At 68.3% G+C, this 57,671-nt stretch carries 44 protein-coding genes (2 of these 44 cut by a window edge); 22 read left to right on the top strand and 22 right to left on the bottom strand.

What is annotated here, in order from left to right:
- Window positions 1-237, top strand: the end of a protein-coding gene (locus E3O44_RS14155) for an adenosine deaminase (RefSeq protein WP_134535422.1). Its footprint begins 756 nt before the window's first position; the window shows 237 of its 993 coding nt (coding positions 757-993); its start codon lies beyond the left edge, outside the window; it ends in the stop codon at window positions 235-237.
- A 128-nt stretch (window positions 238-365) separates the two neighbouring features.
- Here E3O44_RS14155 and E3O44_RS14150 read toward each other — a convergent pair whose 3' ends face one another.
- The gene (locus tag E3O44_RS14150) at window positions 366-1,382 is read right to left on the bottom strand and encodes a magnesium and cobalt transport protein CorA (RefSeq protein ID WP_134535421.1); all 1,017 of its coding nucleotides are present in this window, start codon (window positions 1,380-1,382) and stop codon (window positions 366-368) included.
- A gap of 165 nt (window positions 1,383-1,547) precedes the next feature.
- Here E3O44_RS14150 and E3O44_RS14145 point away from each other — a divergent pair, with 165 nt between their 5' ends.
- Complete coding sequence (locus E3O44_RS14145) at window positions 1,548-2,243, top strand: 4'-phosphopantetheinyl transferase family protein (protein ID WP_134535420.1); 696 nt, start codon at window positions 1,548-1,550, stop codon at window positions 2,241-2,243.
- Here the strand turns inward: E3O44_RS14145 and E3O44_RS14140 are convergent.
- From E3O44_RS14140 to E3O44_RS14095, 10 genes are all read right to left on the bottom strand, one after another.
- A complete protein-coding gene (locus tag E3O44_RS14140; RefSeq protein WP_134535419.1) occupies window positions 2,200-3,624 on the bottom strand; it encodes a M1 family metallopeptidase in 1,425 nt (474 codons plus the stop codon). The two genes, E3O44_RS14145 and E3O44_RS14140, sit on opposite strands and share 44 nt — an antisense overlap.
- Window positions 3,621-7,586, bottom strand: a complete 3,966-nt coding sequence (locus tag E3O44_RS14135; protein WP_134535418.1) for a Pls/PosA family non-ribosomal peptide synthetase — start codon at window positions 7,584-7,586, stop codon at window positions 3,621-3,623. The genes E3O44_RS14140 and E3O44_RS14135 overlap by 4 nt, the downstream gene beginning before the upstream one ends.
- A gap of 136 nt (window positions 7,587-7,722) precedes the next feature.
- Entirely contained in the window at window positions 7,723-8,538 is an 816-nt protein-coding gene (locus E3O44_RS14130; RefSeq protein ID WP_134535417.1) for an ATP-binding cassette domain-containing protein, read from the bottom strand.
- Window positions 8,535-9,569 carry an ABC transporter permease gene (locus E3O44_RS14125; protein WP_134535416.1) on the bottom strand — a complete coding sequence of 345 codons (1,035 nt, stop codon included), beginning with the start codon at window positions 9,567-9,569 and terminating at the stop codon, window positions 8,535-8,537. The genes E3O44_RS14130 and E3O44_RS14125 overlap by 4 nt, the downstream gene beginning before the upstream one ends.
- Window positions 9,566-10,543: a sugar ABC transporter substrate-binding protein gene (locus E3O44_RS14120; RefSeq protein ID WP_134535415.1), complete on the bottom strand. Its 978-nt coding sequence runs from the start codon at window positions 10,541-10,543 to the stop codon at window positions 9,566-9,568. Before E3O44_RS14120 ends, E3O44_RS14125 begins: the two co-directional genes overlap by 4 nt.
- Before the next feature lie 129 nt (window positions 10,544-10,672).
- Complete coding sequence (locus E3O44_RS14115; protein WP_134535414.1) at window positions 10,673-12,130, bottom strand: DUF2252 domain-containing protein; 1,458 nt, start codon at window positions 12,128-12,130, stop codon at window positions 10,673-10,675.
- 49 nt (window positions 12,131-12,179) lie between these two features.
- Window positions 12,180-12,557: an SHOCT domain-containing protein gene (locus E3O44_RS14110; protein WP_134535413.1), complete on the bottom strand. Its 378-nt coding sequence runs from the start codon at window positions 12,555-12,557 to the stop codon at window positions 12,180-12,182.
- 91 nt (window positions 12,558-12,648) lie between these two features.
- The gene (locus tag E3O44_RS14105) at window positions 12,649-14,274 is read right to left on the bottom strand and encodes an MFS transporter (protein ID WP_134535412.1); all 1,626 of its coding nucleotides are present in this window, start codon (window positions 14,272-14,274) and stop codon (window positions 12,649-12,651) included.
- Between the two features lie 143 nt (window positions 14,275-14,417).
- Window positions 14,418-21,431 (bottom strand): Ig-like domain-containing protein, encoded by a 7,014-nt coding sequence (locus tag E3O44_RS14100; protein WP_134535411.1) that lies wholly within the window; start codon window positions 21,429-21,431, stop codon window positions 14,418-14,420.
- Between the two features lie 222 nt (window positions 21,432-21,653).
- Window positions 21,654-22,700 (bottom strand): M20/M25/M40 family metallo-hydrolase, encoded by a 1,047-nt coding sequence (locus E3O44_RS14095; protein ID WP_241976340.1) that lies wholly within the window; start codon window positions 22,698-22,700, stop codon window positions 21,654-21,656.
- 356 nt (window positions 22,701-23,056) lie between these two features.
- Here E3O44_RS14095 and E3O44_RS14090 point away from each other — a divergent pair, with 356 nt between their 5' ends.
- From E3O44_RS14090 to E3O44_RS14075, 4 genes are read left to right on the top strand one after another with little or no spacing between them, the layout of a single operon-like run.
- The gene (locus tag E3O44_RS14090) at window positions 23,057-23,899 is read left to right on the top strand and encodes a GNAT family N-acetyltransferase (protein WP_166792668.1); all 843 of its coding nucleotides are present in this window, start codon (window positions 23,057-23,059) and stop codon (window positions 23,897-23,899) included.
- Complete coding sequence (locus E3O44_RS14085; protein WP_134535408.1) at window positions 23,896-24,537, top strand: MurR/RpiR family transcriptional regulator; 642 nt, start codon at window positions 23,896-23,898, stop codon at window positions 24,535-24,537. The genes E3O44_RS14090 and E3O44_RS14085 overlap by 4 nt, the downstream gene beginning before the upstream one ends.
- 56 nt (window positions 24,538-24,593) lie before the next feature.
- Window positions 24,594-25,715: an o-succinylbenzoate synthase gene (menC, locus tag E3O44_RS14080; RefSeq protein WP_134535407.1), complete on the top strand. Its 1,122-nt coding sequence runs from the start codon at window positions 24,594-24,596 to the stop codon at window positions 25,713-25,715.
- Window positions 25,712-26,644, top strand: a complete 933-nt coding sequence (locus tag E3O44_RS14075; RefSeq protein WP_241976339.1) for an aminodeoxychorismate lyase — start codon at window positions 25,712-25,714, stop codon at window positions 26,642-26,644. The genes menC and E3O44_RS14075 overlap by 4 nt, the downstream gene beginning before the upstream one ends.
- Window positions 26,645-26,667: 23 nt before the next feature.
- On the opposite strand, the gene E3O44_RS19905 is transcribed toward E3O44_RS14075, so the two are convergent.
- From E3O44_RS19905 to E3O44_RS14040, 7 genes are all read right to left on the bottom strand, one after another.
- Window positions 26,668-27,300 carry a hypothetical protein gene (locus E3O44_RS19905; protein WP_134535406.1) on the bottom strand — a complete coding sequence of 211 codons (633 nt, stop codon included), beginning with the start codon at window positions 27,298-27,300 and terminating at the stop codon, window positions 26,668-26,670.
- Between the two features lie 45 nt (window positions 27,301-27,345).
- The gene (locus E3O44_RS14065; RefSeq protein WP_134535405.1) at window positions 27,346-28,332 is read right to left on the bottom strand and encodes an EAL domain-containing protein; all 987 of its coding nucleotides are present in this window, start codon (window positions 28,330-28,332) and stop codon (window positions 27,346-27,348) included.
- Window positions 28,333-29,394 (bottom strand): GGDEF domain-containing protein, encoded by a 1,062-nt coding sequence (locus E3O44_RS14060; RefSeq protein WP_166792667.1) that lies wholly within the window; start codon window positions 29,392-29,394, stop codon window positions 28,333-28,335.
- A gap of 103 nt (window positions 29,395-29,497) precedes the next feature.
- Window positions 29,498-30,514, bottom strand: coding sequence for a LacI family DNA-binding transcriptional regulator (locus tag E3O44_RS14055; RefSeq protein ID WP_134535403.1), 1,017 nt, complete (start codon window positions 30,512-30,514; stop codon window positions 29,498-29,500).
- Between the two features lie 19 nt (window positions 30,515-30,533).
- On the bottom strand, window positions 30,534-31,364 hold the full coding sequence (locus E3O44_RS14050) for a carbohydrate ABC transporter permease (RefSeq protein ID WP_241976343.1): 831 nt from the start codon (window positions 31,362-31,364) through the stop codon (window positions 30,534-30,536).
- 63 nt (window positions 31,365-31,427) lie between these two features.
- On the bottom strand, window positions 31,428-32,402 hold the full coding sequence (locus E3O44_RS14045) for a carbohydrate ABC transporter permease (protein WP_372488096.1): 975 nt from the start codon (window positions 32,400-32,402) through the stop codon (window positions 31,428-31,430).
- 85 nt (window positions 32,403-32,487) lie between these two features.
- Complete coding sequence (locus E3O44_RS14040) at window positions 32,488-33,792, bottom strand: ABC transporter substrate-binding protein (protein WP_134535402.1); 1,305 nt, start codon at window positions 33,790-33,792, stop codon at window positions 32,488-32,490.
- Between the two features lie 193 nt (window positions 33,793-33,985).
- On the opposite strand from E3O44_RS14040, the gene E3O44_RS14035 reads away from it, so the two are divergent.
- From E3O44_RS14035 to E3O44_RS13985, 11 genes are all read left to right on the top strand, one after another.
- Window positions 33,986-36,025 (top strand): beta-galactosidase, encoded by a 2,040-nt coding sequence (locus tag E3O44_RS14035; RefSeq protein WP_134535401.1) that lies wholly within the window; start codon window positions 33,986-33,988, stop codon window positions 36,023-36,025.
- Window positions 36,026-36,244: 219 nt separating this feature from the next.
- Entirely contained in the window at window positions 36,245-36,937 is a 693-nt protein-coding gene (locus E3O44_RS14030) for a TetR/AcrR family transcriptional regulator (RefSeq protein ID WP_241976338.1), read from the top strand.
- Entirely contained in the window at window positions 36,927-37,700 is a 774-nt protein-coding gene (locus E3O44_RS14025; protein WP_134535400.1) for a hypothetical protein, read from the top strand. The genes E3O44_RS14030 and E3O44_RS14025 overlap by 11 nt, the downstream gene beginning before the upstream one ends.
- Before the next feature lie 6 nt (window positions 37,701-37,706).
- Window positions 37,707-39,011 carry an aminotransferase class III-fold pyridoxal phosphate-dependent enzyme gene (locus tag E3O44_RS14020; protein ID WP_134535399.1) on the top strand — a complete coding sequence of 435 codons (1,305 nt, stop codon included), beginning with the start codon at window positions 37,707-37,709 and terminating at the stop codon, window positions 39,009-39,011.
- Window positions 39,002-40,201, top strand: coding sequence for an MFS transporter (locus E3O44_RS14015; protein ID WP_134535398.1), 1,200 nt, complete (start codon window positions 39,002-39,004; stop codon window positions 40,199-40,201). Before E3O44_RS14020 ends, E3O44_RS14015 begins: the two co-directional genes overlap by 10 nt.
- A 99-nt stretch (window positions 40,202-40,300) precedes the next feature.
- The gene (locus E3O44_RS14010) at window positions 40,301-40,984 is read left to right on the top strand and encodes an IclR family transcriptional regulator (RefSeq protein ID WP_134535397.1); all 684 of its coding nucleotides are present in this window, start codon (window positions 40,301-40,303) and stop codon (window positions 40,982-40,984) included.
- A 71-nt stretch (window positions 40,985-41,055) separates the two neighbouring features.
- Entirely contained in the window at window positions 41,056-42,723 is a 1,668-nt protein-coding gene (hutU, locus tag E3O44_RS14005) for a urocanate hydratase (protein ID WP_134535396.1), read from the top strand.
- Window positions 42,720-43,937, top strand: a complete 1,218-nt coding sequence (locus E3O44_RS14000; RefSeq protein ID WP_134535395.1) for an allantoate amidohydrolase — start codon at window positions 42,720-42,722, stop codon at window positions 43,935-43,937. The genes hutU and E3O44_RS14000 overlap by 4 nt, the downstream gene beginning before the upstream one ends.
- Window positions 43,934-45,307 carry a formimidoylglutamate deiminase gene (locus E3O44_RS13995; protein ID WP_134535394.1) on the top strand — a complete coding sequence of 458 codons (1,374 nt, stop codon included), beginning with the start codon at window positions 43,934-43,936 and terminating at the stop codon, window positions 45,305-45,307. Before E3O44_RS14000 ends, E3O44_RS13995 begins: the two co-directional genes overlap by 4 nt.
- Window positions 45,304-46,497, top strand: coding sequence for an imidazolonepropionase (gene hutI / locus E3O44_RS13990; RefSeq protein WP_134535393.1), 1,194 nt, complete (start codon window positions 45,304-45,306; stop codon window positions 46,495-46,497). The genes E3O44_RS13995 and hutI overlap by 4 nt, the downstream gene beginning before the upstream one ends.
- Complete coding sequence (locus tag E3O44_RS13985; RefSeq protein WP_241976337.1) at window positions 46,484-47,119, top strand: HutD/Ves family protein; 636 nt, start codon at window positions 46,484-46,486, stop codon at window positions 47,117-47,119. The genes hutI and E3O44_RS13985 overlap by 14 nt, the downstream gene beginning before the upstream one ends.
- A 168-nt stretch (window positions 47,120-47,287) precedes the next feature.
- Here E3O44_RS13985 and E3O44_RS13980 read toward each other — a convergent pair whose 3' ends face one another.
- A complete protein-coding gene (locus E3O44_RS13980) occupies window positions 47,288-49,018 on the bottom strand; it encodes an HNH endonuclease signature motif containing protein (RefSeq protein WP_134535391.1) in 1,731 nt (576 codons plus the stop codon).
- Window positions 49,019-49,218: 200 nt separating this feature from the next.
- A complete protein-coding gene (locus E3O44_RS13975; protein ID WP_134535390.1) occupies window positions 49,219-50,046 on the bottom strand; it encodes a DeoR/GlpR family DNA-binding transcription regulator in 828 nt (275 codons plus the stop codon).
- Window positions 50,047-50,224: 178 nt separating this feature from the next.
- On the opposite strand from E3O44_RS13975, the gene E3O44_RS13970 reads away from it, so the two are divergent.
- From E3O44_RS13970 to E3O44_RS13950, 5 genes are all read left to right on the top strand, one after another.
- The gene (locus tag E3O44_RS13970) at window positions 50,225-51,136 is read left to right on the top strand and encodes a class II fructose-bisphosphate aldolase (RefSeq protein WP_134535389.1); all 912 of its coding nucleotides are present in this window, start codon (window positions 50,225-50,227) and stop codon (window positions 51,134-51,136) included.
- Between the two features lie 81 nt (window positions 51,137-51,217).
- Complete coding sequence (locus E3O44_RS13965) at window positions 51,218-52,552, top strand: D-tagatose-bisphosphate aldolase, class II, non-catalytic subunit (protein WP_134535388.1); 1,335 nt, start codon at window positions 51,218-51,220, stop codon at window positions 52,550-52,552.
- Window positions 52,545-53,747 (top strand): SIS domain-containing protein, encoded by a 1,203-nt coding sequence (locus E3O44_RS13960; RefSeq protein ID WP_198415935.1) that lies wholly within the window; start codon window positions 52,545-52,547, stop codon window positions 53,745-53,747. Before E3O44_RS13965 ends, E3O44_RS13960 begins: the two co-directional genes overlap by 8 nt.
- A 5-nt stretch (window positions 53,748-53,752) precedes the next feature.
- Complete coding sequence (locus E3O44_RS13955) at window positions 53,753-54,718, top strand: N-acetylglucosamine kinase (protein WP_134535386.1); 966 nt, start codon at window positions 53,753-53,755, stop codon at window positions 54,716-54,718.
- A gap of 106 nt (window positions 54,719-54,824) precedes the next feature.
- Window positions 54,825-55,781, top strand: coding sequence for a DMT family transporter (locus tag E3O44_RS13950; RefSeq protein WP_255454394.1), 957 nt, complete (start codon window positions 54,825-54,827; stop codon window positions 55,779-55,781).
- Between the two features lie 94 nt (window positions 55,782-55,875).
- Here E3O44_RS13950 and E3O44_RS13945 read toward each other — a convergent pair whose 3' ends face one another.
- Complete coding sequence (locus tag E3O44_RS13945; RefSeq protein WP_134535385.1) at window positions 55,876-57,525, bottom strand: MDR family MFS transporter; 1,650 nt, start codon at window positions 57,523-57,525, stop codon at window positions 55,876-55,878.
- On the bottom strand, window positions 57,522-57,671 hold the end of the coding sequence (locus tag E3O44_RS13940; RefSeq protein WP_134535384.1) for a TetR/AcrR family transcriptional regulator. Its footprint extends 483 nt past the window's final position; 150 of the gene's 633 nt are visible here — the last part of the coding sequence; its start codon lies off the right edge, out of view; its stop codon occupies window positions 57,522-57,524. Before E3O44_RS13940 ends, E3O44_RS13945 begins: the two co-directional genes overlap by 4 nt.

Genomic DNA, 57,671 nt, shown 5'->3' with positions numbered 1-57,671 from the left:
CACCCGATCGTGCGGATGCTCGACCTCGGCCTGCTCGCGACGATCAACTCCGACGACCCCGCGTACTTCGGCGGCTACATCGACGACAACCTCGCGGCGCTCGACGCCGAGTTCGACCTCGGACCGGACCGGCTCGCCCTGCTCGCCCGGAACGGGATCGAAGCCTCGTTCCTCGAACCGGCCGAGAAGGCCGCGCTGTACGTCGACGTCGACGCCTGGCGCGCCGCGCAGCCCTAGCCCGGAGCCCCGCCCCCGCCCGCGGTGGCCTCTGCGCAGCTCCCCCACGACCCCCGAGAGATACTTTTCCGGTCGAGAGTGCCCGGTACGCGGGTAACTCTCGACCGGAAAGGTGCAGCTGGGCGCGGCTAGAGCCAGTTGTTCTTCTTGAAGACGCGCCAGAGCACGAAGCCGCCCGCAACCATCAGGCCCAGCGCGAAGGGGTAGCCGTACTCCCAGTGCAGCTCCGGCATGTTCTCGAAGTTCATGCCGTAGACGGTGCCGACGAGGGTGGGCGCGAACAGGATCGCCGCCCAGCTCGAGATCTTCTTGACCTCTTCGCTCTGCGCGAGGCTCGTCTCGGACAGCCGCCGGGTCTCGTCGTTCTGCCGCTGGGTGACGAGCGTCGAGTGCACGATGAGCGCGTTGTCGAGGATCTGCCGGAAAGTCGCGCCGCGCTCGTTGATCCGGAGCACATGGTCGAGCACGTCGTCGAGGTGGTGGTGCAGCTCGGCCTCCACGTTGTACTTCGCGAAGCCGCGCTTGAGCGCCTCGAGCATCCCGATCAGCGGCTGGGTCGCCCGCTGGAACTCGATCACCTCGCGCGACAGGTCGTAGATGCGCCGGGCGACCTCGGGGTCGCCGTCGAAGATCTCGTCCTCGATCTCGTCGATGTCGTTCTCGAGGCCGGCGATCACGGGTGCGTACTCGTCGACGAGCTGGTCGAAAATCGCGTAGAGCACCGCCTCGGGCCCGAGGGCGAGGAGCCTCGGCGTCGACTCCATCCGCGCGCGAACCTTCGCGAGGTCGGGCGATTCGGCATGGCGGATGGTCACGACGAAGTCAGGTCCGACGAAGACGTGCAACTCGCCGAACTCGACCCGCTCCTCGGCGTCGATGTACCGGGCCGGCCGCAGCACCACGAAGAGGATGTCGTCGAACCGTTCGAGCTTGGACCGCTGGTGGCCTTTCAGCGCGTCCTCGACCGAGAGGTGGTGCAGCTGGAACTCCGACGCGATGGAGCGCACTTCGGTCTCTTCCGGCCGGTACATGCCGATCCAGGCGAAGCCGCCGCACTCGGTCAGTGTCGCATAGGTCTCATCGAGGGAGGCCGGCGTCGCGAGGCGTCGTCCGTCTACGTAAACCGCGTTGTCAATCAGTGTCATGGCGTGCTCCTCGAGTGCAGCTACCAGTGTCGCACTCCCCCGGTGTCGTGCCGGGTGTGTCGAATTCAGGAGTTGAGCCTCGAAATGCCCGAAATCCGGCCGGAAAGCGGCACTACGGGCGCGACCTCCTGAATTCGGAACAGGGGGCGCGGCTAGGTTGGAGTCGTGATCGATCGGGGTGCTGGCGAGGTGGTCGTGCTCGTCGCGCCCCGCGGGCAGACGGATGCCGCCGACCGCGCACTCCTGGCGGCGACGGCCGCCGAGGTACTCGGCCTCGATCCCGCGAGCGTGCGCGTCTTCCGCCGCTGCCCGCACTGCGGGAGCACCGAGCACGGCGTCCCCTCCCTCGAGACAGCGGCACCCGGGTCCGCGCCGCACCCCGCCGTGCACCTCAGCCTGAGCCGCGCGGTCGACCAGGTCGCCGTCGCCGTGAGTTTCGCCGGGCCTGTCGGCGTCGACATCGAGAGTGTGGATGCCGTCACCCGCTCCCCCGTGGCCGATGTCCTCCTCTCACCCCGCGAGCGGGCGGCGGCTTCGCCACCGAACGGCCTGGAACTCGCCGGGATCTGGTGCGCGAAGGAGGCGATCCTGAAGTCCACCGGCGACGGCCTCCGCGTCGACCCGCGCGACCTCACCCTCGCCCGCCGCCGGGAACCGGGTTTCGGCCCGGCGCTCCACTCCTGGCCGGGAGCCGGCGTCCCCCTGGCCGGCATCCTGCTCGCAAGCTTCGACCCCGGCCCCGGCCTCGTCGGCCGAGTCGCCGTCCTCACCCACCCCGGCACCCAGCCCACCCTCCGGCTGCCGGACACCCCCGACATCAGAGTTTGGGGAGGGCGGTCCGGTAGATCCAGCGGTCGATGATGCGGCGGATCTCTTCGCTTCCGGTGTGGATCGAGACGAACTCGACGAAGGCATCCGTCGAGACGAGGCCGTGCCGGTTGGCGCGGGTCCAGGCGCGGAGGGTGTCGAAGAAGACGTCGTCGCCGAGGGAGCGCCGCACGGCGTGCAGCGCGAGCGCGCCGCGCTTGTAGACCCGGTCGTCGAACATGTCGTGCGGGCCGGGGTCGCCGACGAGGAGGTCCTGCGGCTGTGCCTCGAGCCGGCCGCGGTGGTACACCGCGCTCTGCTCCGCGGTGCGTCCGCCGGCGTGTTCGCCCCAGATCCACTCCGCGTAGCAGGCGAAGCCCTCCTGCAACCAGATGTCGCGCCACGCGGCGGCGGTGAGGCTGTTGCCGAACCACTGGTGCGCGAGTTCGTGCGCGATCAGGCGATCGCTGCCGTGGTTGCCGTCGACGTGGTTGCGGCCGAACACGGCGAGGCCGTGCGCCTCGAGCGGGATCTCGAGCACGTCATCCGTCACGACGACCGAGTACCCGGGGAACGGGTACGGGCCGAAGGCAGCGCTGAACACCGAGACCATCTCGCCGAGCCTGCCGAAGTCGACGCCCACGTTGTGCGCGAGGTTCGACGGGAAGTGCAGCGTGACCGGCACCGGGGCGGGGCCGCCCGCCGCGACCGGCGCGAGCGCGAGCGGACGGTACCGTCCGATCATCACGGAGGCGAGGTAGGTCGCCATCGGCTCGACAACCTCGAAGGTCCACCGGGTGTGGCCGGAGCGGGTCGATTTACCGGTGAGCGTGCCGTTCGAGACGACGGTGTACGGCGCCTCGCAGCTCACCGCGATCCGGTACGTCGCCTTGTTGCTCGGGTGGTCGTTGCACGGGAACCACGACGCGGCCCCGCACGGCTGCCCCGCGACGAGCACGCCGTCGAGCAGTTCCTCCCAGCCGACCTCTCCCCAGATGCTGCGCAGCGGATGCGGCGCCCCGCGATACCGCACGGCGATCTCGAACCGTTCCCCGGCTTCCATCGTCGTCAGCGGGGTCACCACGAGCTTGCGGCCGGTGTGCACGAATTTGCGCGGCCGGGCGCCGTTGACCGTGAGCCGGTCGACGCTCAGCCCGTCGAAGTCGAGGCTGAACCGGTCCAGGCGCATCGTCGCGACGAGGGTGATCGTCGCGGTCGCGCGCAGTTGGTTGGTCGCCACCCGGTAGTCGAGGTCGAGGTCGTAGTGCAGCGCCCGGTAGCCGCCGTTGCCCGCGCCGATCAGGTACGGGTCGCCGGCCGAGCCGGAGCCGATCGTCGACGGCAGGTTGAGCGCGACCTTGCCGGACGAGTCGGAGGAGCCCTTGCCTGCGGAGCCCTTTTCGGCGCCAGTCTTCCCACCGGTCTGCGGACTCATGGTGTCCACGGTAGCCTGCGCCAGGGCGCGATCGGGTTCCCCGACCAGACCGACCCGGCAGGCACTCGTTCGCCGCGCATCACGAGCGAGGCGGGGCCGACGGTCGCGCCGGCATCCACCGATGCGGCGGGCAGGATCACGCTGTGCGGGCCGAGGGTCGCGCCCTCGGCGAGCGCTACCCGGTCGAGCTGCATGATCCGGTCGTGGAAGAGGTGCGTCTGCACGACGCAGCCGCGGTTCACGGTGACCCCGTCGCCGAGAGATACGAGGTCGGCTTCCGGCAGCCAGTACGTCTCGCACCAAACTCCGCGGCCCACCCTGGCCCCGATCGTGCGCAGGAACACCGACAGGGCCGGGGTCCCCGCGGCCTTCGCCGCGAACCACGGCCGGGCGACCATTTCGACGAAGGTGTCCGACACCTCGTTGCGCCAGATGAACGACGACCAGAGCGGATGCTCGCTCACGGAGATCCGCCCGACGAGCGCCCACTTGGCGAGGCTCGTCACGGCCGCGGCGACCGCACCGGCCGCGAGCAGCACGATCCCGCCGAGCAGGATCGCCCAGCCCAGGCCGAGGCCGATCCAGAGCCCGTCGAGCGCGGCGAGCACGCAGAGGGCGATCAGCCCGGTCACGATGACGGGCACGATCCGGAGCACCTCCCAGATGGCCCGGGCCGCGCGGAGGCGGGCGGGCGGGCGGAACGTGCGCGCCTCATCGACGTCCGTCACGAGCCGCCGGAGTCGCTCCGGCGGGTTGCCGAGCCACGAGGACCCGCGCTTGGCCTTGCGCGGCGCGGAGGAGAGCACGGCGACGAGCCCGTTGCGCGGCACCGTGCGGCCGGCGCCGGCCATGCCGCTGTTGCCGAGGAAGGCGCGACGGCCGACCTTGGCCGGGCCGATGTGCATCCAGCCGCCGCCGAGTTCGTAACACGCGACCATCGTGTCGTCGGCGAGGAACGCGGCGGGCGCGATCGTCGTGAGTGCGGGGATGAGCAGCACCGTCGATGCCTCGACGCCGGCGCCGACCTTCGCGCCGAGCAGGCGGAGCCAGACCGGGGTGAGCAGGCTCGCGTACACGGGGAAGAGCAGGGTGCGGGCGCCGTCGAGGATGCGTTCGGTCATCCAGACCTGCCAGCCGAACCGGCCGCGCACCGGGTAGTAGCCCTCGCGGAGCCCGACCCCGAGGGCGCGGACGGCGAGGACGACGAGCAAGGCGTAGACGAGCCCCGCGCCGACGACCGCGAGCGGCATCACGAGCGCCGCCCGGCCGAGCGCCACACCGAGGGTGCCGGCGTCGCCGATCGCGGCGCCGACGATGAGTGCGGCGAGGATCACCGCGATCGCGGGCATCGCGGTCATGCCGAGGGCGCCGAGGGCGTAAGCGATCAGCCAGCGCCGGCCCCGTGGCGGATGATCGGCCGGCCAGGCTCCGCGGGCGGCCCCGACCCGGGTGGCGGGCGAACCGGCCCACCGTTCGCCCTCGGGCACGTGCCCAGACACGGCGGCGCCCGGCTCGATGATGGCGCCCTCGCCGATCACCGCACCGCCGAGGAGGGTGCTGCGGGCGCCGATCGTGGCGCCGGCCCCGATCTTCACCCGGCCGATGCGGAGCACGTCCCCGTCGATCCAGTACCCGGACAGGTCGGTTTCGGGTTCGATCGCGGCCCGCTCGCCGATGGACAGCATCCCGGTGACCGGGGGCAGCGAGTGCAGGTCGACGCCCGGTTCGATGCGGGCGCCGAGAGCCCTGGCGTAGTAGCTGATCCAGGGTGCTCCGGCGAGGCTCACGGCGTCGACGAGCAGGGACACCTGTTCGGCGAGCCAGAGCCGCAGGTGCACCGATCCCGCGCGCGGGTACGCGCCGGGTGTCACGCCCCGGAGCAGCAGCCGGGCGGCGAGCACCGAGAGCGCCATCTTGCCCGGCGGGGTGACGAACACCAGGAAGCCGAGCAGGATCCACCACCAGGACAGCGTCGGCGCGAAGGGTGCTCCGGCCGCCGCGAGCAGGTTGTTCGCCGCCGCGAGGTAGACGAGCCAACGGGCGCCGACGAGGGCGTGCAGCGGCACGCCGAGCAGGGTCTGCAGCACCTGGCTGCGCAGCGGAACGGGGAGCACAGCGCGGGCGGCGGTCGCGGCGGCCGGGGTGCGGGAATCGAGCTCGTCGGCGAGTGCGCCGATCCGCGGGTGGTCGTAGATGTCGTTGACCCGGGTGTCCGGGTACCTTTCCCGGAGTGCGGAGACGAACTGGGCGGCGGTGAGCGAGCCGCCCCCGTGGGCGAAGAAGTCGGCGTCCGGCCCCTCGACGGTGGACCCGAGGATGGCGGCCCACTTCTCGGCGAGCCAGGCCGCCGTCGGCGAGAGCCGGCCGGCATCCGTGTCGTCGCCGGTCGCCGGGAGCGGCCACGGCAGCGCGGCCTTGTCGACCTTGCCGGAGACGCGGGTGGGCAGCTCAGCGACGACGTGCAGCAGCGGCACGAGCGCGGCGGGCAGTTCCTCGCGCAGCCGCAGGGTGGCAGCGCCGCGGTCGAGAGCGGATGCCCCGTCGGCGAGCGCGAGATAGCCCACGAGCACCTGGTTCCCCGCCGGCGTCCGCTGCACCACCGCGGCGGCCCCTGCGACGCCCGGCAGGGTGCGGAGCGCGGCCTCGATCTCGCCGAGTTCGATCCGGCGACCGCCGAGCTTGACCTGGTCGTCGGCGCGGCCGGCGAAGACGAGCCCGGCGGCCTCGAAGCGCACGAGGTCGCCGCTGCGGTACGCCCGCGGCCAGCCGAGGCCGGTGTGCGGGGCGTACTTCTCGGCGTCCTTGGCCGGATCGAGGTAGCGGGCGAGGCCCACTCCCCCGATGATGAGTTCCCCGGTCTCGCCCTCGGCGACGCGGGCGCCCGCGGCATCGACGACGGCGAGGTCCCAGCCGTCCAGGGGCAGTCCGATCCGGATCGGCGTGCTGCCGTCGAGCGGCGCCGCGCACGCGACGACGGTCGCCTCGGTCGGCCCGTACGTGTTCCACACCTCGCGGCCGCGGGCCTGCAGCCGCGCGGCGAGTTCGGGCGGGCAGGCCTCGCCGCCGAAGATGAGCAGGCGCACCCGCTCGAGGGCGTCCTCCGGCCAGAGGGCGGCGAGGGTCGGTACCGTCGACACGACGGTGATGCCGTGCGCGATGAGCCAGGGTCCGAGGTCGACGCCGCTGCGCACGAGAGAACGCGGTGCGGAGACGAGGCAGGCGCCGTTGCGCCAGGCCAGCCACATCTCCTCGCACGAGGCATCGAACGCGACAGAGAGCCCCGCGAGCACCCGGTCGGCGGGGCCGATCGGGTCCGCCCGCAGGAACAACCCGGCCTCGGCGTCGACGAACGCCGCCGCCGAGCGGTGCGAGACCGCGACGCCCTTGGGCACCCCCGTCGATCCGGAGGTGAAGATCACCCAGGCGTCGTCGCTGCCCCTGGGCAGGGTGCGGTGCGTGTGGGCGAGAGTCAGGTCGTCGTCGGGCGGCAGCATCCGCTGCCCCAGCATGGCGCCGTCGACGGCCGACCGGAACGCGAACGCGCCGCCCTCGCCGATCACGCCGACGACGCGGGCCTCGCTGAAGACGAGCTGGGCGCGTTCCTCCGGATCGTCGGCGTCGACGGGCACATAGGCGGCGCCCACGCGCAGGGTCGCGAGGATGGAGACGTAGAGGTCCCGGGTGCCGGAGGGGATCCGGATGCCGACGGTGTCGCCGCGGCGCACCCCGGCCTGGCTGAGTGCGAGGGCCTGCTCGTTGACGAGGTGCTGCAACTGCCGGTAGTTGACGGTGCCGACCTGGTCCTCGAGCGCGAGCGCACCCGGGTGCAGCGCCGCCGTCGCGAACAGGATGTCGATGAGGGTGCGGGGCTCCGCGGTGCGGGACCCCGCCTCGAGCACGGCCTGGGCCGCCGCCGGAGATTCGGCCTGGCCGGTGCCCTGCGGGACGGGGTTCTGGGTCACGCTCGCTCCTCCGCTCGGGCTGCGGGGCTGGCCACCGCACGACGATTCCCCAGTGTAGAACAGCCGTGTGACGCGCAGGTGTCGGCCGGCCGCGAGCCGGCGCCCGCCTCCGCCCCGAGCGGGGTGGGGCGGGGCGTCAGGCCGGGTCGCGGGCGGATGCCGCCCGGTCCAGCTCGGGTCCGAGCGCGTCGAGCTCCGCGCCGCCGGCCATCAACCCCGTCAGCGCTTCGAGGCTGATCTCGTCGCGCCCGAACTCGCCGAGGCTCGTGCCACGACGCAGCACCAGGAACCGGTCTCCGACCGCCCAGGCGTGGTGCGGGTTGTGCGTGATGAACACGATGCCGATTCCGCGGTCGCGGGCCCGCGCGATGTAGCGGAGCACGAGCGCGGCCTGGCTGACGCCGAGCGCCGAGGTCGGTTCGTCGAGGATCACGAGCCCGGCACCGAAGTGCACCGCGCGCGCGATCGCGACGGCCTGGCGCTCGCCGCCGGAGAGGGTTCCGATCGGCTGGTCCACGTCGCGGAGGGTGATGCCCATCAGCGCGAGGTCGTCCCGGGTGGCCCTGCGCATCGCGGCGACGTCGAGGCGGCGGAACGGGCCGCGGCCGACGGTGATCTCGGCGCCGAGGAAGAAGTTCCGCCAGACCGGGAGTAGCGGGACGAGGGCGAGGTCCTGGTACACCGTCGCGATGCCGAGGGCGAGCGCGTCGCGGGGGCTCGCGAACTGCCGTTCGACCCCGTGGGCGAGCAGGGTGCCTTCGGTGGGCGCGTGCGCGCCCGCGAGGATCTTGATGAGCGTCGACTTGCCTGCTCCGTTGTCGCCGAGCACGCAGAGCACCTCGCCGGCCGCGACCGAGGCCGTCACGCCGCGGAGCGCGGAGACCGAACCGTAGCTCTTGCCGACCCCGCGCACCTCGAGAAGGGGCGCGCCGGCATCCGCTGCCCCGGTCATGAACGCTCACCGGCCTGGCGGCGCACCCAGAGGTTGACGAGCACCGCGAGCAGGAGCATGCCGCCGAGGAAGGCCTTGAGCCAGTTGCTGTCCCACTGCGCGAAGACGATGCCCTGCAGGGCCATGCCGTAGATGAGGGCGCCGAGTGCCGCGCCGACGGCCGAGCCGAAGCCGCCGGTGAGCAGGCAGCCGCCGACGACGGCGCAGATGATGTAGACGAACTCCTGGCCGATGCCCGTCGTCGCCTGCACGGTCGACACGTCGAAGAGCTGGAGCATGCCGACGAGCCAGGCGGCGCCCGCGGTCGTGAGGAAGAGCCCGAACTTCACCCGGCGCACGGGCACGCCGACCTGGCGGGCGCTTGCGGCCTGGCCGCCGACCGCGAAGACCCAGTTGCCGAAGCGGGTGCGCAGCAGCACCCAGGTCGCGAGCCCGGTCAGCAGGATCCACCAGACGATCGAGATCTTGACGTCCATGCCGAACAGCGGGAACGAGGAGCCGAAGAGCACCCGGGCCTGGTCGAAGCCGGTGACGGCTCCGAGGCCCTGGATCGCCACGGTTCCGGTGAGCAGCTTGGTGACGGCGAGGTTGAGGCCCTGCAGGATGAAGAAGGTCGCGAGGGTCACGATGAAACTCGGCAGTCCGGTCGAGGTGACGAGCCAGGCGTTGAACGCCCCGACCAGGAGGGCCGCGGCGAGCGCGAGCACGAGGGCGAGCCAGATGTTCAGGCCCCACTGCGTCGTCGCGATGCCGACGATCAGGCCGGTCGTTCCGGTCATCGCGCCGGCGGACAGATCGAACTCTCCGCCGATCATCAGGAGCGCGACGGCGACGGCCATGATCCCGAACAGCGACGACGAATAGAGCCAGGTCGCGACGCCGGCCGGGGTCAGGAAAGCGGACGTCGAGATCGAGAAGTACAGGAAGATCCCGAAGGCGGCCACGAAGGCCCCGACCTCGGGGCGGCGCAGCAGCGCGACCCCGCGGCCAGGCCGGGCGGGTCGTTCGGTCACCGTCGCTGCCTGCGTCATCGGGTCCCGCGTGCGGCGTAGCCGGCGACCTGCGCCGCGTTCTCCTTCGTCACGAACCCGGGTCCGGAGAACACCGGCTGGCCGCCGCCGACGACGTCGCCGTTGCGCTTCTGCAGGGTGAGGAAGACCACGGGCAGGTAGCCCTGGGAGTACGGCTGCTGGTCGACCGCGAACAGGATCGAGCCGGCCTCGATGAGCGCCGTCACGTCCTTGGACACGTCGAAGGTCGCGAGCTGCGCGCGGCTGCCTGCGTCGGTGATGGCCTGGCTCGCGGCGACGGCGACGCCCGGGTTCAGGCTCAGCACGCCGTCGATGGACGGGTCGGCGAGGAGCGTGCTCTTGATCGTGTTCTGGGCGTCCGCGAGGTTGGCGATGTCGACCTGCACGTTGGTCACGGCACTGCCGAGTCCGTCGGCGGCTCCCCGGCAGCGGTCCTCGAGGCCCGTATTACCGGCCTCATGGATCACGCAGATCACCTTCGTCGCTCCCGCCGCGGCAAGCCGCTTCCCCGCTGCCTGACCCGCGGCATACTCGCTCTGGCCGACGTGCGTCTGCGCGCCGAAGGCGAGCGACTCCTCGAGTCCCGAGTTGATCGTGATCACCGGGATGCCGGCCGCGACGGCCTTCTCGATGGACGCCTTGACGCCGTCGGGGTTCGCCATCGAGACGATCAGCCCGTCCGGGTGCGTCGCGACGGCCGAGTCGATCAGCTGGCTCTGCCGCACCGGGTCGCCATCGCCCTGGTAGGTGACGGTCGCGCCGAGGTCTTTCCCTGCCTGCTCCGCGCCGCTCTTGACGACGTCCCAGAACGCGTCGCCGGGGTTTCCGTGGGTGACCATCGCGATGGTCGTCTTCCCGGCGGATGCCGCATCCGACCCGGTCGCGGTGCTCCCGTTGGCGGAGCATCCGGTGAGGGTGAGCGGAACCAGGATCAGGGCCGCGAGCCCGGCGAGCAGGCTGGATTTGTGCAACATCGGTGGGTCGTCCTTCGAGGCCGGTCGTCAGCCTGTTGCCGGTGGCCGGCAGACAGGCGGGACGTCGCTGAGGAAGACCCTCCTGAATCTTAGGCTGCGGTGCTGCGCGCCGAGTCCGGAGGGACCTCGCTACAGGCCGGCGATCGACTGCAACCGCCCGGAGTGGACGGCCTCGGCGAAGGCCTCGAAGTCGCGATCGTTCTGCTCCGCATATCGCACCGAGAACTCGGTGATCGCGGTGTCGAAGGCGTCGCTCTTCCCGAGGTAGGCGGCGATGGCGACGGGGTCACCCGAGCGGGCGTGCGCGCGCGCGAGCGTCCAGCCGCACAGCCCGGCGTAGAGGCCCATGCCGTACGGCACCATGTTCTCCACGACGACGGACCCCTTCATATCGCGCAGCTGGCGCCAGTACAGGTACCGGTTCTCCTGCACCCCTTTCGTCCAGCCGAGGTAGATGTCGCTCGCGGCCTGCATCATCCGTTGTCCCTGTACGACGCGCTCGCCGGGTTGCTCGTAGCGGCTCCTGGAAAGGTGGTCCTCGAGCACAGACGCCCTGGCCTCCTTGACCTGGAGGAAGAGGGGATCCTGCTGGTCACGCCCCTGGAGCAGCGCGATGTATGCGCGCGTGCCGACGCTCCCGACACCCACGACTTTGCGGGCCACGTCGACGAGTTCGAACCGTTCGAGCAGTTGGCGGCGGTCGTCCTGGAGATAGGCGCGGTAGGAGCGAAACGCCGTCCGAACCGATTCCTCGATCGCGTCCGGGGTCAGTCCCGTCGTCGTGGTCAGCTCCCGCACGGGGATGATGATCGGCGGCTGGCTGATAATGCGGTACTCCCCGTCGACGTACTCCGCGAGTTTCGACAGCGCCTGCAGGCTGTCGCGGGTGCGGGCCTTGTCCGCGATCGCCCTGGTCCTCTTTTCGGCGTTCAGGGCGGCCTTGCGTTCGGTCCGGTCTCCGCTCTTCCTGCCGGCGGCGGCCTGGAGGGTCGCCATGACCGTCTCCTCGGTCATGCGGGCGTACCAGACGTCCATCGTGCGCATCTTCGCGAATTCGGCCATCGCCTCGCGGTACGCCCGCACCGAGGCGAGCGTCACGTCGTGGATCTGGGACCTCGTGAACCCGTTGTTGCGCGCCGCGATCGTGAAACTCGCGCACATCCGCTGGACGTCGTACTCGAAGGGCCCTGGCAGGGTCTCGTCGAAGTCGTTCAGGTCGAAGAGCAGGGCCCGCTCCGGCGAGGCGAACAGGCCGAAATTGGACAGGTGCGCGTCACCGCAGAGCTGGACGATCAGCCCGGACCTCGGGGTGTCCTTGAGGTCGGCGGCCATGATCCTGGCCGCACCGCGGTAGAACGTGAACGGCGATACCAGCATCCGGCCGTGCCGCACGGGCACCAGGTCCTGCTCCCTGGTCAGGTTCTGTTCCTCGAGTAACGCGACCGGGTCCGGCCGGTCCGCGGCCGGGACCCAGCCCGTGTGACTGGCGAGAGGGGTGTGCTCCCGGGCCTGCTTACCCGTTGCCTTGCGCTCCGCCACAGTCGCGTGCTCGACGACAGTGTCGAGCGCGGCCCTGTCCTCGTACATGCTGGACGACCTCTCTGCCGTTGCTCTACCGTTTTCCGCCGGTTCCGGCTTAGCCGAGCGCGCGGGCCTTGAGCCGCTCGAACTCGGCCTGGGTGATGACGCCGGAATCCAGCAGTTTCTTCGCGTCCGCGATCTCACCGGACGGCGAGGTACCCGTGACGGTCTTGATGTACTGGTCGGCCTCGCCCCGGTACTGCTGCCTGCGCTGCACCTGGCGCTCGGACATCCCGGAACCCCGCGCGATCAGGTAGACGAGAGCCGTGAGGAAGGGCAGGAAGACCAGGAAGATCATCCAGACGGCCTTGACCCAGCCGCTGACCTTGTGGTCGCTGAACAGGTCTCCGATGATGGTCACGAGCACCATGAGATAGGCCAGAAAGACAAAGGACCAGAAGAAGAACCCCACAAAGTTCCAGAAATTATCCATGAGCCGTCTTTCCTCGGATACCGGGACACCCGTGTGATGCCCTCGTCGCTGACAAACTAGTGTCGTTCAGCGGTTTCGGGAATGGGCACGGTCACGGCGTCTGCCGCGCCGCCCTGGCCTTCCCCTCGCGCCTCGCGACGGTCTGATTCGGAATGTTCCGGGAGAACAGCAGGGATCCGAGGGCGACGAGGATCAGCACGAAGAAGGACACCCGCAGGGAGGACACCTGCGATTCGCTGTAGATCGTGGTCAGCTCGGCGCTGTCGGAGCTCGACAGTCCGGCATCGGTCGCGATGCCGGCCACGCTCGAGACGGGCACGATGGCGATACCGGCCTCCGTCTGCGTGCTGACCGCGGACTTCACAGAGTCGGGGAGGCTGCTGCTCTGCACCGAGCTATGGAACGAGGTCGAGAGCGACGCGATCAGGACCGACCCGATCAAGGCAGTACCGAGCGACGAGCCGAGATTCTGGAAGACGCCCTGCAGCCCGCCGACCTCGCTCGTTCTCTCCTCGCCGACGCTCGACATGTTCACGTTGCCGAGTTGCGAGGCGAGAAGGCCGAGCGCAGCTCCCGCAGTGAACATCCCGATGCCGAACACGACGCTCCTCAGGTCCAAGGAGACGGAACCGAGCAGGCAGACGGCGCTCCCCACCAGGACCAGCTGACCGACCCGCACGATCCGGCGCGGTGACCACAGCGTCGACAACCGGGTGCCCACCACGGAGAAGAGGATGAGCGCGATCGACAGCGGGAAGATCTTCAGCCCGGTTTCCAGGGCGTTGAGGCCGAGGGTCATCTGCAGGTAGATCGGAATCATGAAGAACACCCCGGCGGTGAACGCGTACTGCGCGCCGAGCACGGAGAGCCCGGACCGGAGCTGCGTGATCGAGAACATTCCGACGTCGAGGAGCGTGGCACGACCGGTCTCGCGCAGGCGCCGTTGGCGACCGGTGAACAGCCAGAGCAGGAAGACGCCCAGCAGGATCAGGTATGGAACGAGGGACAGTCCCAGGGGCTCGATCCGGGTGCCGTTGATCTCGGGAGCCTGTTTCGGGAGGATCCAGCCCCAGGTCTTGCTCTGCAGCATCCCGTAGACGACGAGGACGAGGCCCGCCGCAGAGAGCAGAACGCTCGGGACGTCGATCCGGGTGCTGCTCGGCTTGCTGGTGTCGGAAATGAGGCGCCCGGTGAGAACGACGCCGATCATGATCACGACCTCGGCCACGAAGACGTAGCGCCAATTCAGGTAGGTCGTGACGTAGCCTCCGATCAGGGGGCCGGCCGCGACGGCCGCCCCGGACACGGCGCCGATGATCGCGTACGCGGTCACCCGGTCCCTGTCCCGGTAGTTCTCCGCGACGAGAGCGGCGATCGCCGGGATCACCAGCACGGCGCCGAGACCTTCGATGACAGACCAACCGAGGAAGAGCACCGCGAAGTTCGGACTCAGCGCCGTCAACAGTGAACCGCACGAGTAGACGATCGCGCCGATCACGAACGCACGCCGCCGGCCCCAGATATCGCCGAGCTTGGCGCCGAGCAGCATGACCGCCGCCATCGTGAGGGTGTAGAACGTGATCGCGCTCTGCATGGCGGCGACCGTAGTGTCCAGGTCGGTGACAACGGTCGAGATCGACACATTCATCACGGTGCTGTCGAGCACCATGACGAACTGCGCACTGCCGAGGACCGCGATTGCCGTCCATTTGCTCATCGAGTCACCCGCAATCCGGCGCGAACGCCGCTGACCCCCTCATCCGACCGCTTTCCGGCACCCCCGCTTGAGGCGAGTATGGCATCGCAGGCAGGTGCCCGGAAGAGCGGGTCAGCGTGCGGGTCGGTGCCAGGGCCGGCCCCTCACTTCGGGTCGCTCAGCAGCAGGTGCGCGTTGTCATCGAGCCCCTCGGTCATGCACCCGCCGAGTCCCGTTCCCATCGACGTCCAGGCCGCGGTGGCGTTCTTGCCGTAGAGGCTCGTGTTGCTTCCGAACAGGTCGACCATGGTGCGCGCCGAACCGATGACCATCAGGGCACTCCCTGCCACGGTCGTGCCGTCGCTGTTCAGGTACTTACCGGCCTGGGCTGCCGCGAAGCTGCCCACCTTGAGACCCGTGTCCGTCGCCGTGGCGCCCTTCGCACCGAGCGTTCCGGTCGGGATGTCCGTCAGCGATCCGGTTCCCTTCGCACTCGTGTTGATGCAGCTGCTGAACAGGCCGACCGTCTTGATCACCGCGGTCACGGCGTTGTCGAGCTTGGTCATCACGTTCAGCATGCCGTCCCCTCCGCCCGCGAGAGCGACGAGGCTTCCGATTCCCTTCAGCGCGAGGGTGACCATCTTGGCGAGCATCATCTTGACCAGGATGACGCCCGTCGCCACGATGATGAGGCCGGAGACCAGCCGCTGAGTGAAGTTGCTGAGGCCGTTCTTGAACTTCTCCCATTTGCTCGGGTAGTCGATGCTCACGGCGCCGTAGCGGTCGGTCTCAGCGACGATCCAGGCCGTGACGCCGTTCTGCTCGTCGACGCCTCCGTCCCAGCCGTTGAGGCCCTCGTCGTCGTGCACCTCGCCGTTCAACTGCACGATCGAACCCTTGAGGTACCGGTTGCCGCCGCCGCCCGGGCAGTTCGGCGGGGTGCTCCCGTCCCGGGACGTCCGATCGCCGACGTCGACGCTCACGCAATTCACCTTGAGATCGAGGACCGCCGGTGCGGACACCCCGTTCCCGTCGACTTCCAACACGGGCATCACGGCAGGTGTGTTCAGAATCGTGTAATGGTATTGGGCGTCGACCGTGAGCCCGGTCGTGACCGTACCCCCCGGTCGCGTGTTCATCGGGGCGCATCCGCCGTTGTCCTGGATCAGTTGCGCCGCCTCCCCCTCCCCCAGGACGCGCACGGTGCCATCGTCCTCGTGCATCCTCACGGTGAGGTTGAGCCTGGCGCAGTACTCGAGAGCAGCCGTGTCGGATCCGGAGAGTGTCACACGGTCGTCGAAATATCGTCGCCCGTCAGGGGATGCATTCACCGAGGTTGCGTAGGAGAACACCGGCCGGAGCGTGGGAATCTGTGAGACCGCGGCGGTCACCACGACCGTCTGGAAGCTTGCCGCCTGGTTCGCCTCGCGGCAGACCTTCACGGCTCCCCACTCGTTGTTGGTCAGCCGGACCTGGTACGGGGCTCCGAACGGGTTCTGGATCGTCGGCGCCGCGCACGTCGGGTCCATGTCGGACGTGTTTATGACGACGCTGCGTTCGCCGGCGGGCAGTTTGGACAGGTCGACGCCCGGCCCGTTCGCGGCGTCGTAGTCTCCACCGGAGGAGTAGATCACCGGGTCACTTGCCGGAGTCGGACCACCGACCGGCCGCGACGCGATCGTTGTATCGCCGTAGCTCGTCGACCAGGTGATCCGTCGTGGGACACGATCCCGTGGTCCGTTCACGACAACCGTGGCCGACGACACGACGGAATACGTCGTCGACAGGATCTTGTACAAGCCGAAGTGGTCTTCTGGCGCCGCAGTGACGGGGGCTGCGCACTCGGTGACAGGGGCTTCGGGGTCTACCCCGTAGACGTGCACTGTCAGGCCGCTTCTGAACCCATAGGCCCGGTAGTCCGCCGTCGTCTCGGTGACCCGCAACGTCACGCTCACGCAGTCCTTGTGCGAGAACACGGGGTGCGCGTACCCGTAACCGTCCGTGCCCGCGAGCACGGTTGTGCGGGTCACCGCGGTGGGCGCGGGCTCTGTCGTGAGGGCAACGGCCACGAGGTCCTGCGGTTTCGGCTTGTCGTCGCCGTGGTCGAGCTTCGTGAAGGAGTATCCGGTGTCTGCAACGGTCTCGATGACGACGGCCGTTCCGGGTACGTATCCCGGTGTGCCGTCGGAGGTGCGGCACGCTCCCGTCGCGGGTTTGAGGGCACCGCTCGATGCGGGGCGGCTCGTCGAGACGATGGTCGCGGTTCCGCCCGCGGACTGGTCAAGCACGAAGGCGTGGCAGGACCGTACGGCGAAGGTCGCCGAAACGGTGCGATCGGAGTCCATCGTGACGCTGCCCCAGTCGGTTTCGGGGTTGGCCGGCTGGCGGGTCAGACCGTCGAACGCCGCAACGACATAGCGCCCGTAGAGCGCGTGGTCGATGGTTTCGGTTCGCAGGTTTACGACCGTGCCGACGGCGTACCGCGGCTTTCCCGCGCTGAGAGCGGCACGGTCGGCGGTGGTCGGCGCGTCGGGGTCAGAGCAGTTCGGCTTCGTGGCCACCAGGATCTCGCCCTTGACGTCGTCCTTCGTCACGGTTCCGGCCGCGATCTGGCTATTGGGCGCCAGGGTGAGGGTGAAGCATTTCGGGGCGTAGACCGTCCGGTAGCTGTACGTGCCCGACCCGGACACGACGATCGAGGTAGTCAGGCCGTCGGCCGTGCCGCTCACGACATCGACGCCATTGAGCTGCCAGCCCGCGAGGACGTAGTTTGCGGCGAGGGGGCGGGCCGTGAGCCGGACGGTGCTGCCGGAGAGGACACCGGGCCGGCCCTGGCTCGTGCAGGCGGTCGCGCCTGTGACGTCGATCACAGCCGCCCACGCGTCGACGACGTAGCAGCGCTTGGGAGCGGCGGCGCGGCCGGTGACGGACTGGTCAGGGGCATCATCGTAGGAGTGGAAGTCCACCCGATACGCGGACTCTGCGGTCCAGCCGGCGCCTGCCGGAGGGACGGTGAACGTGCACCTGTCCCCCAGCGCGATTCCGTCGCACATCTCGGCCCCGGAGACGAGCACGGTCACCCGTCCCGCCGCGGGGCGAGCCGAGGTCGTCACGGTCCACGTGGCGGTGACGGGCTCGCCCACGATCCACTGGTCCGGGGCGACGCTGAAGTCAACGGCGAGCGTCGCGGTGCGCGCTTGGGCCTGCACGTCGATCGTGGCGGAGGCCGGCGAATTCTCGTGGTCGCCCGCATAGGATGCCCGGAGCGTGTTCGTCCCGCTCCGCACGGCTGGCCCGGGGAAGACGCAACTGTCGCCGACCGGAGCTTCACAGGAGACCCAGGCAGGCGCGAGCGTGTATGTCACGGTTCCGGTCGGGGCGGCACCACCCGGTTCGACGGCCGTCACGGCGGCCGTCACCGAGAGCGGATGCCCGCCGACGGCCGTCGAGGTGCCCGATGGGAGCAGCGTGGTCGTGTGCCGCCCCACGGAGACGCCGGCCCCGGTGAAGTCGATCGCACCGACGTCTGCACCGTTGCCGGGGCCCGTGACATGGATGTTGAAGTAGCCCGTGCCCGGCGCCGGGAAGTCCACGGAACCGGCGAAGGTCACGTCCGTTCCCAGCCAGCCATGGTCGATCACGACACCGGTTCGGGTGAGGACGACGGTCTTCTTCTCGCCGTTGAACTCGGCCAGAACCGTCACGCTGCGGGTGGAGTCGAGCGGTGTTCCCGAGACGGTGGCGAGTAGGTCGAAGGCGACGACTCCGCCGCTGACGACCGAGGTTGCGCTGAGGGAGGTGTAGTTGTTCCGTTCGGGCACAGGAAGGGCGACCAGCGGGCCCGTTTCGATGGCGCCGAATGGGCCGTAGGGAACCGAAGCGGTGATCCCGGTCAGGCCGGACCTGTCGAGATTCAGGTATGCCCAACCGGAGGGGTCCGTCGCCCCCGTCAGCACGACCCTGCCGATCTGGGCGCCCTCATTGTCCCGAATGATCGCGACGGTGCCGCTCGGCACGGTGACGACGCGACCTGCCGAGAGCGCCTGGACCGTGACGCTGATGCCGCGGTTGGTCGCGGAGTACACCGTCGACGCGTCGATGGTCAGCGTCACGACCGGTGCGAACGGAGCAGGCGCGATGATCGTCTGCGGCGCGGAGGACACCGGGGCGACGCCGCTCTCCGGGGTGAAGGTCGCCTCTGCCGTCAGAGTGGTGGCTCCGACTCCGGTGAGCGGGGCAAGCATGCCGCCCGCTCCTGTCGACGCGTCGACGCTGATGGTGCCCACCACGGTGCGGAGGCCGCCTGCGGCGGTCGCATAGACCGTGACTCCCTGGACGAAGCCGCTCGGGACATCCTTCACCCGCACCGTGAACGAGGTCGGTTCCGAATAGTACCCGGGCGTCCCGGCGGTGAGCGTGACGATGGGCGGCGTGACGGTGACAGCGGGAAGCGCATCGGTGCGCGGCATGTAGTCGGGGTCCCCGGAGTACACGACGCGGTAGTTCGACGTTCCGACGGGTGCGCGCACCGGCAGAGTGACTTCTCCCGCGCTGAGAGTGAACGTGGACTGGAGAGTTCCCGACCCGAGGTCGAGGGCGACGGGCATCCCGGCGGCGTCGAGGATCGTCACGGTTCCGGTGGGTGCGGCCAGACTGCCCGACGTCGGGTACCGCACGGTCAGGCGGGTGTCCACGAGAGTCAGCGCCCCCGTCCAGCGGGCGTCCGGCACGCCGGTGAGGGCACCGTCCGGGGTTACGGTGACGGGCGTCGACGTCGAGGGCAGGTAGGCCCCGGTCGCTCCGGTGCCGCCGTACTCCGCGGTGACCTCGTAGGGCTGGCGGGTGTCTGGGGTGAACGTGACGCTCGCCACGCCCTCCGTGTTCACCGCGACCGGAGCGCCGAGGTAGAGGCCGGGCGAGGTGAACCTGACCGTGCCGCTCGCTGGCGTCGACGAGGACGACGGCGAGGCGACGCGGGCCGTGAGCGTCACCGGTTCGTGCACGTTGCCCTGGGTCGGCGATCCGGAGGCGTCCAGGACGGCGAGGGATGTCTCGGTCGCCGCAGGGTCGACCTGCTTGGCGAAGTAGTCGCCGATCGATCCGGCATCGGCGAGCGCCGTCGCGGGCGATTGGAGCGTGTAGTACGACGTTCCGCCAGGAAGGAGCCGGGTGAAATCGGCGACGACGGTGGCTTCTCCGTTCACGATGGTGAACGGCACCGTCGCCACGATCTGGTTCTGCCCGCCCGAGGAAACGATCGCGTTCAGGACTCGCGGTTCGTCGACGGCGGACCGGACCGTGACGGTCACGGTGTGGGTGTCACCCCAGGTCATCTCGTAGTTGTCCGGAACGATGACGTGGCCGCTGAAGGACGTCCTCGCCTTCAGGATCGTGACGTCGATGAAGTACTCGGATGCCGCGAAACCGGCTTCGGGAATGTACTCGACCCGCAGGGTCGCTGGTCCGGGAACGAGCTTGTCGGAAACGAGCGACACGTAGCCGCCGACCGGCGACTGGTCGATTTCGCCGAGCAGGGTGGACCCCTGGTACACGTTCACCCGGCCGGGCACGACGGTTCCCGCCGGGGCTGCAGGCGCAGACACCTGCACGCCGAGATCGAGGGACTCGCCGATCACGGTGGTGTTGTAGACCTGCGCGACGGTGTCCGTCGCTTCCGTGGCAACGGTCGCTGCCCGGAGTTGCGGCGCGGTTCCCGTCGGTGCCGGGCTCGGTGTCGGGCTCGGTGTCGCGCTCGGTGTCGGTGCCGGGCTCGGTGACGGTGTCGGTGTGGGCGGTGCAGACGGCAGCGTCACGGCCGCCGGCGTCTGGCCGACGACGTAGACGGTCACCGGGGACTGGCCCGTTGCGACGAGGGCGCTGACCGGGGCGTAGACGAAGCTGAGATCATGGCTCCCGGCGCTGAACACCGGCTGCGGGGGGAGAACGGCGGTGAACCGCGACGGGTCCACCGGGTCTGTCACGAGTTCGACGGGGGCGCCGAGCGTCGTGGTGCCATCCAGGAATTGCACGAGACCGGCACCGTCTTCTGCGCTGACCCGCACCTCCGCGGTGATGACGGTGGACGCATCCACCCCGGTCACGGTCAGGGCGAGCGCAGGCGTCAGCAGGGCAGACCCCGTCACACTCTGGGCGAACGCGGGCAGGGGTGCGATCACGGTGATCAGCGCGACGATGACGACCATCGCGACCCGACCGGTGGCGGGCCGGGTCCCCCGCGACATCAGGGCGCCGATCGACCGGATGCTCGCGCGCGGCGGAAGCCGGGGGGCTCGCGTTGTCGCGTCAGGGGTGAAGATCGCGGCCGCGGCCCCCACGCACACCTGGACCAGGACTACGGCGACGACGAGGACGGCGAGCGACGACAGCAGGGGTCCGGTGATGTCCGCGTCGTCGGCGGGGTCGAGGGCGATCGCCGCGGATATCCCGCCCAGGCTCGCTGCGGAGGCGAGCACACCGGCCACCAGGGCGAACGCGCCCAGATCCCGATACCCGGTGCGGACACGAGCCCACGCCAGGGTGACCAGCTCGCGCAGCGAACCGGGAGTTGCCAGGCTCGCGGGCAACACGGCGACGAGGAGGGCGAGCGCGGCAAGGGCGGGTATCAGCGGGATCGCCCAGAGGAGGGCCCTGCGCGAGCCAGGGGTGACGCGCGACCAGAGGGCGCGCGGGCCGGCGCTCCCGGCGGCGAGGTTGCGCCCGGCCGGGCGCACGGACCGTGCACCGGCCACGATGAGGAGGGCGAGGCTGATGAATGGCCAGAGCGCGGTGGCGGCCACGAACGCGACCACCAGCAGGGCGAGAGCGAGTACCAGTCGGGGGAACGCGCGGAGCGTGCGGTTCCACGAAACCCGGAGCAAGCGGGCGTTCTTCGCGTGCGCACCGGCGTGCACGAATCCGGACAGCACTACCCCGAAGAGCAGGGCGAGCCCGGCAGTGCCGTACAGGAGGACCGTGCTGCCTGCCCCGAGCACGATGGCGCCGGGCCCGGTCGCCGCGAGTGCGGGGGCGGCGAGGCTGAGGGCGAAGAGTGCCACGATCGCGACAACCGGCATCGCCGCGATCACCAGGACGGCGGTCAGGAGCGAGCGGGCCAGGACCGCCGGTGTACTGCTGGCTCGAAGGCGATCACGGGCGCCGGGAAAGAGCAGAGTGGACATGCCGAGTGCGCCTAACGTCGGGCACGACCGTCATCTACGAGAGTGCGGGTTCCGTGCTGGCGGATACAGGGTCACCCCCGGTGAGGAGCAATACGATAAATAGTAGGGGTCGGGGCAGTTTTCCGGGTACCCCACTTCGGGCCATGGCGTCCCGCCGTGCCCCAGCGACTGCCGTGCGCCTGCCCGTGCGCCTGCCCGTGCGTCTGCCCGTGCGGCCGCCGGTCAGGGGCGAATGCCGGTCAGAACGGCGGCCAGCAGGCGGATGCGCTCCCACAGGGAGTCGACCAGGATGTGCTCGCTGCGGGCGTGCGCTCCGCCGCCGCGAGGCCCGAAGCCGTCGACCACGGCCAGGTCGGATGCGCCGAGAAGGTTGGTGTCCGCTGCGCCGGCCGCCGGGCGGGCACCGAGCGGAAGCCTGGCGGGACCGCCCTCGCCGAGCCCGGCGTCGCAGCCGGAGATGACGGCGGCCAAAGCCTGGTCGGCGGCGCGTGGCTGCCAGGCCGGGCGGTAGGACAGACGCGTGACGGCCACCTGCGCGCGGGGGCGAAGGGGGGTCAGCGCCTCGATCTCACCGAGGACTTCGTCCTCGATGTCCCGATCGGAGAAGCGGAATCCGAGAACGGCGGCGGCGTTGTCCGCTACGACGTTGGCCAGGCCCGGGGCCGTGATGGATCCGAGGTTGTAGAGCACCCGGGCACCCGGGCGTGCACCGGCGCGGATGGTGGCCCTGGCCGCAATGTCACGCACCCGCACCAACTGGTCGATGATCTCCTCGGTTGCGGAGACGCCCTTCTCCGGGTCGAGGGCGGCGTGGGCGGGGACGCCGGACACGGCGAGAGCGAGGCGGGTGCTGCCCAGACGCCCGACCTTGAGGTCGCCGTCGGGGTGGGGCGACTCGAAACCGATGGCCGCGGAACAGCCTTCGGCCGTGGCGAGGAGCAGCGCGCCCGAGGTCGGGGAGCCGATTTCCTCGTCTGCCGTGACGATGATGCGCACCGGCACGTGATCGACCGTGCCGGCATCCGCTTGGGCACGGAGCAGTTCGAGGGCTTCTTCCATCACCACAAGTCCGGATTTCATGTCGTAGACCCCCGGGCCGGTGATCCGGGTGCCGTCGCTGGTCCACGGCACGTCGCCGGCGAGGGTGCCGACCGGCCAGACCGTGTCGGAATGCCCGATCAGGAGGACGGGGGCGGCACCGGCAGCATTGCCGCGTCCGGGGAAATCCGCAACCAGGTGGGCGCCTCCCGGTGTCCGGTGCAGCACCACCGTGCCGCCGAGTCCGACATAGCGGGCGGCGAGGGCATCCGCGAACGCCGTGATGGCCGCGCCCGCACCGGTCGGCGTTTCGCGCAGTACGTAGTCCTCGAGGGTCGCCAGTGCACGGGCCCGTGCGGAGGCGTCGGGAAGGGACGGTCCGGTGATGGTGATGGCGGCATCTCCTCTGGCGGTGCTCTCGGCGCTATTCGGGGAACTGATAGAAGATATGTTACCTATCCTTGGGAGGGTTCTTGAATTTCAGGGAAATTTACGAAACGAAGACGACACATAAGTTGTTTATGATTGTCACGATTGGTTCTGGAACATGGAACTCCGCACAGACGAAGGCAGGGAAAAGAAACAACATGGGTGACCTGAAACTCACGGTGGAATCCACCCGGTCACGCGCCGTGTTCGGCCAGGCCAGCGAGCTCTATACCCGGGTGTTCGGCTATACCGCCGCAGACCACAGCCTCAACCCGAAGCTGCTCTCCGCGATCGTGGGCAACGGCGGTGCGGCCGTTGCCGCGCGAGACGCCGTAGGCGAGCTCGTCGGTTTCGCTTACGGCTTCGTCGGCGTCGAGTCCGGGGTGCCGTACCTGTACTCGCAGGCCGCCTTCATCGACCCCGCCTGGCAGGGCAAGGGAGTCGGTCGCCTGCTCAAGCAGGAGCAGGCCGTGATCGCCCGGGACGAGGGACTCACGTCGATGCGCTGGGCGTTCGATCCGACCCTCGCCCGGAATGCCCACTTCAACCTCGACGTGCTCGGCGCCCACGGAGTGCGGTTCGTGCCGAACTACTACGACGAGCCGTTCTCCGATCGTCTGATCGTCGACTGGCCGCTCGCGTCCGCCGCCGTGTCGAGCTCCCCGGGTCTCCCAAGCTCCCCGAGTCTCCCGAGCATCCCGAGCTTCCCCGTCGTCGACCCCACCGCACTCGGAACGACGCTGCCCCGGCACTGGGGTCGACCGGTCGGCGAGGGCGACGTCATCCACGTGCCGATCCCGTCCGACAATCCCGCGAAGACACTCGCCCCCGCGATCGTGCAGGCGTTGCGGGCCGCCGTGGCCGAAACCTTCACCGAGCTCTTCGAGGGCGGCTACGTCGCCGAATCCTGCGTCCGGGTCGACGGCACGAGCGCCGCATACGTGTTTGTCGCGGCCGGGACCCGGGATGCCGCGCCGCGCATCCGCCAGGCAGCCCGATGACCGAGGCGAACGAGACCCTGGCGAGCCCGGAGGACCGGTACGCCGCACGACTGCAGAAACGGTCGTCGGCGTCGGTCTTGCGCGCGCGCATCGTGGACAGCGAAAAGAAGAACCTGGCCGAGACCTTCGCCCACCTCGGGGAAGACGATGCCCTCGTGCGCGCGCCGGCCCGGATCGTGGCGGCCCGCAGGCGGTATGTGCTCGGCGCGGGCAAGTCCTTCGCCTATGCGACCCTGTTCGCCTGGGACCTCTCGGCAGGGCTCTCGCAGGTGCTCCTCATCGACGAGGCCGCCGTCCGCTCGATCGACGTACTCAGCGACGTCCGCCCGACCGATGTGCTCGTGGTGTTCTCGTTCCGTAGGTACCAGCGACAGAGCGTTCTCGTCGCCGAACGGTTCGCCGCGGCCGGTGGCACCGTGATCGCCATCACGGACTCCCCGGATGCTCCCGTCGCGGCCTTCGCCACCGAAACCGTGACAGTGCCGACCCGCAGCGCCTCATCCGCCGACTCCCCCACGGCGGTCGCGGCCGTCATCCACCTGGTGAGTACCTTGAGTATTGCCAGTGCCAAGGGAGCCCGGCGCAGGTTTGCCGAGCGGGAGCAGCTGAACCAGATCCTGAACAGTTACGTGGAGTGAACGATGGACGACCGCAGCACCGAACGCAGCACCGAATTCAGCACCGAAGGAGCACGATGAAGGTAGTGGGCGTTTCCCTGTTTGTCACCCGGTTGCCGCTGGTGCACGGTTTTGAGACCAGCTCGCACCGGAAGAGCCACCTCGACCACATCGTCGTGCGCCTCACGGATGACTCCGGCGCGGTCGGCTGGGGCGAGATCGCTTCGGCGAGCGACCCCTTCTATTCCTCGGAGACCGTGGACACGGCCCTGCTCGTCGCGAAGAAGTACATCGTCCCCGCGATCATCGGGCACGAGTGGGAGACGCCGGCCGAGTTGGCGACGACGTGGGCACGCATCCGCGGCCACGAGTTCGCCAAGGCCGGCTTCGACATGGCCGCGTGGAGCCTCTACTCCGGTGCGCGCGACGAACCGTTGTCTGTCGCCCTGGGCGGCACCAGAACCGAGGTCGCCGCGGGCGTCTCCCTCGGCATCGAATCCTCCATCGACGCCCTGCTCACCGAGGTGGCCCGCCACGTCGACGCCGGCTACCGACGGGTGAAACTCAAGATCAAGCCGGGCTGGGACATCGGCCCCGTGCGTGCGGTGCGCGCGGCATTCCCGAAGCAGGACGTGCACGTCGACGCCAACGGGATCTACCCGGACACGGCCGAAACCACCGCCCTGATGCGCGGGCTCGACGAATTCGGCCTCAGCATGATCGAGCAGCCGTACGCCCCCCGCAACTTCGTCGCCCACGCCGCGCTCCAGGCCACCCTGGAGACTCCGATCTGCCTCGATGAGGGCGTCGTGGACCTCGACGACATCGGCACGATGATCGCCCTCGGCGCCGGCCGGATCCTGAACATCAAGGTGTCGCGGATGGGCGGCCTCACGGTCGCGCTCGCCGCACACGATCTCGCCAGGGACGCAGGCCTCCCGGTGTGGTGCGGTGGGATGCACGAGTTCGGCATCGGACGCGCGGCCAACGTGGCCCTGTCTTCGCTGCCCAACTTCAGCTACCCCTCCGACGTGTCGGCGTCGGAGAAGTACTACGAGAAGGACATCATCGACCCCCCGGTCACCGCCGCCAACGGCATGGTGACCGTTCCCACCGGGCCGGGTCTCGGCTACGCGGTCCTGCCCGACTGGATTTCCGAAAACACGATCAGCCACGAGCACTATGGAGAAGAGCGATGAGCACAGCAGAGACGAACCCGGCAGGAACGACCACGGACGGCGCGGACCCCCGGGTGCTGTTCATGCTGGACGATCCGACCCAGACCGGAACGGATGCTTCCACGCTCGCGTCCTCGGTGCGCCGGGCCGACCCTGCCGATCCGCAGATCTCGGTGCTCGACCTCGCGGTGACCCGCGGTGACGGAATCTTCGAAACGCTCGATGCCATCGACGGCTTCGGCCAGGCCCTCGAGCCGCACCTGGCCCGCCTGGAGAATTCGGCCAGGCTGCTCGACCTGCCGGCTCCCTGCCTCGATCTCTATCGCGAGGGCATCCGCCAGGGCATCGCGGCATCCACTCACCCGCGCCTGTCGGTGAAACTCGTGCTCACCCGCGGCATCGAGGGCGCCGGTCGCTGCACGGGCTGGGTGTTCGTCGACCCGGAACCCGACTTCACCGAGGCGCGCACCCACGGCCTGAAGGTGGTCACCCTCGATCGTGGCTACCGCCACGATGTCGCCCAGACCTCGCCGTGGCTCCTCCAGGGCGCGAAGACCCTCTCCTATGCCGTGAACAAGTCCGTCTACCGTGAGGCAGAGCGCCGCGGAGCCGACGACGTGATCTTCATCAGCAGCGACGGGTTCGTGCTGGAAGGGCCGACGTCGACGGCCGTGCTGCAGTTCGGCAGGCACCTCGTCACGCCGTCGACCGACCAGGGGATCCTGGCCGGCACCGCGCAGGCCGCCTTCTTCGATTACGCGGAGGCGAACGGGCTGACCACCGAGTACCGCACCGTCACTCCAGACGAGCTGCGTGCCGCCGACTCGGTCTGGCTCGCCTCGAGCGTGCGGCAGATCGTTCCGGTCGTCGAGATCGACGGTGTCGCCCGCGGCTTCGATGCCGAACTGCACGCCGCGGCGCTCGACTACCTGGTCACGCGCCGCAGCTGAATCCCGGCCCCACGCCCCGCGCATCACGGGGCCGTGGGGGCGGTGAGGGCCGCGACAATGTCCTCCGCCCGCGCCCAGTATGCCGCGTAGTGTCCTGGATCGGCGTTGACCTGCACAGCGTGGGCGAGGAGCGTCGGCTCCATCTCTTTCCATCCGTCGACCTTCGTCAGCTTGGTGAAGAAGTTCTGCGCAGAGACGTAAGGGTCCATCCGGTCGGCCAGTGTCCCCCACGCGCCGTTATCGCGCTGCTGGAACAGCCCACGGCTGTCTGCGCCTGCCGCGTCGCCGTAGTCGAGGACCCGCAGGCCCGACTCGCCCAGGGCGGTCATCACGCCGACGGTCTGGGTATGGGTCCCGATGCCGAGATCCCGCCCGGCATTCATGATGTGTGCGGCATTGACCAGGCGGTCCTGGCAGTAGCCGGCGACCGGACCTGCAGGCACCGTGATCGTCCCCACGACGACCGGGTCGACCGTCGGACAGACGACGGCGGTTCCGGGGACGGCGCCGATCCCCAGGCCCACGAGGTTCCAGCCGGCGAAACCGAGAACGGCACAGAGTGCCACGGCGAGACCCATGATCGTGATCCCGCGCGTTCGTCTGCCGTCCGGCCGCTCTGTGAGCTGGGGCACGACGGCTCCCTTCGCGAGCTTCATCCGACGGTCCGTCGACGGGGTACCCCACGACGTTAGCCAGTGAATCTATGCGCCAGCCCTGAGCCCGCCCCTCTGGCCCATCTGGCCCAGACTCAGGTCGACCAGCCAGTCCAGCAGGGGGAGGCTGGCCTGATCGTGACCACCGTCCAAACCGTGTTGGAGGTCATGCCACAGCTTCGATGCGCTACCGGCGATGCCGCGGTCGGCGATGAACTCCGTCAGGGGGCAGACATCAACGGCGAAGGGATGCGGGGATCCCCAGCGGGTGAACTGCCAGTGAAACGCGAGCGCGCCGAGCTCCGTATGCAGCCGGTCGGCCCGGTCCGGGCGCAGCCCGAAACCTGCCGCCCAGGACGGCACGTCCGCTGCCGGCATCGGGCGTGCGAAGTAGTAGCCCTGACCGAGCGAGGCTCCCAGCACGGATGCCGCCTCGGCGAGGCCGGCATTCTCGATCCCCTCCAGAACGACGGCCGCACCCATGTCCCGACCCATCTGGGACAGTGTCGCAATGAGGCTGAGCGTTTCGACCGGTTTCGTCTCGACGCCGGCGAGCAGCCCGCGGTCGATCTTGATCGTGTCGAACGGCAGCTGGGCGAGCCGCTTCAGACTGCTGTGCCCGGAGCCGAGGTCATCGAGGGCGAGCCCGACTCCGAGGCCGGTGAGCTCCTCGAGCACCGAGCGCGAGGCAGCCGCATCCAGCTCCTGCGTCTCGAGCAGTTCGAGGCTCAGCCGGTTCGCGGCCAGACCGTGCCGACGCAGTGCCTTCGCGACCCATCGGGTGCACCGGGGGTGCACCAGGGTCGACGGGGCCAGGTTCACCGAGACGTCGAGGGCCAGTCCGTCCTGCTCCCACGCGGCGACCCAGCCGAGGGCCTCATTGAGACCGATCCGGAAGAGCTCGTCGAGGTCGTTGCCACTGAGCTGCGGCACGAACCTGTCCGGCGGCACGACGGCGCCGTTGGCGAGGGTCAGCCGGGCGAGGGCCTCGACGCGACGCAGGGTCCCGCTCTTCAGGTCGATGATCGGCTGCATTTACATCGACAGGCCCCCGGCGAACAGGCTGTCCCGGAGCTCGCGGGATCTCTCGCCGCGGCGGAAATCCTTCGCGGCCATCGTCGCGTCCCACTCGACAATCGGTCCCGTGGGAGCGAGCCGCCACCACGCGTCCGGGCTCGACGAATCCGAGCCCGGTTCGGGCAGCGCCTGGCTCGCCAGCCGGAGAACGTGCGGCCCGGAACTCCGGGCGGGAAACGGCGTGATCCCCATCGTCATCCCGAGCATCACAGACTCGCCGTCGATCGGGAACGGGGTCTCGACGGCTTCGTGCAAGCGCTGGAGCCGGGCGGCAAGCTCAGGCGATGCGTCGTCGCACAGTCCCTCGAGGACGACGACGAACTGGTCGCCGCTGAAGCTCGCGAGGTAGTCGCCCTCTCGGAGCCGGCCCTTCAGCCGGCGGGCGAATTCCGCGAGCACATCATCGGCTCCGGAAAATCCGAACGAATGCCGGACCCCTCGGAAATGGTCCAGGACGATGAGTCCGAGACCGGCACGGTCGGCGTGGCCGGTCGGTGCGGCATCCGTTGATCGACGCTGCAGGTACGACTCGAAGCCGAACCGATTCGGCAGCCCGGTGACGGCGTCGTGGACGGCCTGGAAGTCCAGCTCCTCCTGAAGGGTGATCCGGGTATTGATATCGCGCTGCACGCTGACATAGTGCGTGATCACACCGTCGGGATCCCGGAGCGGCACGATGCTCAGGCCGTTCCAGAACGGCGAGCCATCCTTGCGATAGTTGAGAATGTCGCCGTCGAACCCTTCACCGGCCTCGAGTGCGCGCCGGATCGAACCCCGGACGTCGGCGCTGGACCCCGGTCCCTGCAGAAGCCGGCAGTTGGTCCCAAGGATCTCCTGCTCGCTGTACCCGGTGATCGCGGTGAAAGCTGCGCTGACGTGCAGGATGTTCTGCGCCACGTCGGTGATCAGGGAGACCGTGGATGTCGCAGCGAAGGCCCGGGCGAGCAGCTCAGCGCCTGCGCCGGGCACCCCGTTGCTCTCGACCGGTTCGGATCGGTTCGGAAAGATCGGACTGGCCATGCGATTCATACGTCCCCCGAGCGCAAGCGCCGTCAGACCCTAGAAACGGACGGACGCGCTCTCACTCTAGACCGGGAAGAGCGCCGCGGATGCGGCGTCGGTATTACGCCGATCCCCGCACAATCAGATCGGTGGGCACGACGATCGCGGCGGTCCGCTCCCCCTTGATCACTTCGAGAAGGAGCCGCACCATTTCTTCGCTGATCCGGTCGAATGGCTGGTGCATCGTGGTGAGTGGCGGCACGGTCGTGAGAGCGACGGGCGCGTCGTCGAATCCGGCGACGGCGACATCCTCCGGAACCCTCCGGCCGAAACCTACCAGGGCGTCAATGGCGCCGGCCGCCATCATGTCGTTCGCCACGAAGACCGCGTCCAGGTCCGGGCGCCGGTCCAGCAGCTCGGTCATTGCCTCAGCGCCGCTCGCGCGGCTGTAGTCTCCATGCGCGACCAGCGTTTCGTCGAAGTCATCGCCGAGCTCGTCGACGTAGGCCTGATACCGTTTCATTCCGCCGGACGTGTCTCCCGGACCGGTGATCGTGGCCAACCGGGCGCGTCCGGTCCCACGCAGGTATTTCACCATCTCCCGGGCCCCGTCATAATCATCGGCGGCAACGTAACCTAGCTTGCGTTCGAACCCGAGCGGCACCCCGCAGGCGATCGCCGGGATGCCCGCGGCCACGATGTCCGAGATCAGCCCGTGCCTGCTGCTGTGCGAGGAAACCAGGAGGACACCGTCGACGTGACCGGCCGTGACGAACTCGGTCGCCCGACGCTGCTCGTCCTCGCTTCCGGCCATCAGCAGCACCAGGGAGATGTCGTGCCGGGAGAGCGCCTTGGAGGCTCCCCTCATCAGCACGGCGAAGTTCGGGTCTTCGAAGAGCCGCTCCTGGTCCTCCGTGAGCAGGAACGCGACGGAGTTCGCCCGACTCGTCGCGAGGCTCCTGGCGTGAGGGTTGACCCGGTATCCGGTCTTCTTGATGGCGGAATTCACGCTCTGCAGGGAATCCGGACTCACCCAATGGCCGCCGTTGAGTACCCTCGAGACGGTGCCTCGGGAGACGCCGGCTTCCGCGGCGACATCATCGATCGTGGGTCGGCGTTTGGCGCTGGGCGGGGTCACGGACAAAGCCTACCCGCGGCTACTTGACCGCCCCGGCGGCCAGGTCGACCTTCCAGTAGCGCTGCAGTACGAGGAACAGGATCACCAGCGGGATGATCGACAGCAGCGCGCCGGTGATTACGAGTGTGTACATCGCCGGGGCGGTCGCACCCTGGTTCAGCAGGCCGCTCAATCCGACCGTGACCGGGTACAGTGCGTCATTGCCGAGCATGATGTACGGCAGCATGAAATTGTTCCACACCGCCACGAACTGGAACAGGAAGATGGTCACGAGGCCAGGAGCCATCATCGGCAACGCGATCCGGTTGAAGATGCGCAGTTCGCCTGCGCCTTCGGTGCGTGCGGCCTCGATGACGTCGGTCGGCACAGAGGCGGCAGCATAGATCCGCGCCAGGTAGATGCCGTACGGACTGATGATCTGGGGCAGCAGCACGGACCAGAAGGTGTTCGTCATCCCAACGGAGGCGAACAGGAAGTACTGCGGGATCGCCAGGATGACGCCCGGAACGAGCACACCCATCAGCAGGACGGAGAAGACCGCCTTCTTGCCCGGGAACTCGAACTTCGCGAGGACATACCCGGAGATGGCGGAGATCCAGGTGGAGGCGAGTGCCCCAATCCCGGCATAAAGCGCCGTGTTGAGCACCCAGCGCCAGTACAGTCCGCCCCGGTACTGGGTCAGTTCGACGATGTTGTCCCACAGGTGGGTGCTCGGCATCAGCGTGAACGTAGAGAACAGTTCAGAGCTGTTCTTGCTTGCGGCCATGACGACCCAAAACACCGGAAAGAGGCAATAGATGGCGCCGATGAGCAGGATGCCGGTCGAGACGAAACTCGGTTTGACCCGGATCGAGTCGACTGATCCGCGAGTCCTGCGGGGCCTGGTTCGGGGAATGCTGAAGGTCGTCACGGTCTAGTCCTCCTGGCCGAACGCGCGTTTCTGCACGACTCGCAGGAACAGGAATGAGAAAGCAAAGGTGACGACGGCGATGATGATCGAGGTCGCGGCCGCCGAGTAGATGTCGTCGCGGGTGAACGCGTCCCGATACACGAGCATGAGCGGCGACCAGCTCGTGGACAGGCTGTTCGTGAGTGGCCGCAGGGTCGTCGGTTCCGCGAACACCTGGAGGGTGGCGACCATGGAGAAGAGGGCGGTCATCACGATGGAGGGAGCAATGATGGGGATCTTGATCCGCCAGGCCACCTGCACCTCCGTGCAGCCATCGAGCTTGGCCGCCTCGTAGATGTCCGTCGGGACGGCCTTGAGGGAGGTGTACATCACGATCATGTTGAAACCGACGCCGCCCCAGAGCGCGATGTTCGCGATCGCGAACAGCACAGTTGACGAGTCCAGGACTCCGGCGACGTCCCAGCCGAGACGATCGAAGACCCAGTAGAACGGGCTCACTGCCGGCAGGTAAAGGAAGCCCCAGAGAAGTGAGCTAATCACGGCCGGCACGGCGAATGGCAGGAAGATGGCGGTGCGGGAGAATCCCGCCGCTCTGGTGCGTCGCGAATCGAGCAGCAACGCGAAAAGAAGCGCAAGGCCGAGCATCAGTGGGATCAGGACGAGACCGTAGAGCAGCACCCGGCCGACGCTCGCGCCGAAGTCAGCGTTGGTGAGAGACCCGATGTAATTCTCCAGGCCGGCGAAAGCCGTCGTGCGACCGCCGGAACCGAGGCCGAGACCCTTGACCTGTTTCTTCTGCAGGCTGAGAAACAGCGTGTAGACGATCGGCGCCGCCATGAACGCGAGGAAGAGAACGATCCCGGGCGCGAGCATGAGGTACGGGATGAGTACTCGGGAACGGAAGTTTCCCGTTCGCGCACTCGACGGGGTATCGGTTCGCGTTCGAGGCGTCGGCGCCTCGGTCACAGTGGCAGTCACAAGTGGTCCTCAATCGGAAGGGAATAAATGAGGGGGGACGACCCGTCCAGGTACTGGTATCGGGCGGGTCGTCCCCAAGGAGGTGCTATTTGACGGTGAACCCGCTCTTGGTCAGGTCGTCCGTGGTGATCTTCTGCATGTTGGTGACCGCGGCCAGGAAGGCGCTCTTCGTCTTTGCGTCGGCCGCCTTGGCGAACTCGTCGTTGTAGGCGCTGTATGCCACATTGACGTTGGGCCCGTACGTGAACGGCGAGACCGTTTTCGCGACATCGGCAGCAACCTTGTAGAAGTCGGGCTGGTTGCTAAAGAAGGCGGGCGCCGTGGTCAGGGCGGACTGTGCTGCGGCCGCATCGGCCGGGTAGATGTTGGCGGTACTGACCAGGGCGGCAACTGCGGCGGGATCGGTGTTCAGCCAGGTGGCGAACTTGACGGCTTCCTTGGTATGCGTCGACTGGGTCGTCACGCCGGTGGACGATCCGCCCCAGTTACCGGTCGCGGGAGCCGAGGCGTCCCACTGCGGCATCGGTGCGGCCTTCCAGAGGCCGGCGGTGTCTGCTGCATTGCCAGCGAGCACGCCGGGGGCCCAGACTGCGCTCAGCCAGCCCACCTGCGTGCCGGTGTTCAGACCGGCGTTCCAGGCCGGGGTGTACATCGGCTTGTTGTCGATCACACCCTCTTCGACGAGGCCACCCCAGTAGGCCGCTACCTTCTGGGTCGGCGTCTTGTCGACGTTCACGCTCCACGCGTCTCCGTCAATGCCCCACCAGGAGGCGCCGGCCTGCTGCGCCATTCCGGTGAACCAACCCGCGTCGCTGGAGGAGAAGGTCCCCAGATAATCAGCCGGGTTGGCTGCATGGATCGCACGGGCGTCAGCCGCGTACTCATCCCAGGTGGTCGGGACCGTGAGGCCGAGCTTCTCGAAGACGTCTGCACGGTAGTAGAACATCATCGGGCCGGTGTCCTGCGGGAGCGCGTAAAGAGCATCTCCGCCGAGAGTGACCGAGTTCCAGACTCCATCCGTGAACGCGCTCTTGACGTCTGAGCCGACGGTGCCGGAGATATCAGCGAGTGCGTCTGCGGCCACAAGGGTGGGGATCTTCTGGTATTCGGCCTGGATCAGGTCCGGTGCGCCGCTGCCTGCCTTGATAGCGGTGAGCAGCTTGGTGATCGCGGGGTCGCCGCCGTCCTGCTTCTGCACGGTGACCTGAATTTCCGGGTGCGCCTTGTTCCAGACGTCGACAACCTTGTCGAGGTTGGGCGCCCACGCCCAATACGACAGCGAGACCGGAGCGCTCGTGTCGCCTCCGGCCGCCGGGCTGGAACAGCCGGACATGAGCAAAGCGGCGGCAGCGGCCATGGCCACTGCTCCGACACGGAATGAAGTGCGCATTCGTCCTCCTTGAAGAAAGCTGGTGCTGTGATGGGTTCGCCCCGACCCGGTGAACGACTGTCGACCTCGGCTGTGAGCGGTTCTAGTAGCTCACACTAACGTGCGTCTTGTCAAATAGCGGTTTATAGTCGGTTTTTGATTCAATTCCTGTGATAGAACTGGGAGCGCACACAGTCAAAGGAGCCAAACACCCATGCCATTCGAGCCTCTCTCCCCCGCTGCCCTTGTCCGGTCGGACCGCTGGCCGCGCGGCGCAACCGGCCTGCGTTACGGCGGCGACTATAACCCGGAGCAGTGGCCGCGCGAGGTGTGGTTGGAAGACATCGCCCTGATGAACGAGGCCGGCATCAATCTGGTCAGCATCGGAATTTTTTCCTGGGTGCTTGTGGAGCCCCGCGAGGGCGAATACGATTTTGCGTGGCTCGACGACTTGTTTAATCTGCTGCACGATGCGGGCATCGACATCGACCTCGCCACGCCGACAGCGGCTCCCCCGGCCTGGTTTTGGAAGAAATATCCTGCCGCCCGCCCGGTGAACCGTGAGGGCGTTCAGCTGTCCGGCGGCTCGCGCGGCATCGTCAGCCCCAGCTCGCCCGAATACCGCCGAGCCGCCGCCAACATCACCGAGCAACTCGCCCGTCGGTATGCCGACCATCCCGCGCTCGTGCTCTGGCATGTCCACAACGAATACGGCGCCCCGATCAGCGAGTCCTACGACGACTACTCCGTCGCGGCCTTTCGGATCTGGCTGCAGAAACGCTATGGCACTCTCTCGGGCCTCAACGAGGCCTGGGGAACAACGTTCTGGGGCCAGCGCTACGGGGAATGGGACGAGATCGACGCGCCCCGTCTCTCCGCGTCCGTGACGAACCAGACCCAGCGCCTCGATTTCAAGCGCTTTTCCTCGGACGCTCTTCTCGAATGCTTCATCGCCGAACGCGACACGATCCGCCAGTTCACCCCGGACATCCCGGTGACCACCAACTTCATGGCCACCAACTGCCTGTCGGCGGACTACTGGAAGTGGAGCCGCGAGGTCGACATCGTCTCCAACGACCACTACCTCGTCGCCGAACGACCCGACAACCACATCCTGCTGGCAATGGACGCCGACCTCACCCGGTCGTTCGCCGGGGGCGCACCGTGGATCCTGATGGAACATTCCACGGGAGCGGTCAACTGGCAACCGCGCAACATCGCCAAGACGGCCGGGGAGCTCGCACGAAACTCGCTGTCCCATCTCGCCCGCGGGGCAGACGGGATCCTCTTCTTCCAGTTCCGGGCCTCCCGTTACGGTGCGGAGAAGTTCCACTCCGCCATGTTGCCCCACGCCGGCACCGACACCCGGGCTTGGCGCGACGTCGTTGAGCTCGGAGCCACCCTGGCCAGACTCGCGTCCGTCCGGGCGAGCCGGGTGCGCGCCCGGGTGGCCATCCTCTGGGACGTGGAATCCTTCTGGGCCCAGGACCTCGAGTGGCGACCGAGCGTCGAGCTCGACCACCGCGAGCGTATCGAGGCGTTCTACTCGGCCCTGTGGAACCGGGGTGTCACCGTCGACTTCGCGCACCCGGCCACAGACCTGCACGGGTACGACCTGGTGCTGGCCCCGAGCCTCTACCTGGTCGGTCCCGCTGCCGCTGCCAACCTCACCGACTATGTGCGCGGCGGAGGCACCCTCGTCGTGTCCTATTTCTCGGGGATCGTCGACGAACAGGACGCCGTGTATCCGGGGGCCGCTCCCGGCGCTCTGCGCGACGTGCTCGGCCTCGCCATCCACGAATTCCGTCCCCTGCGCGAAAACGAATCGGTTGACCTGAGCGACGAAAGGTCCGGCTCCGGCTGGACCGACGATATCCACGTGTCGACGGCCGAGGTGCTCTCCCGCTACCTCGATGGGCCCGCCGCCGTGGGACCCGCGATCACCCGGAATTCCTTCGGTTCGGGCTCAGCCTGGTATGTATCCACGCGCCTGATCGGCCATGATCTCGATTCGCTTCTCGGCGAGGTCCTGACCTCCATCGGCATGAGCACCGAGCCGATGCCCGGAATCGAAGTGGTGACCCGCACAAGTGATCGGGGTGACTTCACGTTCGTCATCAATCACACGAACGCCGACGCGACCCACCCGGCAACCGGCACCGAGCTCATCACCGGCGAGACGATCTCGGACACGGTCACCGTGCCCGCGGGGCTGACCCGCGTCGTGCATAGCGTCCCGACCGAAACGGCCTGATCTGCCGAAGGCCCGTGGCGAGCATGTTTCGCCACATTACCGGTGTGTAAAACGTCCAGGCCAGGCATTGTGCCTCCCCGGTCAGCGTGTGAATCTTGCCTAGTTGGTCAACCGTCCAACTTTGCCCCCGGGAGCACACGTGCCGTTGTCACCGCCGAGGAAACCCGGACGTCTCGCCGTCACGGGCGTCACAGCCCGGCCCACGTCGGGTGCCCGCGAATGAGACGCATCCCACCCGAACAGCGCCGGGACGAACTCATCGCCGCGGCGACCCGCGTCATCGCCCGCGACGGAGTCACGGCCGCGACGACCCGCGCCATCGTCGCCGAGGCCGGGATGCCGCTCGGTTCCTTCCACTACATCTTCGGCTCCCGGGACGAACTGCTCGCGGCCGTGATCGATACCAATACCGAGGAACAGAAGTTCCTCGTGTTCACGAGCGTCGGCGCCGATGGGGACCGCAGCGTCGAAGCCGTGCTGCGCGCCGGCCTCGACGCATACATCGACTGGCTCGTGGCCGACCCGCTCCGCGAACTCGCCCTCGCAGAACTCGCGCTGTACGCCTCGCGGACCGGGGCCGCCGGAGGAACACGCACCCAGTACGACGTCTACTACCGGTCGGCGGACGAGTCGCTGCGCCGGGTCTCCGAACTCACCGGGCGAGCCTGGACGGTGAACGTCGCACAGCTCGCGCGTTACCTCGTCGCGATCGTCGACGGGCTGACGACGACCTGGCTCGCGGACCGCGATACCGAAGCCGCCAGGGCCCTTGCACATTTCGCTGCCGCGTCGCTCGCGGTCCACGCATCCGCGGAGGCCTCTGCTTCACCTGGCCACTCCGACGGATTCGACTTCGAACTCAACCTCCATCACACCGGTACCGACTACGAACAGGATCCCCGTGCTCACTGACACCGACCCCCGCGTGCGCGCCCAGGTCAACCTGCACGCCGTGCTCGGCTCGCTGCCGAGGCTGGCCGAGCTCGCCCCTGACGCCCAGGCACTCCTCGCCGGGCTGTCGCGCCCGGTCGCGGTGAGCTTCCGCGGACCAGACGGGCTCAGCATGGACCTCACCTTCGCGCGGGACGGGATCACTCCCGGGCGCGCACCCGGCGCAGCCCGCGCCCTGCTGGTCTTCCGCTCGGCCGCGCACCTCAACGCCGTCGTCGACGGAACGGCCGGGCCGATCCCCGCCGCCGGCCCGACCGGACTGCGCTTCCTGCTCCGGGTGTTCACGCCGCTCAGCAACCTTCTCGGCACGTACCTGCAGCCGTCCCCCGACCGCCTCGCCGAGGCAGACTTCACCGAGATCAACGCCCTGCTGACGCTCCACGTCGCCGCGACGGCGATCACGATCATCGGCACCCTTGATCGGAGCGGCCGATTCAGCGTCGCGCAGATGCCCGACGGTGACGTGGACATCGAGGTCGGGGACGGCCTCCGCTACCGGCTTGCGGTCCGTGGCAGCAGCATCCGCCTCAACGGAGAACCCGTCGGCCCGCCGCGTGCCGCGCTCACCTTCGCCGACCTCGATGTCGCGGGCGGGGTGCTCACCGGCCGCTACAGCGCCCTCGCCTGCATGAGCGACGGCCGCATGGCGATGCGCGGGATGATCCCGCTCGTCGACAACACCAGCCGAATCCTCGACCGCGTCAGCTCCTACCTCGGAAAGTAACCCGCCATGACCGAAGCCCTCGCCCCCGTCAAGCCCATCGAGCCCCTCACACCCATCACGCCGTACGAGTACCCGCTCAGCCGTGCCGCCTTCGCGCGGGCCACGAAGGTGATCCCATCGGGGATCTACGGCCACCAAGGTCCCTCGGAAGGCTGCTACATCCCGCAGGCCTCCTTCCCGCTCTTCTCCTCCCGCGCGGAGGGAACCCGGTTCTGGGACGTCGACGGCAACGAGTACATCGACTACATGTGCGGCTACGGCCCCAACGTGCTCGGGTACGGCGACGACGAGGTGCACGCCGCGGCCCGCACGCAGGCCGAACTCGAGGACGTCGTTTCGATCCCGTCGACGATCATGGTCGACCTCGCCGAGCTCCTCGTCGAGACGGTCGCGAGCGCCGACTGGGCCTTTTTCGCCAAGAACGGCGGCGACACCACCACCCTCGCGATCATGACCGCGCGCGCCGCGACGCGCCGCAAGAAGATCGTTTTCGTGAAGGGCTACTACCACGGGGTCGCGCCCTGGTCGCAGAAGCTCGACTACCCCGGAGTGCTCGAAGAGGATGTCGCCAACAACCTGACCATTCCGTTCAACGACATCGAAGCCTTGCGCCGGACCCTCGAGCAGCATGCCGGCCAGATCGCCGGCCTCATCGCCCAGCCGTACATGCACGGGAACTTCGTGGACAACGCGCTGCCGGCCGAGGGGTATTGGCAGGCCGTTCGCCGACTCTGCGACGAGCATGGCGTCGTGCTCATCGTCGACGACGTCCGGGCCGGCTTCCGTCTCGACCTGGCCGGTTCCGACCACTACTACGGCTTCAGCGCCGACCTGATCTGCTTCTGCAAGGCCCTCGCGAACGGCTACAACGTGTCGGCGCTCTGCGGCCGCGACTTCCTGAAGGACGCCGTCAGCAGCATCACATACACGGGCAGCTATTGGATGAGCGCGGTGCCGTTCGCAGCCGCGATCGCGACGATCACCAAGCTGCACCGCATCGACGCGCCCGCCCAGTTCGCCAGGCTCGGCACAAGGCTGACCACAGGCCTCATAACTGCCGCTCGCAACGAGGCCTTCACGCTTGTATCCTCGGGGGAACCAGCCCTGTTCTACCTCCGTCTCGCCGACGACGACTCACTGATGCTCCATCAGGAATGGGTCGCCGAATGCGTGCAGCGCGGGGTATTCATCACGTCGCACCATAATCACTTCATCAACGCCGCCCTGACCGAAACGGATGTGGACATGACGATCGACATTGCCAGCCAGGCCTTCTCCATCGTCCGGAAGCGGCATCCGCTGTGGAGCTGAGCCCGCATCACCCCGCCCCGCGGGCGGAGCTGATCTCGGTCGGTTCGACCTATGCCGTTCAGGGGCTCGGGTACGCCGTGATCGTGACGTCCCTCCCCGCCATCCAGGCACGACAGTCGCTCGACGCCACCATGGTGGCGTTGCTCCTCCTCGGCGTGTCCCTCGCCGCGGCGGGCGGTTCCGTTCTCGCCGACGCGATCGCCATCCGCCGCAACAGCAAGGCTGCACTGCTGAGCGGCCTCGCCGCCCAGGCCGTCGGGTTCTTCCTGATGGCGACCGCACAGCCGGCCCCGATCTATGTGGGGGCCGTGCTCCTCTTCGGTGTCGGGCTGGGGGCCGTGGATGCCTCGACCGCGATGCAGGGCGTCCTCGTCCAGAGGGGCAGGCCCCGACCCCTGCTCGGGCGCTTCTTCGCCGCGTACACGCTCGCCGCGATCGTGGGGGCGTTCCTGATGGTCGCACTCGTGGAAACCCCGGCCGGCGCCGGAGCGGTCCTCACAATCGTCGGCGTCGCGGACGTGCTGGTCATCGTCGCCGGCTGGCGCCTTCTCGACACCGGTCACGCGGCCCGCACCCCCGGCCACGCCCGGGATGCCACCCGCATTCCGCGCTGGCCCGTCTTCGTGATCGGGGCGCTCATCCTGGCCGCCTTCGTCGCCGACTCCGCGGTGAGCACCTGGAGCAGCGTCTATCTCAGCGGCACCCTGCACACGGCGGCGTGGGCTGCGCCGCTCGGCTATGCCGCGTACCAGATCGTCGTGCTGATCTCACGGCTCGGCGTGGACTACCTCGCCCGCCGCACCGCCCGCACGGTGATCGCGACCTCGGCCATCGCCTTCGGTGGAATCGGATTCGTCGTGATCGCCCTCGTCCCGACCACGGCAGGCGCGATCATCGGCTTCGCCCTCACCGGCGTGATCGCGGGAGCGCTCGTCCCGCTCTCCTTCGGGGCCGCCGGCGACGTGCTCCCGTCTCGCAGCGACGAGATCATCGCGCGGGTGAACCTCTTCAACTATGCCGGCGCCATTCTCGGCACCGTCATCGTCGGCGTGGTCGCGGACCAGACCGGTTTCGGCCTCGCCTTCCTGATCCCGCTCGTCATCCTCGTCCTGGTCTTGCCCGCCACCCGGGTCCTCCGGAAGCCGAAAGGCATCCCCCTCGAACCCCTCGAGGCGACCCAGCCCGGCTGATTCGGGTCTTGCCCGGAACCACAAAAAATGAAATCATGTTGTCACTAGATGGAAATCTGTTCGGACTAGTCTGAGCGGACTCTCTCGAAAGGTGCTGACATGAGCGCGGACGCTCCGGAATCCACGGGTACCAGGACCGTCGAGCGCGCGCTCGGCCTGCTCGCCTACGTGTGCGAACACGGTGCCGTCTCCCTGACCGAGGCCGCCCACGGTAGCGACCTGTCGATCTCCACTGCCCTCCGGCTGTTGCGCACCCTCGAAACCACCGGGTTCGTGTCCCGCGATGACAACGGCGACTACCGTCCGGGGAGCATCACCATCCGCCTCGGCGCCCAGGCGCTGTCCCGCGAGACCATTGTCTCCGTCGCGGAACCGAAGCTGCACGAGATCGTCGAATTCACCAGCGAAAACGCCTACCTCGCGCTTCCGTCGACCTCGGACAGCATGCTGTACGCGGCCGGCGTGCAAGGAAGCCATCCGGTCCAGCTGGCCAACTGGGTCGGCCGCGTCATTCCCCGCTCGACGACGGCGGCGGGCACGGCATTCGCCGGCCGGGTCGGCGCACAGGGGTTCGCTGTCGTGAGGAGCGGAGCGGATCACGACTCGACGGCCATCGCGGTTCCGGTCCACTCCGTCGGCACGATCGTGGCCACGCTCTCGGTCGTCATCCCGAACTACCGCGTCACCGATCCGGAACTGGATCGCATCGGCGCCCTCCTCGTCCGGGTCGCCGGCGAGATCTCCGAGCGGCTGGGTTCCGACCCGCTGCCGGATGAGACCTGATCCCGCCAGCACCAGCCGCATCACTCAGCATCACTCAGCATCACTCAGCATCAACCAGAAGGAAGAAAATCGTGGCCCAGAAGCATCTCCCCCGTCCGGTCCGCGCAGCCAGGGGCAACACCCTGACCGCGAAGAGCTGGCAGACCGAGGCGCCGTTGCGCATGCTGATGAACAACCTCGACCCCGAAGTCGCCGAGCGCCCCGACGATCTCGTCGTCTACGGCGGAACCGGGAAGGCCGCCCGCAGCTGGGAAGCGTTCGATGCGATCGTGCGCACCCTGCGTGAGCTCGAGGACGACGAGACCCTGCTGGTGCAGTCCGGCAAGCCGGTCGGGGTCTTCCGCACCCACACCTGGGCTCCACGGGTCCTGATCGCCAACTCGAACCTCGTCGGGGACTGGGCGACGTGGCCCGACTTCCGCAAACTCGAACAGGCCGGCCTGACCATGTACGGCCAGATGACCGCCGGTTCCTGGATCTACATCGGCACCCAGGGCATCCTGCAGGGCACGTTCGAGACCTTCGCCGCGATCGCGGACAAGCGATTCGACGGCACTCTCGCCGGGACCCTCACCCTCACCGGCGGGGCAGGCGGCATGGGCGGCGCCCAGCCCCTCGCCGTGACGATGAACGGCGGAGCCGTACTCATCGTCGACGTCGACCCCGCCCGTCTGCAGCGCCGCGTCGACCACGGTTACCTCGACGAGATGACGGACGACATCGACGACGCCGTGACCCGGGTCCTCGCCGCAAAGACGGAGCGCCGGGCGCTCTCCGTCGGACTCGTCGGCAACGCGGCATCCGTCTTCACCGAGCTGCTCGAACGCGGCGTCGCAATCGACATCGTCACCGACCAGACCAGCGCGCACGACCCGCTCAGCTACCTGCCGGAGGGCATCAGCGTCGCCGACTGGCACACCCGCGCCGCCGCCGACCCCGAGGACTTCACGATCCGGGCTCGGGCATCGATGGCCAAGCACGTCACCGCCATGGTCGGGTTCCGCGACGCCGGAGCCGAAGTGTTCGACTACGGCAACTCGATCCGCGCGGAAGCCGTGCTCGGCGGCTGCGAGCGGGCATTCCAGATTCCCGGCTTCGTGCCCGCCTATATCCGGCCGTTGTTCGCCGAGGGCAAGGGACCGTTCCGCTGGGCCGCGCTCTCTGGGGACCCCGCCGACATCGCCGCGACCGACCGGGCGATCCTCGAGCTCTTCCCGAACGATGCGAAGCTCGCGCGCTGGATCCACGGAGCCCAGGAGAAGGTGCATTTCGAAGGCCTGCCCGCCCGGATCTGCTGGCTCGGCTACAAGGAACGACACCTCGCCGGGCTCAAGTTCAACGAGATGGTGGCCTCCGGCGAGATCAGCGCCCCGATCGTGATCGGACGCGACCACCTCGACTCCGGCTCGGTCGCCTCGCCCTACCGCGAGACCGAGGGCATGAAGGACGGCTCAGACGCGATCGCCGACTGGCCGCTGCTGAACGCCCTGCTCAACACGGCGTCGGGCGCGACCTGGGTGTCGATCCACCAGGGTGGCGGCGTCGGCATGGGCCGGTCCATCCACTCCGGGCAGGTCACGGTTGCCGACGGCACGGAGCTCGCCGCCCAGAAGATCGAGCGGGTGCTGATCAACGACCCCGGCACCGGGGTGATGCGTCACGTCGACGCCGGGTATGAGCGCGCGGCCGCCGTTGCCCGCGAACGCGGACTGCGTGTGCCGATGTGGGAGGCCGAATGACGGCGCCGGCAACTGCGCACGGCCTGCTGTCCGGACTCGATGAGATCGCCGAGATCGGCAGGGACACCCGGCGCGGTGGCTACTCCCGGCATCTGTGGCAGCCGGCCGACCTGGAGCTGCGCGACTGGTTCGCCGAACGCGCCGTGCGACTCGGGCTCGACGTGGAGATCGACCGGAACGGCAACACCTGGGCGTGGTGGGGCCCGCGCGGCGACGATGCGATCGTGGTCGGCAGCCACCTCGATTCCGTCCCCGGCGGCGGTGCGTACGACGGTCCCCTCGGCGTGGTCAGCACCCTCGACGCGATCGCACGGCTGCAGGCGAGCGGGTTCCGGCCGACTCGACCCTGCGCCGTTCTGGTCTTCGCCGAGGAGGAGGGCTCCCGGTTCGGGATCGCCTGCCTCGGTTCCCGGCTGATGACGGGCGCACTCGACGCCGATCAGGCCCGCGCTCTCATCGACCCGGAGGGAATTTCGCTCGCAGCAGCCGCATCCGCTGTCGGTATCGACCCGGCCGGCCTCGGCGAGGACCCGGCCGCGCTCGCGCGCATCGGGCTGTTCGTCGAGCTGCACGTGGAGCAGGGCCGAGGGTTGATCGACCTGGACAGCCCGGTCGCGGTCGCCTCCTCGATCCTCGCCCACGGGCGCTGGCGCATCACGTTCACCGGAGAGGGCAACCACGCCGGTGCCACGCGCATGGCCGACCGGCGGGACCCGATGCTCGCAGCCGCCCGATCGATGCTCGGCGTTCGGGACGCCGCCGTCGCGAGCTCCGGTTCGCGGGCCACGATCGGGCGGATCGAGGCCGTGCCGGGTGGCACCAACGTGATCTCGTCGCAGGTCGCGGTCTGGCTCGACGCGCGGGCCGCCGAGGATGCCGCTGCGCGGGACCTCGTCACGGAGATCGAGGCGCGGGTCGCCGAGGCCGCTGCGGCGGAGGGGTGCACCGCGGTCGTCGCCGAGGAGTCCTGGAGCGGGGCCGTCGCCTTCGATCCGGCCCTACGCGATCGACTCGTGCGATCGCTGGACGGTGTCCCCACGCTCCCCACGGGGGCCGGCCACGATGCCGGCGTGCTGTCGAGTCGCCGGCCCACCGCGATGATCTTCGTGCGGAACCCGACCGGCGTCTCGCACTCGCCGGAGGAGTTCGCCACCCTCGACGACTGCCTCGCCGGTGTCGACGCCCTCGAGCGGGTTCTCCGGGAGCTGCTGTGACGTACTGGTGCGCGACGGCGCTCATCGACGGGCAGTCCGTGAACGCCGTCCGGGTGCATGCCGCCCCGGACGGCACGATCGCCTGGCTGGAGACCGGCGTTCCGGCCTGCGACGACGACGTCCTCCTCGGCACCGTGTTCCCCGGGATGGGCGATGCGCATTCGCACGCCTTCCATCGCGCCCTGCGCGGACGCACGCAGGCGGACGGCGGCGATTTCTGGCGCTGGCGGGAGAGCATGTATGCCGCGGCATCCGCTCTGGACCCCGACCTGTACTACGAGCTCGCGTCGGCGGTGTTCGCCGAGATGCTCGTCAGCGGCTGGACGGCCGTCGGCGAATTCCACTACGTGCACCACCGGCCGGATGGCCGGCCGTACCCGGACGCCCACGCGATGGAGCTCGCCGTCGCGGCCGCCGCGCGCGACACCGGGATCCGCCTGACCCTGCTCGACACCTGCTACCTGCGCGGCGGCGCGAACCGTCCGCTCTCCGACCTGCAGCTGCGGTTCGGGGACGGCTCGGCGGATGCCTGGCTTCGGCGCTGGGACGGCCTGCGGGACTCCCTCGACGCCGGCTCTCACGCCGTCGCCGGTTCTGGCCCCGCGGTCACGCTCGGTGCCGCCCTGCACTCGGTGCGGGCCCTTCCCCGATCGGCGATGGCGACGATCCTCGCCGGGCTGCCGCCCACGGTGCCCCTGCACATCCACCTCTCCGAACAGCCCCAGGAGAACGCGGAGTGCCTCGCCGAATACGGCCTCACCCCCACCGGCCTGCTGCACGAACTCGGCGCACTCACTCCGCGGCTCAGCGTGGTCCACGCGACCCACCTGACCGACGCGGACGTGAAACTTCTCGGCGACGCCGGGGTGACGGCCGTGTTCTGCCCCACCACGGAAGCGGACCTGGGCGACGGGATCGGCCCCGCTCGCCGGCTGGCGGATGCCGGTGCCCGGCTCGCCCTCGGATCCGACCAGAACGCCGTGGTCGACCCCTTCCTCGAAGCCCGCGGCCTCGAAGCCGGCGAACGGCTGGCCTCCGGCCGCCGCGGCCGCTTCTCACCACCGGACCTGACCGAGGCACTGACCCGCGGCGGCTACGCGTCACTCGGGCTCGGCACCGGCGGCCTGCAGGTCGGCGCGTGGCTGGACCTCGTCGAACTCGACGCCGCCTCGGTTCGCACCGTCGGCGCGAGCGCAAACCAGCTCCCGCTCGTGGCCACCGCGAGCGACGTGCGCCGCGTCATCGTCGGTGGGCGCATCGTCGCGAGCGACGGGTTGACACCGGCAGGCGACCCCGCCCTCCTGCTCGGTGCGGCCCTGCGCCGGCTCGACGAAACCATCGCTGACATCACCCCGAAGGAACCCGCATGACCTCCGAACTGATCACCGACATCGGCGAACTGAGCACCTTCGCCGACCACGAAAACCGTCGCGCGAAGGCCGCGCTCGTGATCGAGAACGGCAGGATCGCCTGGATCGGCGACGCCGAGCATCCGCCCGTCGCAGATGTGCGCACGAGCGTCGGCGGGCGGGCCGTGCTGCCCGGCTGGGTCGACTCGCATTCCCACCTGGTCTTCGCCGGCGACCGTTCGGCCGAATTCGAGGCGCGCATGGCCGGCACCAAATATGCCGCCGGCGGAATCGCCACGACCGTGAACGCAACGAGGGCCGCGACGGATGCCCAGCTCGAGTCGAATCTCCGGGCTCTGCGAGACGAGGCGCGGGCCCAGGGCACCACCTTCCTCGAGACCAAGACCGGTTACGGCCTTGATGTGGAGACCGAGCGCCGGTCTGCGGAGATCGCCTCCCGCGGGGCGGACGTGGTGACCTTCCTCGGCGCGCACCTGGTACCGGAGGGCATCAGCGCGCGTGACTACCTCGACCTCGTGACCGGCCCGATGCTGGCCGCCGTCACGCCGTGGGTCAGCTTCATCGACGTGTTCTGCGAGCGCGGGGCCTTCGACGTCGAACAGTCCCGAGAGGTTCTCCTCGCCGGGCGTGCGGCGGGGCTCGGCCTGCGGGTGCACGGCAACCAGCTCGGGCACGGCGGAGGTGTCGCCCTAGCCGTCGAGCTCGGGGCGGCGAGCGTCGATCACTGCAACTATCTGAGCCCCGCCGACTTCGATGCTCTGGCGGGGTCGGATACCGTGGCGACCGTGCTGCCGGCCTGCGACCTGTCCACCCGGGAGCCCCTCGCGCCGGCCCGCGCGCTCCTGGACGCGGGCGTCACTGTCGCGATCGCGACCAACTGCAACCCCGGAACCTCGTACACGACCTCGATGCAGTTCTGCATCGCAACGGCTGTGCTGCAGATGCACCTCACCGTGGAGGAAGCCGTGCGCGCGGCAACCCGCGGCGGCGCCCGCGCCCTCGGGCGTGACTCGGGGGCGGATGCCGTCGGCTCGCTCCGGGTCGGCGGTCGCGCCGACCTGCAGGTGCTTGACGCGCCCTCGATCTCGCATATCGCCTACCGCCCGGGGGTGCCGCTCACCGCCGCCACCTGGTTGCTCGGACAACGTGTGCCCCCGGCCGTGACCCGTGTGGCCGGTGCCGCCTTCTGACCCCGTGTCCCGGGCGATCGACCGGGTGCCGCTCGCCTGGCGCAATGGCAGAGGCTGGACCAGCACGGTGGCCGTCGCACCCGCGGCGGCCATGATGGACGACTTCGCCTGGCGGGTCAGCATCGCGACGATCACCGGCGACTCCGACTTCTCTGAGTTCGCGGGCGTCGACCGGTATCTCGTCCCACTATCCACCGGCGGTCTCGACCTGAGCATCGACGGCAGTGCGCAGCACGTCGGACAGTACGAGGTCTGTAGCTTCGCCGGTGAGAGTCTCGTCTCGTCGACCGGGTCGGCGGAGAGCTCCGACGACCTGAACCTGATGCTGCGCCGCACGGCCGCGACGGGTTCCCTCCGGGTCGAGCGCCTCACCGGATCCTTCTCGGTGGCACCGGGTCCCGATGAGAGCGTCCTTGTCGTCGTCCTCGAGGGCGAGGTCGACATCGACGGCGCATCAGGTACCTCTGCGGTCACTGGCTCCGAGGGGTCGAACGTCCTCACTCTGGCCCTCCGCGACGCCATGCTGGTCACGCCGGGACGGTCCCGGACACTTCGCGGCGGGGCCATCGTGGCTCTTGCGACCGTAGCCCTCACGGGCAGTCCCTCAGCCCCAGTGCCCTGAACGACCAGAGCGTCCCTCTGCACGAGCGGTCTGCACGAGCGGTCTGCACGAGCGGTGGGGCGGCCGGATCGCTGGCAGGTGATCGACGGGAGCCGGACCTCGCTGTTCCGGGTTCGTTCAGGCCAGTCAGTCGCATCTGGGGGGTCACGTCTGTGTGGTCGCGGTTGGTCAGTCGCGGTTGGGTGGTCCGGTCAGGACCTGGTGGGCGCGGTGCCGGTTCGGTGGCCGCCAGAGTCGTTGCGGGTCGATCAGTCCGGGTGCCCGCACTTGGGGTGAGCCTTTCACCATGCGGATTTCCCACCCCGACGTGTCGATGGTGTGGTGATGGAACCAGCAGAGGAGGACCCCGTTGTCGACATTCGTGGGTCCGTCTTTCGCCCAGGGCTTCACATGGTGCACTTCGGCCCAGTGCGCCGGGGCTTTGCAGCCGGGGATGATGCACCCGCCGTCCCGGGCGGTGATCGCCCGCCGCTGCGCCCGGTTGAAATACCGCCGTTCCGGGCCGAGCTTGAGGACCTGGTTGTTCTCGCCGAACAGGACCCCTTGGAAGCCGCCGTCGCAGATGCGCTGGTGCACGGTCTTGAGCGATACGGGGGCTTCGACGCCGTCGATCCACCCGACCCCGACCCCGCTCGCGAGGTCGGCCGCGTTGACGTGCACCATCACCGTTGGTGCCGACCCGCCCATCGATGGGGTGTCCTGGTCGCGGGCGGCGTGTTCGATCAACGCCCGGAGGATGTCGGCGCGCTTCTCCCCGCTCGTGCGGGTATCCGCACGCCGCTCCCGCAGCTCGGCTTCGATCACGTCCAGCTCCGGGCCCGTGCCGGCGTCGGCGCCCGAGGTCTCGGTGCCTGCGGTTTCGGCGCCGGGGATCATCTGCCCCGAATCCATCAGCGCCTGTTCCTCCTCGGTGGGAAACGCGGGCCTCGCGTGGAAGCTGAGGAACGCGTCGAAGAGGGTGTTCATCATCCCGAACAGTTCCGGCGTGACTCCGCCCTTCACCGGATACAACCCATTCTTGAGTTGCCCGAAGCCGATGTTCGACTTCGCCTCGAACACATCCTCCTGCGGCAGGACCCCGTCCGGGTCGAGGACAGCCTGCCACTGCAGCACCATGCCGCGGATCAGATCCGCGGCCGCCGGGACCCCGGCGCCGGCGAGGATCTCGGTTTCCGGGGTGATCAGACCGGCCGCCGTAGCGACCAGGGCACGCTCGGCAACCTCTACCTCCGCCGGGACCGCCCGGTGACTGACCAACCCGAGCCCCGTCGTGATCAACTCCGCCGCCTCCACCCCGATATCCCCCGCGGTGAGCGCGGCCCCGACCACGGGGAACAGTGGCGGCAGTACAGTCAGGCCCGCCCGGCGGGGAAGCACCGCATCGCCGAGCTTGGTGCGCCGCTTCACTTCCCGGGCCGACACCCGCGTCACCCGGGTCAGCACGTCCCAGGGTCCGCGGCAGCCCATCTTCCACGCCAGACCGTCCCGGCCGAGCACCCGCGCCCGCCGATCCACATCGGTGGCGGTGTTCACCCGGGCCGCATCCACCGTCCGGCCAATCGACTCCACTTCCTTCAACGCCGTGACCGCTTCCGCATCGCTGAGCAACCCGACCGGGAGCGCCGCCAAGGCGTCTGCGAGAGCCGAACGCGCTTCGGCGAGCCGGGCGACAGCATCCGCATGCACCGACGCAACAGCCCCGGCCAGCCCCTCAGCACCCTCGAAACCCTCAGCAATCGCAACCGGATGGGCCGACTCGACCTGCCCATCCAAAGACCCGAGCGACGACTCAGCCGACGCCTCGGTGGAGGCGCGGCCCGCCGTGGTGGGCTGGTCTCCCGCGGCCCCCGAACCGGGTGTCTGCGGGGAGTGTGACTGTGGATCCGAAGCTCCTGCCATGCCCCGATTCTACCCCGAATCGGACGAGAAGACGAGACTTTGTCACTTAATTCACGCATATAGCTGCACAGAATCGAATGTGATGACGACACGCTTCGTGGGAGCGTCACTGTCGTCAAGAACCCGCGAGACGCAGCCTCACTCGCTCAACACGGCTCGGGTCAATATCTCAGGCTGCCTTTCGGAGGACCGGACCGGCCCTATCGACGCACGGCACTGAGATCGACAATGTGCACGGTGACCCCGACGTCCGCGATCAGCTGAAGCGCGGCGGGATCGGCGTCGGAGTCGGTCACGAAGTCGTCGATCTCGCTCAGGTCTGCCATCTTCGCGAGGGTGACCTGTCCAACTTTGGACCCGTCGGCAACGACGATCACGCGCTGAGCGTTGGCGACCATGGCGTGATTGGTGCGCGCTTCCGTTTCGTCGTGCGTCGTCACGCCCCCTGACACGCTGATGCCATCGGTACCCAGAATGGCAGTGCCGACATTGATCGCTTTGAAGGTGTTCTCAGACAATGAGCCAACGGCCTCGAACGAGCTCTGCCGGACAACCCCTCCTGTCATGATGACCTTGAGCCTGGGGCGAGCCGCACACTCCATCGCAATAGTGAGCGAATTCGTCACAATGGTCAATCCCGAACGATTACTGAGCGCTCTGGCGACTTCAGCCGTCGTGGTTCCGCCACTCAGGGCGACTGCATAGGGTCCGGCGGGGATCATGTCCACCGCACGGCGTGCGATCAGTTGCTTGGCCTCCCGGAACTGGGTATTCCTGAGGCGAACAGGGATTTCGCTGCGGGCGTCCAAGGCGCGGGCCCCGCCGTGCGTACGAACGAGCAGTCCCTGTTCGTCCAGATCCGCCAGGTCCCTGCGCAGGGTGGCCGCCGAGATTCCGAGCGCCTCCGCGAGCGCAGACTGCGACATGCTGGTCCGTTCATGCAGGAGCGACAGGACAAGGCGCATCCGCTCGGAGCGCTTGCCTGAGACGGCACGAGGGGTGGATGAGGACGAGCCGTTCTGGAGCATGAGAGGCCTTCGCTAAATCGAAACGCGCAGTATTTGTGTTCACTTTAGCAGGAAAATTGCGCGATACGCGCATTCTGTCGCAGTATCAAGCCATGGCAATCGTGTTGGTCCAGTGCACGGATGGTGTCGACCTGACATCGCCCGAATCGCACGGCATCACTGCCGGGAGGAGCTCGTCATGACGCTCGCCACGACCCGCGATCTCATCGGCAAGTTCGGCGCAGGCAACCGCGCCGTCCTCGCCTTCAACGTGATCACCCTCGAACACGCCGAAGCCATCGCGGCAGGAGTTGAGCGCGCCGGTACCGGTGCGATTCTCCAGGTCAGCGAGAACGCGATCCGGTTCCACGATGGCAAGATCTCGCCGATCATCGCGGCCTGTGCGAAAGTCGCCGCCGAGTCGTCCGCGCCTCTCTCAATCCATCTCGACCATTTCCAGGACCTCGCACTCACCGAACTCGCCATCGATCTGGCCAACGATCTCGGCGTGAGTTCGATCATGGTCGACGCCGCACACCTTCCCCACGGCCAGAATGTTCGCCAGACCCGCGAGCTGGCTCGGCGTGCCCATGCCCGAGGCCTGTGGGTTGAGGCGGAACTGGGCGAAATCGGCGGCAAGGACGGCGCTCACTCGCCGCTTGCTCGCACCCAGCCCGATGAGGCGCGCGAGTTCGTCGCGGAGACCACCGTTGACGGGCTTGCCGTCGCGGTCGGCAGTTCTCACGCCATGACCTCGCAGGTCGCGGAACTCGACCTCGCGCTGATCGCCCAGCTTGCCGGCATCGTGCCCGTCCCCCTCGTCCTCCACGGATCATCCGGTGTCGGGGACGCGACGCTGGTCGCGGCCATCGCCGCCGGGATGCGCAAGATCAACGTCGGAACGGCCCTCAACATCGCGTTCACGGGCGGAATCCGGCGGTTCCTGGCCACCAATCCCGATGTCACCGATCCGCGCAAGTACATTCGCGACGGCTGCGAGTCCATCTCCCGCACGGTCACCCACCTGTGCACCGTCCTTGACGCCGCCGCGGTGCACCCCCGCCCCGGCCTGCCGAATTCCGCCCTGCTCACCGGGCGGGGTGCCCGCTGATCCCATCCGTCAACGAGACCCATCGATCGAACCACGCCCGCCCCGGACAAGGGGGCGCCCGTGGAACTGCAAAGGAGCACAATGGTTAATCAACTCTGGAACACGGTACGTCGGCATAAGGCGGGTGAAACCGTCGGAATCTATTCGGTATGCTCGGCGCACCCGACCGTGCTCGAGGCCGCAATCCGTCAGGCGGATGCCGATGGCACCTACGTTCTCATCGAAGCCACCTCCAATCAGGTCGACCAGTTCGGCGGCTATACCGGCATGCGTCCGGCGGACTTCCGCGACCTGGTCTACTCGATCGCCGACAGGATCGGCTTCGCCAGGGACCGCCTTGTCCTCGGTGGCGATCACCTCGGTCCCAATCGCTGGCAGAGGCTCAGCGCCGACGAGGCGATGGCGAATGCCGAAGACCTCGTCACGGCATACGTCGAAGCCGGCTACACAAAGATCCATCTCGACTGCAGCATGTCCTGCGTGGGGGATCCCGTGCCGGTCGGCGACGACCTCGCCGCAGTCCGCACAGCACGGCTGCTGCGAGTCGCGGAGGACGCCGCTACTCGCGCCGGCCTCCCGAGCGACATCCTGTACGTGATCGGCACAGAGGTCCCGGTACCGGGAGGCGCACACGAGACCCTCGGCGCCTTGACTGCGACATCCGCCGGGGCAGCCCACGCGACCCTCGACCGGCACCGCGCAGCATTCGAGCAGGTCGGCCTCACCGACATCTGGCCGCGCATCATCGCGCTCGTCGTGCAGCCCGCCGTGGAATTCGACCACCTGCAGGTCATTGACTACCACCGTGAAGGGACCGTGCAGTTGCGGACCGTCCTGAACGACGAGCCGGGGCTGGTTTTCGAGGCCCACTCCACCGACTACCAGGAGACGAACCGGCTCGCCGAACTCGTCGAAGACCACTGGGCGATCCTCAAGGTCGGACCCGGGCTGACGTTCGCGATGCGAGAAGGGCTCTTCGCCCTCGCGAAGATCGAAGACGAACTCGTCCCGGTCGCCGATCGCTCCGCCCTCGTCGAGGTCATCGAACGGCGCATGCTCGCCCATCCCGACTATTGGGCGGGCTACTACGAGGGCACGGCCCAGCAGCAGCGCCTTGCCCGCCGGTTCAGCTACAGCGACCGGCTGCGCTACTACTGGCCAGACCCGGAGATCGAGGCGGCCGAGAACCGTCTCTATGACAACCTCGCCGCCCTGCAGATCCCGCTCCCCCTCATCAGCCAGTTCCTCCCCGAGCAATACGCGAGGGTTCGGGCAGGGAGCCTTTCTCCCGAACCGCGCGCGCTCGTCGTGGACAAGATCCGCGACGCCCTGCGTCCGTACGCCTATGCCTGTTTCCCGACGGTCCGCGACCGTGCCACCACAACCACCACCATCCAGGGAGCACTCCTTGTCTAACCCCACCGCCACATCCATCCCAGCCGCATCGACGGCCACCGGCCAGGCCGCAGGCCCCGGGTCTGAAGCCACCGTCCGCGAGATCGCCCAGCAACCGGATGTCTGGCGCGAGGCTTCGGCCAACATCGCCGCCCAGCGCACCGACATTGATGCCTTCCTCGCACCCCTCCTCTCCCAATCCGACCTGCGCATCGTTCTCACGGGAGCAGGGACATCCGCCTTCGTCGGCGACATCGCGGCACCGGCACTGTCGCGACTGCTCGGCCGCCGCATTGACGCCGTGGCCACAACGGACATCGTCTCGAATCCCAGGGAGAGCTTCGCCGAAGACGTGCCCACCCTGCTCGTCTCCTTCGCCCGCTCGGGCAACAGCCCGGAGAGCAGCGCCGCAACGGTCCTCGCCGATCAGGTGCTCACCGACGTCAGCCACCTGATCCTGACCTGCAACGAAGACGGGAACCTCTTCACGGATCATCAGGGACGCGCGCACTCGAAGGTCGTGCTGATGCCGCGTCGCTCCAACGACGAAGGCTTCGCAATGACGTCGAGCTTCACGTCGATGCTCCTGTCGAGCCTCCTGATCCTCGGCGGCGCGAACGACGACGCCGTTGCCGCCCTGTCCGCGGCCGCAACGCAGATCATCGACTGCCGCCAGCCCGAGATCCGGGCACTGGCGGAGGCCGGCTACGAACGCATCGTCTATATCGGGAGCGGGCCGCTGACCGGCCTTGCCCGCGAATCGGCCCTCAAAGTGCTCGAACTGACGGCCGGTGCGATCGTCACATACTACGACTCCTCCCTCGGCTTCCGCCACGGCCCCAAGGCCGTCCTCGACGAGACCACTCTCGCCCTGGTCTACGTATCTTCCGACCCCTACACCCGCGAGTACGACCTCGACATCATCGCCGAACTGCGCGCAGCGCTCACTCCGGAACGCGTCGTCGCGATCTCCTCCCTGCCGCTGCCGGCGGCCGACGGCCATTCGTGGATCCTTTCGGACCTCGCGGGCCTCGACGACGCGTTCCTGGCCGTCGGCTACATCGTCATCGCACAGCTTCTGGGGCTTTCGTTCTCGCTCACGCTCGGCGCCACCCCCGACAACCCGTTCCCCGGCGGAACCGTCAACCGCGTCGTCAAGGGCGTGCACATCCACCCGCTGCCCGCTTCAGCGGGCACTCTCACGAACGCGAGCTGAAAGCCATGTCACTATTCCTCGGGGTTGACGGTGGCGGCTCAAAAACCGCCTTCGTCCTCCTCAACGACTCCGGACACCTCGTCGCGGAAACACAGACACCGAGTTGCTACTACTTCAGCGAGGGCATCGAGCTCGTCGGGCGAATCCTCACCCAGGGCATCGGCACGATCGCCGCCCAAGCCGGAATCGAGACGAAGGACATCGACCAGGCCTTCTTCGGGCTCCCGGGATACGGCGAGGTCAGCTCCGATATCGAACGGCTGAACGCCGCGCCCCGTGCGGTACTCGGGCACGGTCGCTACACCTGCGACAACGACATGGTGTGCGGCTGGGCCGGATCCCTCGGTGCCGTCGACGGGATCAACGTGATCAGCGGAACCGGCTCCATGACCTACGGAGAACGCGCCGGTCACGGCCACCGGGTCGGCGGCTGGAGCGAGCTCTTCGGCGATGAAGGCTCCGCGTACTGGATCGCGATCCGCGGCCTCAACGCCTTCACCCGGATGAGCGACGGCCGGCTCCCCCGCGGCCCGCTCTACGACGTCGTCAAGGCCCGTGCCGACGTGAACAGCGATCTCGATCTGATAGACGTCGTCGTGAATCAGTGGAAGGGACAACGAGGGGCGATCGCCGACCTCTCCAAGACCGTCGTCGAAGCCGCCGCCCAGGGTGACCTCATCGCCGCCCAGATCCTCACGGATGCCTGCGCCGAGCTGGCCAGGATCGTCGACACGACGCGCACCGAGCTCGGTTTCGGCGACGACGACGTTGTCCCCGTGTCCTACTCGGGAGGCATGTTCACGGCCGCCGCCGTGCGCAGCGGATTCGAAGAGGCACTTTCGGCACTGCCGCCGAAATACGCGTTACGCACTCCGCTGTTCGGCCCCGCCGTCGGCGCAGCGCTCTACGCCGCGAAGAAGGCGGGCACCCCGCTGTCCGAAGCCGCGCTGGCGCGTCTCCGGTTCCACTAACCGCACCCGTACCTGCACCTGCACCACGCACCACGCACCACGCACCACAACGCACGTCCCCCTGAGTAAGTCCAAGCAAGTAACAGATGTCAACGAGGAGATCATTGTGAAGAAAACGCAGAGTTGGATATTTTACGCAGCACTATTGGTGCTGTTCTGGGGAGTCTGGGGCGCATTCTCGTCCCTCCCCATCACCCTCTACGGGTACCCGGATGAAATGGTCTACGTGATCTGGGCTGTCGTGATGATCATCCCTGCAGCCTTCGCGCTGCGCGGCCAGAAGTTCGACCGCCGCCCGAAGGCCGCCATGTACGGTCTCCTCATCGGCCTCACCGGGGCCGGCGGCCAACTGCTCCTGTTCAACGCGCTGTCGTCCGGTCCCGCATACCTGATCTTCCCGATCATCTCCATTTCGCCGGCCATCACCGTGCTTATGGCCGTTGCGTTCCTCCGGGAACGCCTGCCCAAGGTCGCCGTCATCGGCTTGGTCGCGGCGTTGGCCGCCATCGTGCTCTTCAGCGTCGCAGGCGGCTCAGGGGATGCCACATCCGGTCCCTGGCTCGTCATCGCAATCTTCGTCTGCATTGCGTGGGGCGTGCAGGCCTTCTTCATGCGGAAGGCAGCGACCATCGGAGTGAACGACGCGACGACCTTCGCCTGGATGGCCATCAGCGGCCTGGTCCTCACCCCGTTTGCGATCATGTCGATGGGCGGCCTCCCGCTCGACGTCCCCTGGCAGGCGCCCGCGTTGACCGCCGCCACCCAGCTCCTCAATGCGGTCGGTGCGTTGTTCCTCGTCATGGCCCTGAGCCGAGGCAAGGCATCCATCGTTGCGCCAACGACCAACGCCCTCGCCCCCGTTCTCACGATCGTGGTGTCGCTCGTCGTCTATCAGACGCTTCCGACCATTTTCGGAACGATCGCGATCGTCTTGGCGCTCGTCGGTTCGACCCTCATGGTCTACAGCGACGAACGACGTGGGGAGGCGTTGCCGGCCGCCCTTCCCGGCGATGAGAACAGAACGCAGGCAAAGACCCACGAGCCAGCAGACACAGCGGGTTAGCCGGCACAGTCGCTGCCAGCCCCGCGCCGGCCCGTTCGCACGCTTCTTGAACATCGAGAAGCGTACGAGCGGGCCTTCGTCGTGATCACGTCACTCACTCACGCGACTTCACCTCGATAGGACCCGCACCGCTGTGAACTGACGGCACTTCGCCGCCGCGCTGGACCGCTTCGAGCGCTTCAGCTTCGTCCCCGCCGATGGCCTCTCCACGGGCGATCAGCCCGGCGACATCCGAGAGCGGAATCTGCTTGAGGAAGAGCGAGAGAAGGAAGGCGAGGGCGATGAACGGCAGCAGGTACCAGAACACCGGAGCGAGGGCATCCGCGTACGCCGCGACGATCCCGTCCCGCAACGCCTGCGGCAGCTGGTTGAGCGTCTGCGGGTCCAGCGTCGCGGTGGCGTTCGAGGCATCCGCTGCGGTGGCACCGGCCGAGGCGAAGACGTGGGTGAGGTTGTCGGTAAGCCGGGTGGTGAAGATCGTGCCGAACACCGCGACGCCGAGCGAGGCGCCGACCTCCCGGAAGTAGTTGTTCGTGCTCGTCGCGGTACCGATCATCGACGCGTCCACGGAGTTCTGCACGACGAGCACGACGACCTGCATGATCAGGCCGAGCCCGGCGCCGAAGACGAAGAGGAACACGCAGATCAGCCAGATCGGGGTGGACGCGCTGAGGGTGGTCATCGCGACCATCGCTGCCCCGGTGATGACCGTGCCCAGGATCGGGAACATCTTGTACTTGCCGGTGCGGGTGATCGCGATCCCGGACCCGATCGAGGTGCCGATCAGGCCGACCATCATGGGAACCATCAGCAGGCCGGAGACGGCGGCGGATGTGCCGGAGGACATCTGCAGGAAGGTCGGGATGAAGCCGATCGCCGCGAACATTCCGAGGCCGAGCGTGAGGCCGATCGCGGTCGCGTTCACGAAGATCGGGTTGCGGAAGAGCGACAACGGGATGATCGGGTCCTTCGCACGCGCCTCGACCAGGATGAAGAGCAGCACCGCGATGACGAGGCCGGCGCCGAAGAGCCAGGTCTCGGTCGCACCCCAGCCGTGGGCCTTGTTGCCGCCGAAATCGGTGAAGAAGATGAGGCAGGTCGTGGCCGCCGAAAGGGTGAGGACGCCGAGGATGTCGATGGGCGCCGTGGCCTTCTTGTTCGGGAGCCTGAGGGTGAACCACGCGATGACGAACGCGATCACGCCGACCGGGATGTTGATGTAGAACGCCCACTGCCAGGTGAGGTGGTCGACGAAGAGGCCGCCGAGCAGCGGGCCGCCGACCGCGGACAGGCCGAAGATCGCACCGAGCGGTCCGAGGTACTTGCCGCGCTCCGAGGCGGGCACGATGTCGGCGATGATCGCCTGGGAGAGGATCATCAGCCCGCCGCCGCCGAGCCCCTGGATCGCCCGGAAGATGACGAGCTGCCAGAAGTCACCGGCGAAGGCGCAGCCGAGCGACGCGATCGTGAAGAGGGCGATCGCGACGAGGAACAGCCGGCGCCGCCCGAGGACGTCACCGAACTTGCCGTAGATCGGCATCACGATGGTGGTGGCGAGCAGGTAGGCGGTGGTCACCCAGACCTGGTTCTCGACGCCGCCGAGCTGGCCGACGATCGTCGGCATCGCGGTCGACACAATCGTCTGGTCCAGGCTCGAGAGGAGCATGCCGGAGATGAGCGCGGCGAAGATGATCCAGATTCGTCGCTTGGTCAGGAGGAACGGCGCCTCGGCGATTGCGGTCATGGACGGTCCTTTCGAAGGTTTGACGTAGCGGCCACTTCTCGGACAGCGACGAGTGAAATGTGAAGCGCCGCGCCGAATTCCTCGGTCGCCCCCGGACGAAGAATGCGCTCGACGGCGGTGCGGAACAGGGTGGAAAAGAGGGCAAC

This window comes from Cryobacterium algoricola (genome assembly GCF_004402485.1).
Lineage (GTDB): Bacteria > Actinomycetota > Actinomycetes > Actinomycetales > Microbacteriaceae > Cryobacterium > Cryobacterium algoricola.
Note: the sequence above shows the minus strand (reverse complement) of the source record. Positions and strands in the feature narration are given on the sequence as shown.

Bases quoted from the DNA above. Each gene is read 5' to 3' on its own strand.
- E3O44_RS14150 (WP_134535421.1), bottom strand. From the start codon at position 1,382: ATGACACTGATTGACAACGCGGTTTACGTAGACGGACGACGCCTCGCG.
- E3O44_RS14140 (WP_134535419.1), bottom strand. From the start codon at position 3,624: ATGAGTCCGCAGACCGGTGGGAAGACTGGCGCCGAAAAGGGCTCCGCA.
- E3O44_RS14130 (WP_134535417.1), bottom strand. From the start codon at position 8,538: ATGACCGGGGCAGCGGATGCCGGCGCGCCCCTTCTCGAGGTGCGCGGG.
- E3O44_RS14125 (WP_134535416.1), bottom strand. From the start codon at position 9,569: ATGACGCAGGCAGCGACGGTGACCGAACGACCCGCCCGGCCTGGCCGC.
- E3O44_RS14120 (WP_134535415.1), bottom strand. From the start codon at position 10,543: ATGTTGCACAAATCCAGCCTGCTCGCCGGGCTCGCGGCCCTGATCCTG.
- E3O44_RS14115 (WP_134535414.1), bottom strand. From the start codon at position 12,130: ATGTACGAGGACAGGGCCGCGCTCGACACTGTCGTCGAGCACGCGACT.
- E3O44_RS14110 (WP_134535413.1), bottom strand. From the start codon at position 12,557: ATGGATAATTTCTGGAACTTTGTGGGGTTCTTCTTCTGGTCCTTTGTC.
- E3O44_RS14105 (WP_134535412.1), bottom strand. From the start codon at position 14,274: ATGAGCAAATGGACGGCAATCGCGGTCCTCGGCAGTGCGCAGTTCGTC.
- E3O44_RS14100 (WP_134535411.1), bottom strand. From the start codon at position 21,431: ATGTCCACTCTGCTCTTTCCCGGCGCCCGTGATCGCCTTCGAGCCAGC.
- E3O44_RS14090 (WP_166792668.1), top strand. From the start codon at position 23,057: ATGGGTGACCTGAAACTCACGGTGGAATCCACCCGGTCACGCGCCGTG.
- E3O44_RS14085 (WP_134535408.1), top strand. From the start codon at position 23,896: ATGACCGAGGCGAACGAGACCCTGGCGAGCCCGGAGGACCGGTACGCC.
- menC (WP_134535407.1), top strand. From the start codon at position 24,594: ATGAAGGTAGTGGGCGTTTCCCTGTTTGTCACCCGGTTGCCGCTGGTG.
- E3O44_RS14075 (WP_241976339.1), top strand. From the start codon at position 25,712: ATGAGCACAGCAGAGACGAACCCGGCAGGAACGACCACGGACGGCGCG.
- E3O44_RS19905 (WP_134535406.1), bottom strand. From the start codon at position 27,300: ATGAAGCTCGCGAAGGGAGCCGTCGTGCCCCAGCTCACAGAGCGGCCG.
- E3O44_RS14065 (WP_134535405.1), bottom strand. From the start codon at position 28,332: ATGCAGCCGATCATCGACCTGAAGAGCGGGACCCTGCGTCGCGTCGAG.
- E3O44_RS14060 (WP_166792667.1), bottom strand. From the start codon at position 29,394: ATGGCCAGTCCGATCTTTCCGAACCGATCCGAACCGGTCGAGAGCAAC.
- E3O44_RS14040 (WP_134535402.1), bottom strand. From the start codon at position 33,792: ATGCGCACTTCATTCCGTGTCGGAGCAGTGGCCATGGCCGCTGCCGCC.
- E3O44_RS14035 (WP_134535401.1), top strand. From the start codon at position 33,986: ATGCCATTCGAGCCTCTCTCCCCCGCTGCCCTTGTCCGGTCGGACCGC.
- E3O44_RS14030 (WP_241976338.1), top strand. From the start codon at position 36,245: ATGAGACGCATCCCACCCGAACAGCGCCGGGACGAACTCATCGCCGCG.
- E3O44_RS14020 (WP_134535399.1), top strand. From the start codon at position 37,707: ATGACCGAAGCCCTCGCCCCCGTCAAGCCCATCGAGCCCCTCACACCC.
- E3O44_RS14010 (WP_134535397.1), top strand. From the start codon at position 40,301: ATGAGCGCGGACGCTCCGGAATCCACGGGTACCAGGACCGTCGAGCGC.
- E3O44_RS14000 (WP_134535395.1), top strand. From the start codon at position 42,720: ATGACGGCGCCGGCAACTGCGCACGGCCTGCTGTCCGGACTCGATGAG.
- hutI (WP_134535393.1), top strand. From the start codon at position 45,304: ATGACCTCCGAACTGATCACCGACATCGGCGAACTGAGCACCTTCGCC.
- E3O44_RS13980 (WP_134535391.1), bottom strand. From the start codon at position 49,018: ATGGCAGGAGCTTCGGATCCACAGTCACACTCCCCGCAGACACCCGGT.
- E3O44_RS13975 (WP_134535390.1), bottom strand. From the start codon at position 50,046: ATGCTCCAGAACGGCTCGTCCTCATCCACCCCTCGTGCCGTCTCAGGC.
- E3O44_RS13970 (WP_134535389.1), top strand. From the start codon at position 50,225: ATGACGCTCGCCACGACCCGCGATCTCATCGGCAAGTTCGGCGCAGGC.
- E3O44_RS13965 (WP_134535388.1), top strand. From the start codon at position 51,218: ATGGTTAATCAACTCTGGAACACGGTACGTCGGCATAAGGCGGGTGAA.
- E3O44_RS13955 (WP_134535386.1), top strand. From the start codon at position 53,753: ATGTCACTATTCCTCGGGGTTGACGGTGGCGGCTCAAAAACCGCCTTC.
- E3O44_RS13945 (WP_134535385.1), bottom strand. From the start codon at position 57,525: ATGACCGCAATCGCCGAGGCGCCGTTCCTCCTGACCAAGCGACGAATC.